The organism is Hymenobacter psoromatis (assembly GCF_020012125.1).
Taxonomy (GTDB): Bacteria; Bacteroidota; Bacteroidia; order Cytophagales; family Hymenobacteraceae; genus Hymenobacter; species Hymenobacter psoromatis.
This window is the reverse complement of record NZ_JAIFAG010000001.1, coordinates 3955537-4012720: the sequence shown is the minus strand read 5'-3', so window position 1 is coordinate 4012720 and position 57184 is coordinate 3955537. Positions and strand designations below refer to the sequence as shown.

Annotated in this window: 52 protein-coding genes, 2 tRNA genes and 1 riboswitch (1 of these 55 cut by a window edge); of the genes, 13 read left to right on the top strand and 41 right to left on the bottom strand. The window is 61.4% G+C overall.

The features are described from left to right. Positions 1-164: 164 nt before the first annotated feature. The 3 genes from LC531_RS17270 to LC531_RS17260 all read left to right on the top strand — a co-directional run bounded on the left by LC531_RS17270 (position 165) and on the right by LC531_RS17260 (position 2520). A complete protein-coding gene (locus tag LC531_RS17270; RefSeq protein WP_223652482.1) occupies positions 165-848 on the top strand; it encodes a hypothetical protein in 684 nt (227 codons plus the stop codon). A gap of 113 nt (positions 849-961) precedes the next feature. Continuing rightward, on the top strand, positions 962-1804 hold the full coding sequence (gene tcmP / locus LC531_RS17265; RefSeq protein ID WP_223652479.1) for a three-Cys-motif partner protein TcmP: 843 nt from the start codon (positions 962-964) through the stop codon (positions 1802-1804). 2 nt (positions 1805-1806) lie between these two features. After that, on the top strand, positions 1807-2520 hold the full coding sequence (locus tag LC531_RS17260; RefSeq protein ID WP_223652477.1) for a DUF5131 family protein: 714 nt from the start codon (positions 1807-1809) through the stop codon (positions 2518-2520). Between the two features lie 66 nt (positions 2521-2586). Here LC531_RS17260 and LC531_RS17255 read toward each other — a convergent pair whose 3' ends face one another. Continuing rightward, positions 2587-4188 carry a S53 family peptidase gene (locus LC531_RS17255; RefSeq protein WP_223652475.1) on the bottom strand — a complete coding sequence of 534 codons (1602 nt, stop codon included), beginning with the start codon at positions 4186-4188 and terminating at the stop codon, positions 2587-2589. Between the two features lie 195 nt (positions 4189-4383). On the opposite strand from LC531_RS17255, the gene LC531_RS17250 reads away from it, so the two are divergent. Together LC531_RS17250 and LC531_RS17245 are read left to right on the top strand one after the other, a co-directional pair. Then, complete coding sequence (locus LC531_RS17250) at positions 4384-4941, top strand: hypothetical protein (protein WP_223652474.1); 558 nt, start codon at positions 4384-4386, stop codon at positions 4939-4941. A 46-nt stretch (positions 4942-4987) separates the two neighbouring features. Further along, positions 4988-5929, top strand: a complete 942-nt coding sequence (locus tag LC531_RS17245; RefSeq protein ID WP_223652473.1) for a lipid A deacylase LpxR family protein — start codon at positions 4988-4990, stop codon at positions 5927-5929. 104 nt (positions 5930-6033) lie between these two features. On the opposite strand, the gene LC531_RS17240 is transcribed toward LC531_RS17245, so the two are convergent. Continuing rightward, a complete protein-coding gene (locus LC531_RS17240) occupies positions 6034-7023 on the bottom strand; it encodes a DMT family transporter (RefSeq protein ID WP_223652469.1) in 990 nt (329 codons plus the stop codon). Positions 7024-7108: 85 nt separating this feature from the next. Between LC531_RS17240 and rpiA the strand changes: the two genes are divergently transcribed. Beyond that, positions 7109-7867 carry a ribose-5-phosphate isomerase RpiA gene (gene rpiA / locus LC531_RS17235; RefSeq protein WP_223652467.1) on the top strand — a complete coding sequence of 253 codons (759 nt, stop codon included), beginning with the start codon at positions 7109-7111 and terminating at the stop codon, positions 7865-7867. An 80-nt stretch (positions 7868-7947) separates the two neighbouring features. Here the strand turns inward: rpiA and LC531_RS17230 are convergent, their stop codons facing one another. The 5 genes from LC531_RS17230 to LC531_RS17210 form a co-directional block, all read right to left on the bottom strand. Further along, on the bottom strand, positions 7948-10506 hold the full coding sequence (locus tag LC531_RS17230) for a DUF5686 and carboxypeptidase-like regulatory domain-containing protein (protein ID WP_223652465.1): 2559 nt from the start codon (positions 10504-10506) through the stop codon (positions 7948-7950). A 104-nt stretch (positions 10507-10610) separates the two neighbouring features. Further along, complete coding sequence (locus LC531_RS17225; protein ID WP_223652463.1) at positions 10611-11945, bottom strand: family 1 glycosylhydrolase; 1335 nt, start codon at positions 11943-11945, stop codon at positions 10611-10613. Between the two features lie 109 nt (positions 11946-12054). Beyond that, the gene (locus LC531_RS17220) at positions 12055-13731 is read right to left on the bottom strand and encodes a GMC family oxidoreductase (protein ID WP_223652462.1); all 1677 of its coding nucleotides are present in this window, start codon (positions 13729-13731) and stop codon (positions 12055-12057) included. 145 nt (positions 13732-13876) lie between these two features. Beyond that, positions 13877-14446, bottom strand: a complete 570-nt coding sequence (locus LC531_RS17215; protein WP_223652460.1) for a gluconate 2-dehydrogenase subunit 3 family protein — start codon at positions 14444-14446, stop codon at positions 13877-13879. 94 nt (positions 14447-14540) lie between these two features. Further along, positions 14541-15446 carry an SDR family oxidoreductase gene (locus LC531_RS17210; RefSeq protein ID WP_223652458.1) on the bottom strand — a complete coding sequence of 302 codons (906 nt, stop codon included), beginning with the start codon at positions 15444-15446 and terminating at the stop codon, positions 14541-14543. Between the two features lie 304 nt (positions 15447-15750). On the opposite strand from LC531_RS17210, the gene LC531_RS17205 reads away from it, so the two are divergent. Continuing rightward, the gene (locus LC531_RS17205; RefSeq protein WP_223652455.1) at positions 15751-17214 is read left to right on the top strand and encodes an alpha/beta hydrolase family protein; all 1464 of its coding nucleotides are present in this window, start codon (positions 15751-15753) and stop codon (positions 17212-17214) included. A gap of 14 nt (positions 17215-17228) precedes the next feature. On the opposite strand, the gene LC531_RS17200 is transcribed toward LC531_RS17205, so the two are convergent. The 5 genes from LC531_RS17200 to LC531_RS17180 form a co-directional block, all read right to left on the bottom strand. Further along, a complete protein-coding gene (locus LC531_RS17200; protein WP_223652453.1) occupies positions 17229-18401 on the bottom strand; it encodes a PA14 domain-containing protein in 1173 nt (390 codons plus the stop codon). An 87-nt stretch (positions 18402-18488) separates the two neighbouring features. Continuing rightward, on the bottom strand, positions 18489-18923 hold the full coding sequence (locus LC531_RS17195; RefSeq protein WP_223652450.1) for a putative signal transducing protein: 435 nt from the start codon (positions 18921-18923) through the stop codon (positions 18489-18491). Between the two features lie 150 nt (positions 18924-19073). After that, positions 19074-19598 (bottom strand): hypothetical protein, encoded by a 525-nt coding sequence (locus LC531_RS17190; protein WP_223652448.1) that lies wholly within the window; start codon positions 19596-19598, stop codon positions 19074-19076. Between the two features lie 27 nt (positions 19599-19625). Continuing rightward, positions 19626-20105, bottom strand: a complete 480-nt coding sequence (locus LC531_RS17185) for an energy transducer TonB (RefSeq protein ID WP_223652446.1) — start codon at positions 20103-20105, stop codon at positions 19626-19628. Between the two features lie 265 nt (positions 20106-20370). Beyond that, complete coding sequence (locus LC531_RS17180; RefSeq protein ID WP_223652444.1) at positions 20371-20931, bottom strand: fasciclin domain-containing protein; 561 nt, start codon at positions 20929-20931, stop codon at positions 20371-20373. Between the two features lie 361 nt (positions 20932-21292). Here LC531_RS17180 and LC531_RS17175 point away from each other — a divergent pair. From LC531_RS17175 to LC531_RS17165, 3 genes are all read left to right on the top strand, one after another. Next, positions 21293-21368: transfer RNA gene (locus tag LC531_RS17175), tRNA-Gly, on the top strand. A 69-nt stretch (positions 21369-21437) separates the two neighbouring features. Continuing rightward, positions 21438-21520 (top strand) — tRNA-Leu (locus LC531_RS17170). A gap of 231 nt (positions 21521-21751) precedes the next feature. Beyond that, positions 21752-21895 carry a hypothetical protein gene (locus LC531_RS17165; RefSeq protein ID WP_223652442.1) on the top strand — a complete coding sequence of 48 codons (144 nt, stop codon included), beginning with the start codon at positions 21752-21754 and terminating at the stop codon, positions 21893-21895. Between the two features lie 550 nt (positions 21896-22445). On the opposite strand, the gene LC531_RS17160 is transcribed toward LC531_RS17165, so the two are convergent. From LC531_RS17160 to LC531_RS23020, 10 genes are all read right to left on the bottom strand, one after another. After that, positions 22446-22877, bottom strand: a complete 432-nt coding sequence (locus tag LC531_RS17160) for a hypothetical protein (protein ID WP_223652440.1) — start codon at positions 22875-22877, stop codon at positions 22446-22448. A 164-nt stretch (positions 22878-23041) separates the two neighbouring features. After that, complete coding sequence (locus LC531_RS17155) at positions 23042-23368, bottom strand: hypothetical protein (protein ID WP_223652438.1); 327 nt, start codon at positions 23366-23368, stop codon at positions 23042-23044. 248 nt (positions 23369-23616) lie between these two features. Beyond that, positions 23617-24030, bottom strand: a complete 414-nt coding sequence (locus tag LC531_RS17150) for a response regulator (RefSeq protein WP_223652436.1) — start codon at positions 24028-24030, stop codon at positions 23617-23619. 15 nt (positions 24031-24045) lie between these two features. Beyond that, the gene (locus LC531_RS17145; protein WP_223652434.1) at positions 24046-26529 is read right to left on the bottom strand and encodes a PAS domain-containing sensor histidine kinase; all 2484 of its coding nucleotides are present in this window, start codon (positions 26527-26529) and stop codon (positions 24046-24048) included. Between the two features lie 425 nt (positions 26530-26954). Then, the gene (locus LC531_RS17140) at positions 26955-27428 is read right to left on the bottom strand and encodes an aspartyl protease family protein (protein WP_223652432.1); all 474 of its coding nucleotides are present in this window, start codon (positions 27426-27428) and stop codon (positions 26955-26957) included. A gap of 30 nt (positions 27429-27458) precedes the next feature. Beyond that, complete coding sequence (locus LC531_RS17135) at positions 27459-27809, bottom strand: hypothetical protein (RefSeq protein WP_223652430.1); 351 nt, start codon at positions 27807-27809, stop codon at positions 27459-27461. 665 nt (positions 27810-28474) lie between these two features. After that, positions 28475-29353, bottom strand: a complete 879-nt coding sequence (locus LC531_RS17130; protein ID WP_223652428.1) for a DUF3592 domain-containing protein — start codon at positions 29351-29353, stop codon at positions 28475-28477. A 361-nt stretch (positions 29354-29714) separates the two neighbouring features. Beyond that, entirely contained in the window at positions 29715-30020 is a 306-nt protein-coding gene (locus tag LC531_RS17125) for an integrase core domain-containing protein (protein WP_223652427.1), read from the bottom strand. Next, on the bottom strand, positions 30010-30582 hold the full coding sequence (locus LC531_RS17120) for a DDE-type integrase/transposase/recombinase (protein ID WP_223652425.1): 573 nt from the start codon (positions 30580-30582) through the stop codon (positions 30010-30012). The genes LC531_RS17125 and LC531_RS17120 overlap by 11 nt, the downstream gene beginning before the upstream one ends. Positions 30583-30651: 69 nt before the next feature. Next, on the bottom strand, positions 30652-30930 hold the full coding sequence (locus LC531_RS23020; protein WP_223653985.1) for a transposase: 279 nt from the start codon (positions 30928-30930) through the stop codon (positions 30652-30654). Here LC531_RS23020 and LC531_RS17110 point away from each other — a divergent pair. Further along, positions 30929-31162: a hypothetical protein gene (locus LC531_RS17110; protein ID WP_223652423.1), complete on the top strand. Its 234-nt coding sequence runs from the start codon at positions 30929-30931 to the stop codon at positions 31160-31162. The two genes, LC531_RS23020 and LC531_RS17110, sit on opposite strands and share 2 nt — an antisense overlap. A gap of 6 nt (positions 31163-31168) precedes the next feature. Here LC531_RS17110 and LC531_RS17105 read toward each other — a convergent pair whose 3' ends face one another. The 3 genes from LC531_RS17105 to crtD form a co-directional block, all read right to left on the bottom strand. After that, the gene (locus LC531_RS17105) at positions 31169-31753 is read right to left on the bottom strand and encodes an arylesterase (protein ID WP_223652422.1); all 585 of its coding nucleotides are present in this window, start codon (positions 31751-31753) and stop codon (positions 31169-31171) included. Between the two features lie 18 nt (positions 31754-31771). After that, positions 31772-32437, bottom strand: coding sequence for a carotenoid biosynthesis protein (locus LC531_RS17100; RefSeq protein WP_223652420.1), 666 nt, complete (start codon positions 32435-32437; stop codon positions 31772-31774). Positions 32438-32539: 102 nt separating this feature from the next. Continuing rightward, on the bottom strand, positions 32540-34054 hold the full coding sequence (crtD, locus tag LC531_RS17095) for a 1-hydroxycarotenoid 3,4-desaturase CrtD (RefSeq protein WP_223652419.1): 1515 nt from the start codon (positions 34052-34054) through the stop codon (positions 32540-32542). 82 nt (positions 34055-34136) lie between these two features. Continuing rightward, positions 34137-34347: riboswitch (cobalamin riboswitch) on the top strand. A gap of 173 nt (positions 34348-34520) precedes the next feature. Between crtD and LC531_RS17090 the strand changes: the two genes are divergently transcribed. Then, on the top strand, positions 34521-34913 hold the full coding sequence (locus LC531_RS17090; RefSeq protein ID WP_223652417.1) for an acyl-CoA thioesterase: 393 nt from the start codon (positions 34521-34523) through the stop codon (positions 34911-34913). 24 nt (positions 34914-34937) lie between these two features. On the opposite strand, the gene LC531_RS17085 is transcribed toward LC531_RS17090, so the two are convergent. The 15 genes from LC531_RS17085 to LC531_RS17015 form a co-directional block, all read right to left on the bottom strand. Beyond that, entirely contained in the window at positions 34938-36131 is a 1194-nt protein-coding gene (locus tag LC531_RS17085; RefSeq protein ID WP_223652415.1) for a class I SAM-dependent rRNA methyltransferase, read from the bottom strand. A gap of 133 nt (positions 36132-36264) precedes the next feature. Further along, the gene (locus LC531_RS17080) at positions 36265-36708 is read right to left on the bottom strand and encodes an SRPBCC family protein (RefSeq protein WP_223652413.1); all 444 of its coding nucleotides are present in this window, start codon (positions 36706-36708) and stop codon (positions 36265-36267) included. Positions 36709-36722: 14 nt separating this feature from the next. After that, the gene (locus LC531_RS17075) at positions 36723-37403 is read right to left on the bottom strand and encodes an OmpA family protein (RefSeq protein WP_223652411.1); all 681 of its coding nucleotides are present in this window, start codon (positions 37401-37403) and stop codon (positions 36723-36725) included. 98 nt (positions 37404-37501) lie between these two features. Beyond that, positions 37502-38995, bottom strand: a complete 1494-nt coding sequence (locus LC531_RS17070; RefSeq protein WP_223652409.1) for a hypothetical protein — start codon at positions 38993-38995, stop codon at positions 37502-37504. A 160-nt stretch (positions 38996-39155) separates the two neighbouring features. Continuing rightward, positions 39156-40442, bottom strand: a complete 1287-nt coding sequence (locus tag LC531_RS17065) for a hypothetical protein (protein ID WP_223652405.1) — start codon at positions 40440-40442, stop codon at positions 39156-39158. Positions 40443-40445: 3 nt separating this feature from the next. Beyond that, positions 40446-43907 (bottom strand): hypothetical protein, encoded by a 3462-nt coding sequence (locus LC531_RS17060; RefSeq protein ID WP_223652403.1) that lies wholly within the window; start codon positions 43905-43907, stop codon positions 40446-40448. Positions 43908-44118: 211 nt separating this feature from the next. Then, entirely contained in the window at positions 44119-45603 is a 1485-nt protein-coding gene (locus LC531_RS17055; protein ID WP_223652401.1) for a hypothetical protein, read from the bottom strand. Between the two features lie 101 nt (positions 45604-45704). Continuing rightward, the gene (locus LC531_RS17050; protein WP_223652399.1) at positions 45705-46115 is read right to left on the bottom strand and encodes a hypothetical protein; all 411 of its coding nucleotides are present in this window, start codon (positions 46113-46115) and stop codon (positions 45705-45707) included. Positions 46116-46124: 9 nt separating this feature from the next. Continuing rightward, entirely contained in the window at positions 46125-47438 is a 1314-nt protein-coding gene (locus LC531_RS17045) for a hypothetical protein (protein WP_223652398.1), read from the bottom strand. A gap of 85 nt (positions 47439-47523) precedes the next feature. Next, positions 47524-48114, bottom strand: a complete 591-nt coding sequence (locus LC531_RS17040) for a hypothetical protein (RefSeq protein WP_223652396.1) — start codon at positions 48112-48114, stop codon at positions 47524-47526. Between the two features lie 4 nt (positions 48115-48118). Beyond that, positions 48119-49216 (bottom strand): AAA family ATPase, encoded by a 1098-nt coding sequence (locus LC531_RS17035; protein WP_223652394.1) that lies wholly within the window; start codon positions 49214-49216, stop codon positions 48119-48121. Positions 49217-49359: 143 nt separating this feature from the next. Further along, positions 49360-52359, bottom strand: a complete 3000-nt coding sequence (locus LC531_RS17030) for a DEAD/DEAH box helicase (RefSeq protein ID WP_223652391.1) — start codon at positions 52357-52359, stop codon at positions 49360-49362. A gap of 162 nt (positions 52360-52521) precedes the next feature. Further along, positions 52522-53754, bottom strand: a complete 1233-nt coding sequence (locus LC531_RS17025; protein ID WP_223652389.1) for an ABC transporter permease — start codon at positions 53752-53754, stop codon at positions 52522-52524. A 54-nt stretch (positions 53755-53808) separates the two neighbouring features. Beyond that, complete coding sequence (locus LC531_RS17020) at positions 53809-54618, bottom strand: class I SAM-dependent methyltransferase (protein WP_223652387.1); 810 nt, start codon at positions 54616-54618, stop codon at positions 53809-53811. A gap of 50 nt (positions 54619-54668) precedes the next feature. After that, positions 54669-55103, bottom strand: coding sequence for a ribosome-binding factor A (locus tag LC531_RS17015; RefSeq protein ID WP_223652385.1), 435 nt, complete (start codon positions 55101-55103; stop codon positions 54669-54671). Positions 55104-55242: 139 nt separating this feature from the next. On the opposite strand from LC531_RS17015, the gene LC531_RS17010 reads away from it, so the two are divergent. Further along, entirely contained in the window at positions 55243-56673 is a 1431-nt protein-coding gene (locus tag LC531_RS17010; protein ID WP_223652383.1) for a hypothetical protein, read from the top strand. A gap of 97 nt (positions 56674-56770) precedes the next feature. On the opposite strand, the gene tatC is transcribed toward LC531_RS17010, so the two are convergent. After that, positions 56771-57184, bottom strand: partial view of a twin-arginine translocase subunit TatC gene (tatC, locus tag LC531_RS17005; protein WP_223652381.1) — the 3' end only. It continues 462 nt past the right edge of the window; the window shows 414 of its 876 coding nt (coding positions 463-876); its start codon lies beyond the right edge, outside the window; it ends in the stop codon at positions 56771-56773.

Genomic DNA, 57184 nt, shown 5'->3' with positions numbered 1-57184 from the left:
TCCCGCTCGGGTCGCCGCAAATCCTACTCGGCTCGGGTAAAATGCTATTCAACGACGCGCAAACGCTCGTCGGGTTGCCGCAAACGCCCGTCAGGTTACCGCACTAGCCCGGCCGGGCGTAGTTTTAGCCCGTCAACTTCATTTTTAACACATTATTCCAGGATATGACGGACGAAGAAATCAACTACCGCACGATGGCCCGCCAGGCCGAGCGTCACCTCAGCACCACCCGCCCCACCTGGGAAGCCGCCGCCCCGCGCCTGCTGCCCGCCTTCCAGCGCCTGACGGAGCTACTGGCCGACTTTGACGAAGTGGCCGCCCAGCGCGCCGGCCTCAGCAGCCAGGGCTACACCGATGCCAAGGACCAGGCCGAAGCTGCCGCCGTGGCCGCTGCCATGCGCGTGGTGAAGGGCCTGCGCGCCGTGCAGCTCGACGCCCCCAGCCCCGACCTGCTGCCCATCGCGGGCTTCTCCGAGTCGGGCCTCAAGCGCCTGCGCGACGAAGCCCTGGTGCAGGCCCTCGACGCCGTGCGCGCCGCCGCCCCGCCCCACGCCGCCGCCCTGGCCGAAGTGCGAGTCACGCCCGCCCACCTCGCCGCCCTCGATGCCGCCACCGCTGCCTACCGCACCCTGGTGGGCACCCCCCGCGGCCAGGTGCTGCAAGGCAGCGCCCTGCGCACCACCGGCAAAAAGCTGGTGTCCCAGCTGCGCGACACCCTCGACACCCGCCTCGACACCCTGGAAGACGACTACCCGGAGCTGGTAGCCGGCTACCGCCAGGCCCGCCGCCTGGTGCAGGCCGGCCACGGGCAGGCGGCCGTTGTGGCGGCCCCTATCCCCCAGGTGTAGGGGCAAGTAGCTGATACAAAATAAAGCTCCAGCCGAACCAGCGGCTGGAGCTTTATTTTGTAGTTAATAATAATTTCTACACTCTAATTGCTCCTCGAAGCACAAAATCAATTATGAACGGGTTCGGCGGAAAATGGACAGAAGAAAAAATAGAGGTATTCATAAAATACGCAAGAGCTTATTTGACTGTTATGAAAGACAGACCGTATTTTAAGCTACTCTATTTTGATGGATTTGCTGGGTCAGGGGTCATTGACCCCACGGACGATGGCGACCCCTATGAACTTATTGAGGGAGTGGCCAAACGAATATTAGACATCACAGAGCCCAGAGCGTTTGATACTTATTACTTCGTAGAAAAAAATAAAAACAACGCGGACAGGCTACGTGAGCTTATTAAAGTGAAGTACCCAAATAAGCCTCAGGCTGGAGTAGTGCATGGTGACTGCAACGTGAAGCTAATCGATTTAGCAGCTTACATGCGAAGGGATGAAAACAAAAAAGTCCGTTCGCTTGCGTTTTTAGACCCCTACGGGATGCAGCTAAGCTGGAATTCTTTGCTAAGTTTACGAGAACTTCCAGTTGATACATGGATTTTGGTTCCCACCGCAATAGGTGTGGGCAGGCTACTGCGAAGAGATGGAGTAATCGAGCCAGCTTTAATGGACAGGCTAAAGGATTTTCTCGGAATGGAAGAGGTAGAAATAATGAATCATTTCTACCAGCGAAAAACCACTCCCACCTTATTTGGTCCAGAGGAGACGGTAAATAAAATTCCTGACGTTACCGAACGAATAGCTGCCCTGTATACTGACCGGATACTACAAGCTGGAATTTTCAAATATGCTTCCAAACCCAGAATACTCAAAAATTCAATTGGGCTGCCGATGTATCACTTTGTTCTGTATACAAATAAAGAGTCGGGCTTAAGAATTGCGGACACAATTAAAACCTAATTATGGCACAGTCTAGCATCGAGTGGACCGAAATGACGTGGAACCCTACCACGGGGTGTGATAAGCTCTCAGCCGGTTGCAAATTCTGTTATGCCGAAGTCATGACTAAGCGGTTACAGGCGATGGGCGTAACCAAGTATGAGGAAGGCTTTAAAGTCATTCGGACTCATGAAGAAGAGTTGGCGCGACCTTTTAGTTGGCATAAACCTCGAACGGTATTTGTCAATTCCATGAGTGACCTCTTCCACGTCGATGTGCCGTTAGCTTTCATCCAACGAGTGTTTCACACGATGAATCAGTGCCCACAACATCAATTTCAAGTCCTCACGAAGCGCGCCGAACTACTAGCGCAATACTCACCTGAGTTAAATTGGACAGCTAATATCTGGATGGGTGTTTCGGTAGAAGATACGCGCGTTCAGCACCGCATCGATTATTTGCGCCGCAGTGGAGCCCAAATAAAATTTCTGTCATTAGAGCCGCTCCTTGGGCCATTGCCAGACCTCAACCTTGAAGGTATTCATTGGGTGATAGTGGGAGGAGAATCAGGTCGTAAGCCTCGGCCTATGATGGAAGAATGGGTAGAAGATATTCGTCAACAGTGCCAACGCGCAGGCGTTGCCTTTTTCTTTAAACAGTGGGGTGGACCAAATAAAAAGGCCGCCGGACGTTTACTCAATGGGGAAGTTTATAGCGAGATGCCCGCCTTAGTATGACAAAAATCAGCGATAGTGTAAAATAAATACCCCAGCGGTCCAAGCTGGGGTATTTATTTTATACAGTTACGCTACTGGTTTGCCCCCCAGCGCCGCCAGCAGCTTACTGCCCACCGGGCTACCCCACCCCGTGCAGGCATCCCAGCCCGGCCCGGCCGTGAAAGCCCCGTTGTTGCCGCTGGTGATGTCGCGCGTCGCGCCTTGGCCCGCCAGCGAGCCGTAGAGCAGCGGATTCAGGAAGCCCACCGGCTTTGGCAGCTTTTGGTTGAGCAGGGCCAGCAGGCCGGCCCAGAGCGGGGCCACGGCGCTGGTGCCGCCGATGACCAGGTTCTGGCCGTCCACGCGCACCTCGTAGCCGGTGGCGGGGTCGGCGTCGGCGGCCACGTCGGGCAGGCCGCGACCGGGCTTGGCGCCGGCCGGGGGGGTAGGGAAGTGGAGCTGCTGCTGGTAGGCGGGCACCGGGAAGTAGGCGCTGAAGCCGCCGCCGGTGGCGCTGTTGGGGCCTTCGTTCCAAACTATCTCGCTGGTGATGGCCGCGCCGGTGGCCGCCAGCTTGGTGCCGCCGCAGGCCAGGGCGTAGGGGCTGCTGGCCGGGAAGTCGGCGTGGGGCTGGCCATCGGTCACGCCATCGGCCGAGCCGTTGTCGCCGGCCGCCACGCACACCGTGATGCCCAGCAGCGCGGCGGCCTGAAACGCCTGGTCGAACTGGTCCAGCGCCTGGGTGGTCCAGGTAGATTCGGGGCCGCCCCAGCTGATGGAAAGAATGGTCGGCTTGTTAGTTTTGTCGTGAATGGCGGTCGTAATCGCATTCAGAAAGCCCTGCGAGGTATTAGGGGCGAAATACACCACAATGTGCGCCTTCGGGGCCACGGCGGCGGCTACCTCGATGTCGAGCAGCACCTCGCCGTCGGCGCTGTTGGCGTTGGTGGGCTGGTTGCGGCCGCCGTTCACGCTCACCACCCGCACGGCCGGCACGGGCAGCTTCAGGCCGGTAAAATACGCTTTCAAATCGGCGGGTTTGAAGCCGCCGCCCAGCTCAATAATCGCAATGGTCTGGCCCGTGCCATCGAGGCCGGCCGGAAAATTGTAGAGCTGCGCCAGTTGCGGCGGCGTAAACGCCTGGCTGGCCGCGCGCGCCACCAGTGCGCCCGGTCCCGGTCCGGGCCGCACCTGGAAGTGCGCCTCGGCCTGCGGCCGATTATCGAGCCCAAATACGCCCTGCACGATGTCGCCCAGCGCAGTGGGTACCGTCAGGGGCCCGGTGCGGCCCCGATAGGTGCCCTTTGGGTAGCTGTACTGGTGCAGTTCGGTACCAAACGCCTGGCTGAAGTGGGCGGCCGAGCCCGCCAGCAACATACTGCACCGGCCGGCATCGGCGTGCACCACGGCCAGGTGATGGGCCCGTGCGAAGTCCACTACCCGCTGCATGTCGGCCGGGTCGGTGCCCATTTGCGCTTCCAGCTCCTCGCGGGTCAGGTAGGTGCGCTGGGCGGGCGGCACATCGGCCAGGGCCGAGGGGTTGGGCGGCTCGGCCAATGGCGTTTTGGGCCGCAGGCGCAGCGTCACCTCCAGTTGCTCATCGGGGGGTAGGGCGTGCGCAATGTGAGCCTGGGGCAGGGCGGCGCGTTCGCTGCCTCGAACGATTATCCGGGGTTGGGTGGCGGGCATGGGGGTAGGAGCTAGTTGAGAGTTAAAAGTTAAGAGTTAAAAGTTAAAATAAGAACGGTCATGCTCATCTGGCGTCCGCTTGTCGAAGCATCTCTACCGCGCCGTTCAGGCGTCGCTCAGTAGAGATGCTTCGACAAGCGGACGCCAGATGAGCATGACCGTTCTTATTTTAACTTTTAATTCACTACCCCTCCCATGCTCCCTGGCGAAACTATTCTGCTCACCCTGCGCCTGCCCGGTACCCTACCCCCCGCCACGGCCCGCGCCCTGGCCGCCGAGCTGCGCCAGGCTCCGGCCGCCGGGGCCGACTACCGCCGCGCCCAAAAAGTCTTTTTTGCTAAATTCGATGCCGCCCTGGACCGGGCCGGCACCGGTGCGCGCCACTTCGAGGACGAGAAAATAGCCGCCGCGCTGGCTGGTGAGTTTATGCTGGTGGAAGAAACCGGCTTCGTGGTGCACGGCTTCGCTATTTTGCCCGGCCACGCGCACCTGGTGCTGCACCTACCCCCCGGCCGCGGCCTGGCCCTGGCCAAAGCCCTGGATTTGCTGCATGCCCGCAGCGCCGCCGCCTGCCGCCGCCTCGTGCGGCCCCGCCTGGCTCCCGACGCGCCGTTCTGGCAGGGCAGCTGGCACGACTACCCCGTGGCCGATGCCGCCGAGCTAACGCGGATTCTGGCTTACGTGGGCGGCCAGGCCCGGCAGGCCGGCCTGCCCCAGCGCTACCAGAAGTGGCCGTATGCCGCCAGCTATTAAGCCGGCGGGCTGTTCCGAAGCAGCTAAAAATCCGTAGGTTGCCCCGATGGCTCCGCTGCTGCTCCTGTTTGCTTGCCTGCCGCTGGCCCCGGCCGATAGCCTGCGCCCCACCAGCCCCGTGCGGCGCTTGACTTACACCTACGCCAACGATTTCTTCTTCGGCACCGATTACTATTTCACCCAGGGCATGACTTTCGACTGGGCGAGCCCGGCGCTGGCCCGCTCGCCGGCCAACCGCCTGCTGCCCCGCGGCCCCATCGGCGGCGTGCGCACTCACGGCATCCTGCTGCGCTACGATGGCTTCACGCCGCTCAGCATCACCGATGCGCAGATTCGGGTGGGCGACCGGCCCTACGCGGCGTATTTCTACGCTTCACTGTACCGCGTTAGCAACCAAGCGACTAAACGGCTGCGCCTGACTACGGCCGTCGAAATCGGCTACCTAGGGCCGGCGGCCGGCGGCAAGCTCATCCAGACCAAGCTGCACGAGCTGACCCACAACCCTACCCCCCACGGCTGGAATAACCAGATAAGTTCCGACGTCGTGCTGGGCTACCGCGCCAGCCTCGACAAGCGGCTGCTCGCCCTGGGCCGCGCCGCCGAGCTGATTGGCCGCGCCGAGGCTTCGCTGGGCACGCTCTACACTTACGCGGGGGTAGGCGGCCGGCTCCGGGTGGGAAATCTCACGCCCTTTTTTGCCAATGCGGATGCCGCCCGCCGGCCCCGCTGGCAATGCTATGCCGAGGCTACGCTCAGCGGCCGGCTGGTGGGCTACGATGCCACGCTGCAAGGCGGAGTGTTTAATCGTAATAGCCCGTATGTGCTGGCTTTCAGCGAGGTAAGCCACGCCGTGCTGCACAGCACCGGCGGCCTGGTACTGGCGCACGGCGGCCTCAGCTTCACGGCCACGGCCGTGTACGTGGGGCCGGAATTCGGGGGCGGCCGCCCGCACCGCTGGGGCGTGCTGGGGGTAGGGCGGGAGTTTTAATTCAGTTAACATTTATCAATTAGCATTTAACAGTCGTTCAATCAGCGCGTTTTGCGCAAACGGAACGACTGTTAAATGCTAATTGATAAATGTTAACTGAAAAGCTACCGCGCCCGGTGGATAGTGAATACCCCGGCCAGGATGATGGCCATGCCTGCCGCGTGCCACAGGTTAAAGGCTTCGCCATCGAGCGCGCCCCAGGCCAGCGCTACGATGGGAATGAGGTAGGTGCTCGACGAGGCAAAGAGCGTGGTGGAGCGCTGCAACAGCATATTAAACAGTAGCGTAGCCACCGCCGTGCTCATAGTGGCCAGCAGCGCGATGTAGCCAAAGGCCGCCCACGCACCCGGCACTGTCGCCAGCTTATGTGCGAAGCTAGTGCCCAGCAGCAGATACACCAGCGCCGGCCCGCCGATAATAAGTAGTAGCAGCGAGGTGACGGCCACCGGCGTGAGGCCGTGCAGGCGGTACTTTATCACGTTCACGCTCAGGCCGTAGCCGATGGTGGCCAGCACGATGTAGCCGCCGTACCAGGCGCTGCTTACACCGCCGGGGGTAGGGCCGGCGGCGGCGCTGCCGCCCAGCAGCATCAGCACTATCGTGCCCGCCAGGCCCAGCCCAATGCCCAGCACCCGTGGCCCCGTGAGGCGCTGCCCGAAGAAGAGCGCGCCCATCAGCAGCGCAAATACCGCCGTGAGGGCGTTGAGCACGCCCGCCAGCCCCGAGGCCAGCCGCGTTTCGGCGTAAGCAAACAGAAAAGCCGGAATGAGCGTGCCCACCGTGCCGCTGAGCGCCAGCCACTTGAGCCGGCTGCGGTCTACCCGCCCGATTTCGCGCACCGCAAAGGGCAGCAGCAGCAAGGCCGCCACGCTCACCCGCGTGGCGCCCAGCTCCAGCGCCGAAAACACCACCAAGCCCTTCTTCATCAAAATAAACGAGGTGCCCCAGATGAGCGAAAGCACTAGCAGCAGCCCCCACGCCGCCGCCGAGGGGGTAGCCCCCACCGCCGGCCCCACTTCGGGCGCGGCCGACGCGGCGGGCGGCACTGGCGCGGGGGCAACTAACGAGACAGGGGGTAGGGCAGGAGCGGGCATCGGGCAAAATTACGCCCGGCCCCCGCGCCCGGCCAGCGGCAGCCGCGCCGTAACATTGCCATAGTTTTCGCCAGCCCTACCCCCCATGACTTCGCCCAACGCCCCTACCCTCCCGCCCCAGCAGCAGGACCACGAAAAAGCCCAGGCCGCCGCCGCCGCCGTGCGCTGGGTGCGCGACGGCATGGTGCTGGGCCTGGGCACTGGTACCACGGCCGCCCACTTCATCCGGCAGTTGGGTGAGAAAGTACGGGCCGGCCTAAAGGTGCAGGGCTTGGCTACCTCGCTGGCTAGTGAGGCGCTGGCTAAGGAAGTCGGCATTCCGCTGCTGGAGCCGCGCCGGGGCCTCACCTTCGACCTGGCCATTGATGGGGCCGATGAGCTGGACCCGCAGCTGCGCCTCATCAAGGGCGGCGGCGGGGCGCTGCTGCGCGAAAAAACCCTGGAAACTGCCTCGCGCTACCTGCTCGTCATCGCCGATTCCAGCAAGCTGGTACCGCAGCTGGGCCGCTTTCCGCTGCCGCTGGAGGTGGTGCCCTTCAGCCTGCCCTGGGTGCTGGATGCGGTAGAAAAGCTCGGCGGCGCGCCCGTACCGCGGATGCGGAAGGACGACCCCACGGCGAGCTATTATTCTGACCAGAAAAACCTGCTGGTAGACTGTCACTTCCAAACCATCGCCGACCCCGAAGGCCTCGCCGTGCGCCTCAAAACCATTCCCGGTATTGTGGAGCACGGGCTGTTTCTGGGGCTGGCGCAGGCGGCCATTATTATTCAAGACGGCCAGGCGCAGGTGCTGCGGCCCGGCGAAGCCGCCCGGCCGGCCGCAGAATTCTCGGAGTTGCCGTAGGGCGCGGGGCTTGCCCCCGCCCGGCGTTGAACGAAATGCGCCCGAATTGTGCAACGCCGGGCGGGGGCAAGCCCCGCACCCTACAACCGAAACTGCGCGCCTACCTTGATGCCGAAGTTGCGCGGGTTGGGCTCGCCAGGGCGGGTGCTCATGGCGTCGCGGTAAGTGAGGCGGTGAATGAAGTCAACCCGGATAAATTTCAGGATATTCTCTAAGCCGTAGCCTACCTCCACGTAGGGCGTGCTACCGAGGGTGGGTAGGGGCCCGCGCGTGTCGGAAGGCAAACGCTGGTTGCGGCTGCTCAGGCCGCCGTAGAGGATGTTGGTGGTAGCCACCAGCCGCCAGTTCAGGGCCCGCACGCCCGGAATGGCGTTCAGGATGATGCCCTCAAAGTGATGGTCGAGCCGGAGCGACGCCGAGTGGTCGGTCACGAACTCGAAGTAATTCAGAATATTGAAGGAGTTGATATTATAGAAGGGCGTCTGGTTGCCCAGCGGAATCTTCAGGAACAGTGCCGGCAGCCGGCTCGCCGTGTAGCCGCCCTCCACGCGGTAGTTGAGGCGGCCCAGGTGGCCTAGCGACACGCTGTGGCTCACCAACATATTGAATTTCTGGTAGCTGCTGCGGCTGTTGGTGAAGAAGTCGCGCGCCCCCAGCGTGTAGCGAAACGTGAACACTGGCCACTTCTTGAGGCCGATGGCGCGGCGGCGATTTTCGGCCTGCACCTGGTTTTCGTCGGGCGCGTAGCGCGACTCAAACACGGCCTCGCTCAGCGTCAGGCTGCTCACTACCTCGTTGTCGCGCTTGATGGGGAAGTCATTACTCAAATACTTGATATTCTGCTCGCGCAGCAGCACGGTTTCGGTGAAGCCGTGAAACAAGTCGCGCTGCACCGAGAGCACGCTCAGGTTGCGCAAAATGGGCTGGCCCTCGCGGAAGCGCCCCCAGCGCGAGGCCGCAATAAAGAGGTTGTTGTCGCTGGGCAAGAAGTCGTTGTCCAGCAGCGCAGCCTGCTCCACATCGTGCTTAAACTCGCCGCTGAACACCGTCCAGTGCCGGCGCTCAGCAATGTAGCTGAGGCGCCCCCCGTACTTCATGCGGCCGTCGGCGGTACCATAAGCCAGGTAGCTTTGCAGCACCGCGTTGCGGCTCATGGCGGGGGTAGTGCGGAAGCCCAGCCGGAAGCGGTTGCCTTCGTAGTTGTTGTGGGCGTAGGTGTAGATGATGGGCCCCAGCTCCAGCGGCCCCGCGTGCTTGTAGCCATTCACAAACAAGTCAATCCAGTCCAAAGTACTGCGTACCGAGGGTAGCTCGGCGGCCGAGTCGAGCACGGCGAAGGTCTGGCGCTCGCTTAGGCTCAGCGTATCGGGCCGGTTTTTATCGAAGTAGCCCTCCGATGCGCCCTTCGGCAGTAGGCCGCTCAGCAGGCCGCTAGTTTCGGCGTCGGTGCCCGGCTCCATGATGGTGGAGACGATGGGCTGGTCATAGAAGCCGCCCTCGTGCTCGGGATTGCGCGCAAAATCGGAGTTGACTGTATGAAAGCGCACCCGCATGGCGGCCTGCTTGTCATAAGGCCGCACGCTGAGGGCCAGCCGGGTGCGCAGGGGTAGGCCCGGCCCGCTGCCCGGCGAAGTCAGGTCCTGGAAAATGCGCAGGTCGCTCACGAAGTTGATGTTGGCCTTGTCGCTGGCCACCAAGTCGAGGCGGCGCAGGGCGTAGCCCTGCTTCGTAATCCAGATGGTGCCCGTGAAGGCCAGGTCGTGGGCGCGGCGCGGCGTCACGCGCAGCTTATAGCACAGGTCCTGGCCCACCAGCAGCGAGTCTTGCAGCTCGTAGTCGTAGGTGAGCCGCCCGCCGGCCGAGATGGGCGAGATAAAGTCCTTCCCCAGGATACTTTGCCAGTTGGGGTAAAAGTCAAAATTCTGGAAATTCGAGCCCAGCATCTGGCTCAATACCGAGCCCTCGCGGGGGCCGGCCCCGCGCATCTGCTTGTGCTGAATGTCTTCGCGGCGGCGCAGGGGCGGGCCATACTTCACGTACACCCGCGAGCCCACCTCCGATACAAAGAGGGGTAGGGGAGCATCGGGGTCGGCGGCGGCGGCCGCACCCTGGCGCACGGCCAGCGCCCGAATGTCCCGCACCACCTTGCGGTTGGCCATCGCCTTGGGCAGCTCGGTCAAGCTCACCTCAATGCGGTTGTAAGAGTTAAAATCGGCCGAGTGGAGGGCGCTGCGCTCGTTTTCGGGCTTGTGCTTCTGCACCTCGCGCAAGATGCGAAACGCCGGGTTTTCGGGCTGCCGCGAGCTGATAACCACTTCGGCCAGGGCTACCCCTCCGCCTTTTTTGAGGCGAAACAGGATGGCCTGCTGGGGCGCGTCGGTCAGCTTTTTGCGCAGCGTAAGAAAGCCCAGCGCCGAAACGGCCAGCGAGTCGGGCGCGCCATCCACAGTCAGTTTAAATTTCCCGTCGAGGTCAGCCGTGACGCCCGTGCTGGTGTGCGGCACAAAGATGGAAGCAAACGGCACGGGCTCGCCCGAAGTAGCTTCTACTACCTGTCCGCTCAGCGTAATGCGTTGGGCTAGTGCCAGCCGGCCCGTCAGCAGCAGGCCCAGCAGCAGCAGCGAAACGATAACTCTCATAAAATGAAGGCGCGGGGCACGGAATGGGCAAGTACAAGGTTGCGTCCGCAATTTACACCAGCCGCCCCGGCTAGACAAGCGTTTTACCGCCGCCCCGCGCCGCCCTACACCTCTACTTTAAGGGTAGCTGGCCGGTCCGTCACTTCAAACAATTCGCCGTGGGGCACAATGGTAATCTGGCCGTATTCCTGCAATAGCATCTTATAGGCATCGGCCACGGGCCGGGGCTTGCGGTCGAGGTCGTAGAGACCGCAGGCGTTCAACGTGCCTTTCTGCTCGGCCAGGCCGGTTTCCCAGTCTACCTGGTCGATAAGCGAATACCACGTAAAGCCCAGCACCGGCACGCCTTCCTTGCGCATCCGCAGCACATTCACCCACTGCTTCCAGAGCCACATCGGGGCCAGGTCGGCCTCAAACACGTTGGTTTCGGTGTGCATCACCGGCTTTTTGTAGCGCTGGTAGTAGTCGTGGGTGATGTTGTACCAACCCAGCACGTCCATGCTGGTCTGGATGCTGCCGTTGGGCAGCATAATCTTCTCGTTGCGGCCGTAGTAGTCGTTGCCCATTATCTGGTAGCCGGGCGGCTCGCCGGCCATAAACCAGTCGTACTCGGCGCGGGTCAAGCCATTGTCATACAAGTAGTTCATCACTTCGCCGTCAGGGGCGTGGGCATACAGCAAATCCAGGGAGAGAAAGCGCTGCTTATTGGCCATTTGCACGGCGGGCGTGTGCTCGGCGTGCAGCTCGTGCATAAACTCCGCCGACTCGCTCTGCACGATAATGCAGTCGGGGCGGTGCTTCGCAATTTTTTGAGTACCCATGATGCTGGCCGCCACCGTGTGCTTGAGGGCCGTCACGAAGCCGCGGTCGGTTTTGAGCTGCTCGTTCCAAAGGCCATCCTTGGCGCTCGACTTGGCCGTGACGTAAATCTCGTTCACCGGCGTGTAGTAGCGCACCCAGGGGTAGCGCTTGGCCACTTCCTCGCAGTAGGCCGCAAAGTGCACCGGCAGCTCGGGGTTCTGGAAGTTGCCCACGAAGTCGGGCACCCCGAAGTGCATCAAATCCAGGATGGGTGTGATGCCCAGCCGCTGGATTTCGGCCATCGCCAGGTCTGCGAATTCCCAGTCGTACTTATCGGGGCTGAGCTGGATGTTATAGTACGGCAGACCGTAACGCAACACCTTCAGTCCCATCTCTTTCACCAAGCCCAAGTCCTCTTTATAGCGATTATAATGGTCGCACTCGCGTAGCAGGTCGCGCCGGGTCTGGCCGTGGTTGATGGTGGGGTAGGAGCACTCAATACCGGTGGCAAACATGAAGTTGTTGGGTAGCCCCGTGGGCAGCCCGTTGCCGTTGCTGCCACGCGCGCCCCCAAACTGGTCGCCCTCGTAGCTGCCGGTGCCAAAACGGTCTTTTATCTCGGTGAGAAAGGATTTCATGGAAAGTATGGTAAGCTCCAGCTTGCCGGGTAGAAGGATAGGGTAGGCGTTAGCCCGCCGCCAAAAGGATTATACGGAGCGTATTATTTAAATAATGGCAGGCTAACGCCTACCCGCCTACGCGCTGCTGCTCCAGAAACCTATCCGCGGTGCGTAGGCTCAAGGCCATAATCGTGAGGGCCGGGTTTACACTCAACGCGCTCGGGAACACCGAGTTGTCGCAGATGTACAAGTTAGGTACGTCGAAGGCGCGGCCGTTGCGGTCTACCACGGCATCGTCGCCGCTGAGGCCCATGCGGGCCGTGCCGATAATGTGCGCGTAGCGGTCAAACGACCAGATGTCGGTAGCCCCGGCGGCTTCCCAGATGGCGCGCATCGTCTTTTCGGCGTGGGCCGTCATGCGCACCTCGTTTTCCTGGGCTGTGAAGTGCAGGCGCGGCTTGGGCAGCTGCTTGGTGTCCAGCTCATCGCTCAGCTCTACGTGGTTATCGGCGTGGGGCAAGCAGTCGCCCAGGATGTTGATGCCCGCAATGTGGTTGAACTGCCGCATGTAGTCGCGCATGGCCTGGCCCCAGAGCTTGCGCCCCCGCGCCGCCTGGCTCGCAAACGTAACCGGCATCACGCCAATGCTTTGCAGCAGGTAGCCACCCACAAAATCGGCATCTTTCGGCCGGTGCGTATCCTGCGAGATGAGGCCGCCGGGAATACCCTTGTTGGGCCGCACCTCATCCGGGAAAGTGCCCCACACCTGAATGCCGGTGTGCGCCATCAGGTTGCGCCCCACTTGCCCGCTAGTTAAGGCCAACTCACTGAGCAGCAGCAAGCGCGGCGTCTCTACCGCGCCCCCACAAAGAAACAGATTCTTGCAGGCTAGCCGATGCTGCTCGCCATTTTGGGTATAAATAACCGCCGCTACGTGGCCGCGGGCATCGCGCTCAATCTCCGTCACGAAACTGTTGGGCCGAATATCCGCCCCGTACTTCACGGCCAGCGGAATGTAGGTGACATCCATGCTGGCTTTAGCCCCGTTGGAGCAGCCCGCCTGGCAGAAGCCGCGGTTGGTGCACGCCTCGCGCCAGCCCACGCCCTCCTGGTAGTAGCGCGCCGACAGCGCCGCGTTGGCGGCCGGCGCGGTCTTAATCCCGATTTTGTCGGCCCCACGCACCATCAGCTGGGCGGCGCTATTGAGCGGTAGGGGGGGTAGGGCGTAGCCCTTGGGCCGGGCCGGTCCCCAGGGGTAGGGCGTGGGTCCAGAGATGCCCAAAAACTGCTCTACTTCCTCGTAGTAAGGTGCCAGGTCGTCGTAAGTCAGCGGCCAGTCCTCGCCCACCCCAAAGTCGCGCTTGATGTGGAGGTCGTCGGGCAGCGGGCGGGGAGTGTAAGCAGTGTAGTGCAGCGTGGAGCCGCCCACGCCGGTGCCCGAGTTGTTGCGGCCCATTGCCAGCGGGTCGCCGCCGGCCGCCAGCCGCTCATCGTTCCAAAACAGAAAATCCTGGGCCCGCTCATCAGTAGCAAACTCCTTTTCGGGGTTGTGCCAGGGGCCGGCTTCCAGCGCCACCACCTTGAGGCCCGCTTGGGCCAGGCGGGCCAGCAGCGGCGCGCCGCCCGCACCCAGCCCAATCACGATGCAATCGACCGCCTCGGCGGCGGGGGGTAGGGGCTGCGGCTTTTCCTGGAGCGTGGGGGCCACGTCGTTGGCCGCCAGCAATTCGCGCAGCAGCGGGTCCTGAATGGCGGGCTTGGTCGGGGTCAGCAGACCTTCTTCGGCAATTTCTTCGTCAGGCATAAAATTGATGTGCTGATTTTTTGATGTGCTAATGTGCTTTTTTGATGTGCTGATTGGCTAGCATGTTAGGATTTCAATAATAAATATGTTCATGTAACCACCATATTACCCACTTAGTACATCAACACATTAAGAAATCAGCACATCAATTTTCACGCGGGTCTTTCTCGTTGAGACCGATTTTGGTCCAGGCAGGCAGGTCGGCGTAGCCGACGTAGTCGATTTCATCCTGCGCCCAGGGGTGAGCGTAGTAGATTTCGGTCAGTTCGGCCAGCATTTCCTCGAAAAAGCGGCCGGCGGGCAGCGTTTGCCAGGCCGCGCCGGGCGGGTTTTCACCAGCCAACGCCTTGACTACCTCGTCTTGCTTAGCGGGTTCAAGCTGCTCAAAATCAACCTGAAATAAGCTTTGCGCAATTTCCTGGATGCCGCCCAGGCCCAGGCGGTACGCCTCGCGGTCGGGGGGTAGGGCATCGTAGCGCCAGCCGTCGGACTTGCCCTCGGCCAAGCGCTGGTCCACGGACGGGGCTAAGGCGATGGGTACCGGCCGCTCAGGCTGCGGGAAGATGCGCGCCGCCACGGCTACCAGCAGTTGGAAGGTCTCGGGGGCCAAAAACCGCGGCTCGTAGGGGGCCACGTTGTCGGCCAGGCGCTGGGTGAGGGCGGCGCGGGTAGCGGCCGACACGTGCGCCGTGGGAAGGAGTTCCTGAAAAGTCATACCAAAAAACGGTTGGAAGCCCGCCCACTGCCGGCTAGCAGCGTGGGAGAGCCGAAAACTGAACGGCAAAACCGGCCAGATGTTTAGGGGAAACTTACTCGTCGCTGCTGAGCTTACCGCCCGTCACGTGCACCAGCGCGCCAGTCATAAACGAGCCGTCCTGCGAGGCTAGTAGCACGTAAGCCGGCGCTATTTCTTCGGGTTGGCCGGGGCGCTTCAGGGCCACCTCGTGGCCAAACTTCGCAATCTCCTCCCGCGGCATGGTACCGGGGATATTGGGCGTCCAGACCGGCCCCGGCACTACGCAGTTCACCCGAATATTGCGCTCGCCCAAGTACAGTGCCAGCGACTTGGTAAGGGCGTGAATACCAGCCTTCGTGCAGGCATAATCGACCAGTAACGGAATGCCCACGATGCCCACGATGCTGCCCGTATTGATAATGCAGTCGCCGCTCTTCAAATGCGGAATCACGGCCTGTGCCATCCACATGTAGCCCAGAATATTGGTATCGAAGGTGCGCCGAATCTGGGCCTCCGGGATGTCCTCAAATTTTTCCTGCGCCAACTGAAAAGCCGCGTTATTGACCAGGATATTGAGCCCGCCCAGCTCAGCCCGCACCAGCCGTACCGCCTGAAACGCCTGCTCACGGTCGCGTACGTCGAGCTGCAAGAGCTGGCACTTGCGCTTTTCCAGCGCTACTAAGCGCTGGGTTTCCTGCGCATCCTCCTGGTTTTCATTGAATAAGATGGCTACGTCGGCCCCTTCCTTGGCAAAGGCAATGGCCACTGCCCGCCCAATGCCCGAGTCGCCGCCCGTGATTAAGGCCACCTTGCCTACCAGCTTGCCGGCGGCCTGGTAGGCCGCCAGGCTGGTCTGGGGCTGAAGCTTCATATCGGCCTGTTTGGCGGGGTAAGGCAGCTTCTGGGCATGCTCCTTCATATCCTTAGCGGTGGGGCGCTTGGGGGGGGTAGGGGGCGCAGCGGGTTTGCGAGTAGCCATGTGGAGAAGGTTGGGAAGGGTCTGGGGCTTACGTAGAAACCGCCGGGCGCGGCTGGCGGACAAGCCGGAGCCCCGGTTTTACCCCAACCGTCATAGTGGGGTTTTTCTCAAAAATAAAATAGTATCCTAAGCAGTTGGTTCTTTGGACGTAATCAGCCAACGGTAGTGCTTGTACTGGTCGGAATGAGCAATCCGAACGTGCTAAAAGAGAGTATGGTTAGTAGTTTGTAAGCAACAATACGCTATTAATTTGACCGTCGTAAGATAATTAAATTTTATGAAGAAATTATTACTTTTCTTATACTTGCTAGCTACTGCCGGCCTCGGCTGCGCCGCTCCCGCCCCCGCGCCGCCGCGCCTGAGCGGCCAGTGGCAAGGGCCACTAAAAGTGCCCGGCGGTTCGCTCACGCTGCTCATTACCATTGTGCCCCTCAGCAACGGCACTTACTATGCGGCCCTCGACGTACCGCAGCAGCGCATCAGCCGGATGCCGGTCGAGGTTGAGTTGAAAGATGATAACCTGACGCTGCGCATGGAGCAGGCGGGCAGCCGTTTCGAGGGTAAGGTGCTGGCTGGAGGCAGCCAGCTCATTGGCACCTGGCAGCAACCGGGCCTCAAAACCGAGCTAACCCTGACCCGTGGCACCGCTCCCATTGCCGCCCAGGCCACCAAAAAGCTGCGCCTCACGCCGCCCTACCGCGAGCAGGACGTGACCTTCTATAACGCGGACGATAAAATCAAACTGCGCGGCACGCTTACTGTGCCCAACGGCGAAGGGCCTTTCGCGGCCGTAGCTCTGCTCTCTGATTCGGGTCCGCAAGACCGCGACTCGGACCTGCAAGGCTACCGCATGTTTGGCATTTTGGCCGATTTTCTGACCCGCCACGGCTTGGCCGTGCTGCGCTTCGACGACCGGGGGGTAGGCAAATCGGGCGGTGACTACACCCGCTCAACCACCGCCGACTTAGTGAGCGATGCGCAGGCGGCAATGGAGTTTTTGCGCAGCCGACCCTTCGTGGCTCCCGCGCAGGTGGGCCTGCTGGGCCACGGCGAAGGGGCCAACGTGGCGCTATTGGCCGCCGCTGCGCCCGTGCCCGAGGAGGCCCCGGCCTTCGTGGTGTCGCTGGCTGGCTACGGGCAGCCGGGGCGCGAGGTGCTGCGCCGCCAGCAGGGCGAGATTCTGCGCCTCATCGGGGCCGATGGCGGGCAGGTAAAAGCCGCTCAGGGCCTCTACGACCAGCTGGTAGAAGCTGTGCGCCAGACGCCTAGCCCGGCGGCGGCCCGCGCCAAGATTGTGGCCCTGCTGCGCGGCAGCAACACGGGGGTAGACGAGGCAATGGCCCGCGCCCGCGCCGTGCAGCTGACCTCGCCCTGGGCGCGGTTCTTCCTCGATTTTGACCCCGCCACCCGCCTACCCCTGGTACGCTGCCCGGTGCTGCTGCTCAATGGCAGTGCCGACTTGCAAGTTGCGGCCGGCCGCAACCTGGCGGCGCTTCAGCGGGGGCTGCGGCCGGCCCACCAGCCCGTGCAGGCTCACCGCCTGGCGGGCGTCAACCACGCCTTTCAACCCGACCGCATGCAGTGGCCCATCGTGGCTGGCGAGCAGCAGGCCGTCTTCGCCCCCGAAGGCTTTAATTACCTGCGCGACTGGCTCTTATCCTTCACAAACCAAGCTAAGGCTCCGGTACCCGTGACGGTACGCCGCCCCACACCACGCACCAAGGCCACCGCGCGCGGGGCGGGGCGACGCATAGCTGCTGCGCATTAGCCGCGGGCCCGTGGCTAGGGTAAGGGCCGCAGCACCACGCGGCGGTTGCGCGGGCGCTCGGCCGGCTGGCGGTTGTCGGCCACGGGGCGGGCCCCGCCGTAGCCCACGGGCCGCAGGCGCTCGGCCGCTACGCCGCGGGCGGCCAGGTAGCGGCACACGGCCTCGGCCCGCCGCCGCGAGAGCTGCTGGTTGATGAAGGGGTCACCCTGGTTGTCGGTATGGCCCTGCACTTCGAGCTGCAGGGTGGGGCGGTGGGCCAGCGCGGCCGCGAGTGTGTCGAGGCTGGCCTGCACGGCTGGCAGCAACTCAGCCTGGCCTTGCTCGAAGTAGAGTGCGGGCAGTGTTACGGCCTGCCCGGCAGCCAAGCGGGTAGCTACGGCCGCCGCCCGGCCCGAATCGCGGCGCGCGGCGGTGGGCAATACCGGCTTCGGCGCGGGCATCGGCGCGAGCCGTAAATAGCTGCGCGGCCGGGGCTTGCTGAGGGCCGCAGACTGGGGTAGCAGCGCGGCTTTAGAGGCGGCCACCAGCCGGGCCGGGGCCGGGGCTGGCGGCGCGGCAGGGCGGGCGGGCTCCGAGCTGGGCGCAACGGCGGCTGCGGGCGACGGGCTGGGCGGGGCCGCGGGGGTAGGGCGCTGGCTAAACAGGTAGCGCGCCGGAATTACGACGGGTCCCGGCTCGTTGGGCACCTTGCCCCACAGGTTGCGCCAGCTGCTTTCGGCTGAGGGGGTAGGGGGCGGGGCCCAGGCCAGCCGCGCCCGCGTCGAAAAGGAATATTGACAGTAGTCTATCCGCAGCGAATAAGGCTCCCCAGCTTGGAGGTCCACGGCCAGCTGGTAGTAGCTCAGCGACTGGCCCCGCCACTCATTCAGTAGCTCTTGGCCATTGAGCCACAGTCGGATACCATCATCCACGCTGATGTGCAGCACGTAGCGGCCCGTGGTGGGCGGCACCAGCCAGCCCGTCCAGCGCACTGAAAACTCTTCGGCCGCCAGGCCCGCCGCGGGGCTTTGCTGGTGCCAGTCGAAGTTGATGACCGGGTCGCGCCGGGTCAGCACCTGGCGCTCAAAATTGCGGCCATCGTAGTAGGTGCCCACTAGGCCATTCCCCACCTGGCGGGCCTGCGCCCCCGCGCCCAGGGGCATCGCGCCCAGCGCCCAGCAGTATATCAGCCCTCTGTGCCACACCATACCGCAAGGATACAGCTTCGACCCGATTAGTTGCCAGCGCCAGCCTTGGCCGATAGCTATCCCAAAAAGGGGGGTAGGGACTCGCCGCTAAAAATTCAGCCCGCAGTGAAAGCAGTGGTGCGCGCGCCCTTGCAGCGGGTAGCGCCGCAGCCTCGACAGTAGGGCTACGAACCAGTGCGCCGCGCCCGGCTCGGCGGCCGCGTCGAAGCTCACGTCCTGCGAGCCGCAGCGTGGGCAATGCTCGCCGCCCGGCGTTTCGGCTCCCGTTTCGGCCAGGCCGCCGCGGGTAGCCTGCATCACGGTGGGCTCGCGCAGGGCCTCCACGGCACGGGCCGCGTCGCGCTGATACACGTGCAGCCGCACGCCCCCCGCCACCGGGCTATACATGCGGTTGAGCGACACCAGGTTTTCGTTGGTCAGAAAGCACGGAATGCCCGCCGCCTCCAGCCGGGTGCGGGCCAGGTGCGCCGCCAGCGGCTCGTAGTACGACTCCAGCACGATAATATTTTCCGAAGCGGGCACGGGCTACTTATTGATTGTTAGTCTTTTATTATGGCGAGCTGCGCGAAGCAATCGCACCAGAAAAGGGTGGTGCGGGGGCGATTGCTTCGCTCGTAACAGTAGACGACTTTTGCGTAATTCCTAAAACGACCAACAATTATCCTTCAACAATCATTTTTTTGTCGCGGCTTGCAGGTCTTTGGCCGTGCGCTGGGCGCGTAAAGTCGTAAACTCGGCCTGCCAGGCCCGGATGCGCAGTTCGTCGCGGGCGGGCAGGTCGAGGCGCACGCGGGCCAGCTGGTCGTTGAGGCGGCGGTAAGTGGCCTGGGCATAGTCCCAGTCGCGGGCATCCCAGCCGGTGCGGCGCACGCGGGTGGCGCGCAGCAGCTCGCCGTAGGCCCCCGCAATAGTGGCCACCGTGAGGCCCGGCACTTGGTCGGCGTAGCCGCCCAGCAGCTGCTGGTCCATCACTCTTTGCTTTTTGGGGTCGAGCGGCACCGCCCGGCGGGCGTGATTAGCCGAATCGAAGCGAGCCGTTTGGCGGCCCAGGCGACGCAGGGTGTGGCCCGCGTGCTGGGCGGCCGTGTCGAGCTGGCGGGTTTCCTGGCGCACGATTTCTTGGCGCTCGCGCGGGGTCGAGTCGCAGCCAGCCAGTGCCAGCAGGCCAGCGGCCAATCCCCAATGGGCAGTTTTCATCCTGCCAAGCTACGGCCGGGGCCGCGCTCAGGGCTGCGCCAGCCGAAAATTCAGGGGTAGCTCGTACTCCACAGCCACGGCGCGGCTGCCCAGCCGGGCGGGCACCCACTGCGCGGGCAGGGTGCGCGCCACCCGCAGGGCCTCTTCGTCGCAGCCACCCCCGATGCGCTGTACCAAATGGTAATTACTGGTCTGCCCCAGCGTGTCAATCACGAAGGCCACCACTACTTTGCCCTGAATATTACGGCTCACTGCCTCTGCCGGGTACACCAGCCGGCGCGTGTACTCGGCCAGGGCTGCGTCGCTACCGATGAAAAGCGGCGGCTGGTCGGGACACACGTAGCTCCACTGGCCGGGGCTCAGCTCAGCGTGGCACGTCACGTCGGGCCCCGGTCGAAAGTACAGCAGCCTGCCCGCGTCGTAATCGTAGCGCTGCACTACCACCTTCTCGCCCGAAGGCGTGTAGCCGTAATATTCCCACACGCCGGTCTTATGGCCTTTATTCAAAAAACCCTTTTCAAATCTTGTCTCTCGCGTGCGCTGCGCCTGGGCAGGCTCACTATTTATTAGCCAGCTTATTAGGGCTAAAAATGCACCCAGATAATAACGAGTAGAAAGAAACATAGAGCGAGTGGGTATAGTTAAAAAAATACAAAATCCGTGCCTCTAATGTACCCCACTGCTGGGTACGAGTAAGGGGGTAGGGCCCAAAAAAAAGCACCGGCTGCCTCATGGGCAGCCGGTGCTTTTAGCTAGCTAGTTAAAGCCGTGATTAGGGCATCAGTACTTTGTTGATGACGTGAATTACGCCATTGCTCTGCATCACATCGGCAATGGTTACCGTGGCAATGCCGCCTTTCTCGTCCTTCAGCTCGATAGTCTTACCCTTCATCATGGCCGTCAGCGACTCGCCCTGCACGGTTTTTAGGGTAGCCTTGCCGCCCCCAGCCTTAATGGCCTTCATCAGGTCGGCGGCCGTCATGGTACCGGCTACCACGTGGTAAGTCAGGATTTTGGTGAGGGTTTCCTTGTTTTCGGGCTTCAACAGGGTGTCAACCGTGCCGGCGGGCAGGGCATTAAACGCCTCGTTGGTAGGCGCAAATACGGTGAAAGGACCGGGGCCCGACAACGTTTCAACAAGGCCGGCGGCCTTTACGGCAGCTACCAGCGTGGTGTGGTCCTTGGAGTTAACGGCGTTCTCGATGATATTTTTGGTGGGGTACATCGGGGCACCGCCTACCATCACCGTTTTAGCCTTCTGGGCCGAAGCCGTTTGAACGCCGGCCGTGCCGAGCAGGGCTACTACCGCGAGGGTTGCAAAAGAGAATTTCATGGGTAAAAAAAGGAGTAAAAGAAAAAACAGTTAAGGTTGCAATCTGCTCCACCTACGGCCCGGCGGTGATAAGTGGATGTTGGACGTGTCAAAAAATCTCTCTAGCAACTTTAGAAGCTATTCGAACGCTGCTATGCTTCGCAACTAAGGAGGGGGTAGGTCGGCGCATTCTCAAATACAGCCTATTACTCCAGCTTCTGAGAGTTATACAAACAGCTTTAGCTTGTTGTTTAGATTTTTTTTACTTGAAAATGAAGTTACAAGCTCTCGGATAGCAAAAAAATAGCGGCCTGCCCTTGCCTACCCCCACCTTTTGCCTACCTTTGCACCACCAACCGCCACCAAGGCGGATAAACCTCAAGCGAGAGTAGCTCAGTTGGTAGAGCGCGACCTTGCCAAGGTCGAGGTCGCGAGTTCGAACCTCGTCTCCCGCTCCAAAAAACGCCGCCCTCGGGTGGCGTTTTTGTTTTGCCCTATAGTTGGGTTTCTGCGTACCTTTGGGTATTGCCGGAGTGGTGGAATGGTATACACGAGTGACTTAAACTCACTTGCCTTCAGTGGCTTACGGGTTCGAGTCCCGTCTCTGGTACGAAAAACCCCGTTTGCAGGCTGCAAACGGGGTTTTATTTGTTTGGGGTACAGTACCGGGTACAATGGACTTTGGCTAAGCCCTAGGCTTCCCTGAAAATGGCTGCTTTTTAAGCAGTCTTCCTTATTCTTAAATACGCCTGAGTTTTAGTTGCCAGCTTACCCCGGTAAATGGGCCGGCCTGCTCACGGGTGCGCTAGCCCGTCTTTTTGCTGGCCTCACTTTTTTATTTATGGCCTTGCTTACCTTGGCCCAACTGGGCTTACCCGCTGCCTACAAAGGTATTCAGGGTAATGAGGCCAGCAACTTGAAGCTGGGTGATAATATGCTGTCCGCCTTTCGGGAGGAGTTGGACTTGGCCAGCAGAGCACGCTGAATGCCACCACCCCCGCGCAGGCATCAGCAGCAGCTCCATCCTGGGCCTGCTCAGTAACAGCAACTAGAATCGCACGCGGTCCCAGGCCGACTTGGGCATTCGCCAGGATGCCTTTCACCAGTAGCAGAGCCAGCACTTGAGCAGCTTGCTCGATAAGCAAGCGCAATATCAGCGGGCCGACCAGCAGACGCTCGACACAAACCGAGCCGCGCTCAACTAGGCCAGCAAGACCAATAGCTTCGGCGCGCTCAACGCGGGTAGCCAGATTGTCGGCTACGCCCTGACGAAGTCAAAGATGGACAGCAACGAGCAAGGCAGCCTGAACTACCCTTTAATTCGAGGTATTGGCAAGAAGGTAGCGCTAGCGGCGGCGAAAGTCCCGAGTGTGAGTGAGCCCGGCCTTCTCCATAGCACAGCTCCCGGTGGGGCTTCTTCAGCTTTACTGCCGAACCGCTTGCTACTGCTCCTTTACCGACGAAGCAACGGCAGCCGCCTACCTGTGGCAATTGGGCTAGCTGCCCTACTGCGGCGCATCCATGCGATTACTAGCCTACCCCATCTTCTCCGCCGCTACTACTTGCCAGCAGCGCCGTAGCCAGTGCTGGGCGTCGTCCAGATTCTGAAAAATCTGCAACTCAAACGGCAGCGCGGTAGTGAGCCGAGGGGGAATAATATCCGAGTGCCGGTCGGACTGGACCACATGGGCGACGTAACGCAAGCCTAGCCGGGCGGCTTCCGGCATCCACACCTCCGCCAGCCAGTCGAGGCTGTCAAACCAGGGCCCGCGCAAGCGGCTATTGTCGTTCAGCAGCAGGGGGCTGGGGGTGTGCGCAGCGTGCCGTAAATAAGCTTCGGCCCCCTGCATTGCCTCCATCGGGTCCACATAGCCGCGCCAGGTGGCGCGCAGCCAGTGGTTGACTTCCTCGTACGTAAGCACGCAGGAGCTTTGGTCACGGGGGTCAATAGTGCTGGTTAAAAGCATCTGGAGGAGGAAGGAAAAGAGACCGCAGCAGGGCAATGGGCGAAAGTACAGGTCTTAGGCTAATTACAAAGCGTTTCATTACTCGTTTCGCGGTCGCACAGCTCGGGCGAACCGCGCCCTGAAGGAGGGTAGCCACCGGACCCGGCCCGAGGGCCTGCCGCTCGTCAGGCGCGGCAACTGGCGCGAAACAGCTGGGCGTCCGCGCGTTGGAAGTGGGCTAGTACATGCGCTGCTTCCTCGGCACTCTGCACGGGCTGCTCCAGGAAATCAAGACCAAAGTCATGCCGGCCACCCTGCTGGAAGGATGGGGCGAAGGTAGCCACATACAAGATTACTGGGCAGGCGTTACCGGAGGCCCGGTTCTGTCCCATCGTATATAAGGCGCCCACTTCGCCGTCCGCAAACAGAAAGCGTTTGGCGATTTCACCGGGAAAGCAGGAGGTGAGTACCTGGTCGATAAAATCGGCACGGGTAGCACTGAATTGGTGCATCGGGGGAGGGGCAACGCCACGTACGCGACGGCAGCTTCCACAAAGTTACTTACGGCCGCTGCACTCGGAAGCAGGTAAGGGAAATTGGTAATTGTCAGTGCGGGAGCTTCAGCCACACCGTCTAGGCTTTTTCCTAAAGTCAGTCGCCAGCTGAATCCCACACTACACTTATTACCTCATCCAAAACAGCTAATAGCAGCTCTAGAATGGCCCGCTCCAAGGCCGAGGCGACCCACGCTACGGCGAACCTAGCTCGCCGGTAGGCGCCGCTGAAAGTGCAGCTGCAAAATCTGGTCGATTTTCTCCTTCGTTAGGGGCTTGCTCACCAAGCCGGCAATACTTAACTCCTCCAGGCGGTCTAGGTCGCGGGCGTCCATAGTGGTAGTGAGCATGATGATGACCGTAGCCCCGCGCTGGGTGGCGGGCAGCTGACGGTAGGCTTCGAGGAAGGCGATGCCGCCCATGCCGGGCATCTTCACGTCTAGCAAGATAAGGGCAGGCTCACCGGGCTCGTCGGTGTGGGCGATGAGTTCCAGGGCCTTGGCCCCGTCCTCGGCCGTGAGCAGGTGGTCGGTCACGTTAAGCTGCTTGAACAGCAGCTCGTTTAAGAAGTTATTGGTCGAATCGTCGTCGACGAGTAGTACGCTGGAAAGCTTTTCCATAAGATAAAGACCGGCCTAAGCGGGCAGTGAAACGGTGAACGTGGAGCCCACGCCGGGCTGGCTTTCGACGGTGATGGTACCGCCGGCGTTTTCCACCAGGCGCTTGACCATGAACAACCCCACGCCCGAGCCCTCGACGTGAGTATGCAAGCGGCGGAACATGCCGAACAGCTCGCCCTGCTGGGCATTGCTGAGGCCCAGGCCGTTGTCCTGCACGGCGAGCACCAGACGGCCAGGGGTGCAGTGGGCGCGCAGTTGCACTTGGGCTAGCCGGTCGGGGGCGCGGTACTTCACGGCATTGCTGAGCAGGTTGTAGACTACCGAGCGCAGCGTTTTGGGGGCCACGCGCACGGCCTGGCAGCCGTCCATGACCACGGTCAGCGTGACGGGGGTAGTTTCCAGGAGCGGGGCTAGGTCGAGGCGCACGGCGTCGATGAGGGCGGGTAGGTCGGTCGTCTCGGGGGCATCGGCCCGTTGTAGCTGGGAGATGTCGGTGAGGTAGCCGATGGTCTGCTGGAAGCGGGCTACCGAGCCTTCCATCAGTTCGAAAAGGCGTGGCACTAGGTCGGCTTGCAGGGCCTCGGGGGGGAGCTGCTGGCGCAGGGCCAGTAACAGGCCCTCGATATTAGCAATCGGGGCCTTGAGGTCGTGCGAGGCCGTGTAGACGAACGTATCGAGGTCGGTGTTGGTGCGCGTGAGGCGAGCGTTGGTGTCATAAAGCTCCTCGTTGATGGCCGCCAAGTTTCCGTTGAGCGCCTGCACTTGCTGGCGGACCAGCACCTGCTCGGTCACGTCGTACACGAAGGCAGCGACGCCCACGATGCGGCCTTCTTCGCGGTAAGCCTGGTAGGCGAAAGTAACGTACCGCGGACTGCCGGGCTGAAGCTCCGCCAGTGCCATGTCGATAACTACTTGCGGCTCGCCCGTTTCAAATACCCGGTCGAGCAGGCGCACCAGCCCGGCCAGTTTAAGGCGCGGGTACACTTCGCCCAGGCTGTGGCCGTTCAGCGGGCCGGTCCATTCCTCGGGCGGAAACAGCGCTTCAAAGGCGGGGTTATAGTAGTCAATGCGGTGGTCGGGCTCGCGTAGCAGCACAATGGCAGCCGGCGTCTGCGCAAATATCTGGTAGATATCCTGCCGCTGCTGCGCCTGGCGCTGTACGACGGCCAGCATGGCGGCTTGCAGGGTCTCGGCCTGCTTGCGGGCCCGCACCCGGTCCGTCACGTCCAGCACGAAGGCCAGCACCCCCTGCGTTCGCTGCTGGCCGTCTTGCAACGGCTGATAAATGAAATCCACATAGCGCGGCTCAGCCTTTCCAGTTGCTTGGTCGTGGAGCATAATCAGGATTTCGGTGCCGATGAAGGGCTGACCTGTGGCGTATACCTGATTCAGTAGGTCGATGAAGCCCTGCTCCGCTACTTCGGGCAGTACCTCGTTGGCCGGGTGGCCCAGGATAGCCCGGTCAGCCACCATATTCTGATAGAGCTCATTGAAGAAAGTGAATCGATGCTCAGGGCCGGCGAGGGTAGCGATGGCGGCCGGCACCTGCGCCAGAATCTGACTGAGCAAATGCTGCTGCGCGGTAAGCTGGCTTGTGCGCTCCGCCACGCGGACTTCCAATTCTTGGTTGAGCTGTTCGACTTGCTGGCGGGCCAGCACCTGCGCGGTCACTTCGGTAGCCACCACCATAGCCCCGTCGATTAGCCCCGCGTTGTTGTACATGGGCACGTACACGAAATCCCAGTACACGGTGTCGCGCCGGCCCTCGCGCTCGTGTACCGCCTCCATCCCCCGCGATACGTGCGGCTCGCCAGTGGCCATCACGCCATCGAGCAACTGCTCGTAGCCCATGCCGGCTACTTCGGGCAACGCCTCAAATAGGCCTTTGCCAAGGAGCTGCTCCGGCGTGCGGCCCCAGAGCCGGCACACGGTAGGGTTAGCTAGTTCAATAACGTAGTTCGGGCCCCGGTACACGGCAATGGCCACCGGTGCCTGCTCAAACAAGCGCTCCAGTTCGCCACGCTGGCGCTCTGCCTCCGTCCGGGCAGCCTGCTCGCGGGCCTGGCTGAGGCGCAGGGCCTGTTCAACGGCCGTGCGCGACTGGTCGTTGCCATCTGTGAAACTTACTACCAACCGGGGGCCCTGGCGCTGGGCCACCAACTGAAAATAGCCATCCAACCCGTCGTATTGATAATTAAATTGGTGCCGCCCGATTTGTCCCGCTAAGAAAGTGTCCCGGTAAAAGGCGAACACGCCTTCTTGTTGCGCCGCCATCGGAAACAGAGTCAAGAAGGTTTCAGACGGGCATTCTGGTAACCGCAGCATGTGCTGAGCGGTGGGATTGAGGCGCTCGTAGGCCAAATCAACGATGGTCGCGCCCCCAGTCTCGTAGACCGGGCGAAAGAGAATCACGCCGGTTAGCGAAATGGTGAGTAACACCTCCACCAAGTCAGCTGGGTTAGTATCGTTGGGCGGCGCTAGCACAGAAGAATCGGGCATGAGGAAGGGCGAAGGGAACTTAAGTATGGGTGAAGGTACTGCTAAGATTTTCCCTTGCCTTTCTGACAGCGCAAGCAGTAAGAAACCGCTACTGTGAGGCCTTGAGTAAGATTTATTGGCTAACACAGTCATCTTTACCAGGTCTACTGCGACAGCGTATCAGTAAGCTAAGCACCTACGTGTTTGGCTCACCGGCACCTGCACCTGCACGAAGTGGAACTAACTGTCCCCGTGGGTGAGGGGCTGTTGCAGTATGTACCGTTGCGGCAAGTACTGCAGCCGCCGACTATCGGCCCGACGTGACCAGCTTTGAGCAGCAGTTGCAGCGGGCGCTGCCGAACCTGTAAGCAGCTCAGCACTAGCGCGGACCGGGGCACTAGGGAGTAGCGTTGCTGGCGGCCGAAATGAAAGCTAACTAGTTGGTCTTACCTAAAGAATAGATTACCTAGCACGCCTTGGTAGAGTAGCGCCTGCTCACTCTGGTAGTGTACAGGCGGCGCTAACACCACCGGTATGTTTTGCCACAGCGTAGTCCCCACCTGTAATAGGGGCAGCGTGGCGCGTTGGGCCGCCACTCGGCCGCCAGGGGTGATGATGGTTTCGCGTTGCGCCTTCGTCGGGCGGGTACCGGCCGTCAGAGCTTGCGCGAAGTCGGTATCGAAATGGCTATCGCGGGTGCCCGTATCGAGGAGTAATTGCACCGGCACGGAATCGATAAAGTCCACGGCGACGAGCCACCCCTTTTGGAGCGTGAAGGCTACCGAGTCGCGCCGGATGAAGGGCCGAGCCGCCGGCGCGTCCAGCGGGTAGCAGCTTAGCCGGTAGTGGCCATAGGCAAGCACTACTTCATAGTGTCGCAGTAGGCCCGTGTCGATGAGTCCGAGCAGCCGCGGCCCCATGACGGCCCGAATGGCCGCGAGCTAAAGGCCCTATGCTGTTTGCGGTGGGCGAGCCGGGTCAAAGCCAAACTGCGTGATGGTCAGCTCGTGGAGGGACACCGAACCGGCGGTACTGAGGCCTTGGGTGGCGCTGGGGTGCATCTGGCGCGCAAAAGCGGCCTGCTCGACCACTAAACCATACGTGCACCCCGTGTCGAGCACGAAGTCGCCGCGCTGGTCATTGCAGCGCAGGTTGCGCAGGACGATAACGCCTCCTACCAACTCGAAGGGCAGCGTGAACGCAGGCGTGGCATCCAGGCGGTAGAGCACGGGAGCAGGGGCAGAACGGGGTGCCGAGCTATTCAGGGGGCCGAGTAGAGCCAGGAGCAGGTAGAAACGCATGGGGGCGAGGTGGAGAACAAGAGCCTGCTAGCAAAGAGCCGCGGTAAAATTACGCCCCCCGGCGTCACCTTTGCGCGAATAAACTACCCGTTTGCCCGTGCTGGAGTCTTGGCCCTGCTGGCCATTTCCTGCGCTAAAACCGACAATGTTACCCCCGCCGGCCGCGACGATGACCTGACCCTGGATAGCCAACTGCCACCCCACCTACTCCCTAGAATACCCCTCCACGTTCTTGATGAAGCGCGCCGTTTAGGCATCGTGAAGTAGCTAAAATAGCTTTTATGCAGAATGAACAACAGCCCAGTTCGCACGAAAACCGTATTGTGCTTGCCGTAACTACCGCTGTAGCTGTGCTGCTAGCCTTAGCCTTCTTACTAAGCTTCGCGGCTTCAGTAGGCAATAACTAATGCCCTTGCACCCCCATGATTTAATCTGCGCCCGTCAGCGCCGCCGCTGGGCCCTATACCTAGCCTCGGCCCTACTAATCATCGCTGCAAATCGGTGCGCCGTGGGCTACTGAAAGCCCGCTGCTCGGTTTGTTACACCCGGCCGCGTGGCAGGCACTCACTTCCTGAAATTCTCTTGCGTTTGCGCTCGCGTCAGGATTCGCGCTTAGTGAGTAACTACTGACCTCTTTGGCTCGGGCAGTAGCGGCTACCGGGCGGCTAGCGCAGTTGCTGATAGCTGGCCTGCACGCGTTTCATGTCGCTGTAGTACTTGCGTAGGTCGGCACTATCAGTGTAGCAAGGGGGGCGGGCCACCACGCGGCGGATGAGAGCCAGGTACACCCGCTTGTTGGTTTCGTCGGCCACGTCGGCGTTGTAGCGGGTACGAACGATATCTAACGAATCGAGTAGCGCCTGGCAAGGCTCGAGCTGCACCTTAGCTAGGTCGCCGTCATACTCCCGCAGGTCGGTGCTGTCGGTGTAGCAGCCTCGGGCGATGACGCGGTGAATAAGGGCGCGGTAAGCCTGCTTACTGGCCGCAATGGTCAGGTCGAACTCGTGGGTGCGGCGAGCCTCTTGTAGCGAATCCAGCAGGGCCGCGCACTGCTTTCCGTGCGCATAGGGGCTATTATCGTTAGTGATAATGACAAAGTCCTGAGGGTAGGCTGGTAGGTAGCGGGCCGTGAACTTCTCCCCCACGTCGGGATAATTAACGGAATTGGCGGGTGGATACACGTTGAAATTATCGTCTTCGAAGGAAGTGGCAACTGTTTGTCCCGTCTGCGTGCGGAGCAGCACATGGTGGCCGCGCACGTCGTGGTTGTTGTACTGCACACTGGTCGCGTAGGTGCTTACTACTTCACCTTGCCCCGTCTCCCCCACCCGGTACACCAGCCACCCGGCCAGCCAGGAGCCGGCGAAGATGGTGAAGAAGGTGAGCACGGCCAGGCCAATAACCATCCCTGTCAGCGCCTGCTGCACGCCCGCCGGTAGCGACCGGGTGCCCAGCAAAACGGCCGGGATGAGCACCGCGGCCACCGGCATACAGTACAGGGCATGTGTGCTATACCAGTAAACGAGGTGTGCGACGAGCTGCATAGGTAGTGGGGCTGTGCCGCGTGATGTACGGGCTGCTACAGCGCAGGTTAGGAGCGACAGGGAACTTCGGGTAGAATGAGGGAGGACTAGGGGATAGTAGCAAAACTATATTCGCGGCCATGAAAAACCTAGTATTCTTGGGGACGTGTTTGCTGGCCTTGGCTTCTTCTCCGGTGATGGCCCAGATAGCTGGGTTAGAGACAGCGGTGGTGACTGTCGAGAATAGTCTCGGTCTTCATATTGTCATAAGTCGTAGGCCGGGTAAGTCGGAAGTCGTCGAGGTATCTTACAAGGCAATCAATAAAAATCCTGCCGCTGGTGAGGAAGCGCTTGAGGTAGTCGGATGCAAACGGACACCGAGCTAAGGTAGCTTGAAGAGGTAGTGCAATTCTATTTCGAGGGGGGTGCAGTAGCCCAGGGCGGAGTGTAGCCGCTGGGTGTTGTAGTAGTGGTCGAGGTACTCGGCCAGTTCGAAGCGAGCTTCTTCTAAGTCAGTGAAGCAGGCTCCGGGGGGCAGCAATTCCGTTTTGAGCGTACTCCAGCCACTCTCAGCCAGGGCATTGTCATACGGGCTGCCTGGCTGGTTCAGACTGGCAATGGCCTGGGTGCGGTCCAGGAGCTGGGTAAACGCTTCGCTGGTGTACTGGCTGCCGTGGTCAGCGTGCACGAGCAGACCGGGCGGGGGGCTGGCAAACGGCCACGGCCCGCTTAAAAGCGGTCAGAATCAAGTTCGTATGCAGCGACGCGCTCACGTGCCAGCCCACCACGCGCCGGGAGCAGGCATCGCTCCAGCACACCAGATACGCCCACTGCCCCGTGACTAGAGCCAGATAGGTGATGTCGCCGACCCAAACCTGGTTGGGGGCCGTAGCCGCGGGCCAAGTGGCGAGCTTGTTAGCAGCGGCCACGGCCTGTGGGTCGGCCTGCGTGGTGCGCGGGGGGCGAGAACTGGCGCGGGTACAGAGCGCCCGTAAGCCGCTGGCGCTGAGCCAGCCGCGCAGCCGATGCCGGCCCACCGCGTGGCCTTCGCGCCGTAACTGGGCGCGTAGCCGGCGTTGCCCATAGCAGCCGGCATGAGTAGAAAAGACGCGCTGGGCCGCCACTTGCCAGGCGACAAGCGCTAGTTCGGCGGCCGCAACGGGGACGCGCTTCTGCCACGCGTAGTAGCCGCTGGGGCTGACGCCTAGCAGCCGGCACTGCTGCCGCACGGGCCAACTGGGAGCATGCAAGGCACTGAAAGCGAAGCGTTTCATCGGTCCGTCTTTTGTGAAAATGCGCGTCAAGCATTTGGGAGATGGTCAGCACTTTTTTAAAATATCGCGCTCCATCTCCGCCCGCGCCAGCTGGGCCCGTAACTGCTTGTTTCCCTGTTCTAGGGCTTCGCTGCCTGCTGGACGAGCCGCTTGGGTGCGGGCTGCCCGCACCCACTTGCCCAACACGGCCTCGCTCATGCCCAACGCCTGTGCTACCCGCGTGGCCATCTGCCCGTCTTGGTTTACGCGGCGGACCGTCTCGGTCCGAAAGGCTGCATCGTACTTGGTTCGCTGCCGTTTACTGGCTGGTTTTTCTGCTTCTATGACAAGGGAAAGTTACTTTTCCCGTGTCCACTTTTACCCGACCACCTCAGTGCGGGCCAAGGCCACCGGCATAACCTCCCTCTCCAACCAAGCCAATATTGATGCCCGTGCCACTGAAAAGCTCAAGCGCGAAGTCGCAAAGCTTGGGGCGCACATCGTGCTGTTGCAGGCCCAGAATACCCAGCGGGGCATTTATGGCATCACCAACCCCGATAGCCAGGGCTACTGGTAGCCCTGGCTACCCTGCGGGTCGCAGCAGGGGCTCCAGCACGGCCCACACGTTGGTGGCCAGCACCTGCTGGCCGGCGGCGTTGGGGTGCACGCGGTCGGGGAGGTTGAGGGCAGGGCGGCCCAGCACGCCCGCCAGCAAGGACGGAATAAACCCTACCCCCTCGCTGTGGGCCAGCTCCGCAAACAGCGCCCCGAATTCCTGGGCGTAGCGGCCCAGGCCGGGCAGGCCCAGCGGCCCCAGGTCGAAGGGCACCTGCAAGCCAGCCAGTACCCGCGGCGCGGCCGGGAACTGCCGCTTTACCTCTTGCAGCATAAAGCGCAGGTTGGCCGTGGTTTCGCGCACCGCAATGCCGCGCAGGCCGTCATTCGCGCCCAGTGCCAGCACGAAGGCCGCCACGGGCTGCCGGGCCAGCACCGCCGCCAGCCGCTGCCGCCCCCCGGCCGAGGTATCGCCACTCACGCCGTAGTTCAGGGCCCGGTAGGGTAGGCCAGCGGCGTCGAGCCGGGCCTGAAGGAGCGCCGGAAAGCTGGCCGCCGCCGGCAGGCCGTAGCCGGCCGTGAGGCTGTCACCGAAAAAAATCAGGTTACTCATCGCTAAAAACCGCTCGCCCTACCCGTTGAGCAAGGTCAGGCCGAAGAAAAAGAGCAGCTGCACCAAGTACACCAGCGGCACCAGCGGGTTGCGTTTAAGGAAGGGCGTGCGCACGAACAGCAGCTGCATGACCAGCGCCAGCAGCGCCCAGTCGCGGAAATTGCGCAGCGGGATAATATGGCCCGTCCAGTGCCAAAAATCGTAGCGGCCCGCCACCGGCTCCACGCACAGGTCGAAGCCCACCATCAGGGCCGCGCCCACCAGTACCCGCCCCCACCAGGGCAGTGGCAGGTAGGCCGCCAGTATGCCCGCCAGGTAGGTGGTAATCACCCAGTTGAGCCCGATAAGCCAGGGTGCGCCCATATACTGCGGCCCCAGCGTGGCCCCGTAGGTATAGTGTCCAAACAGCAAGCCCGTGTTGGTTCCCACCACCTCGGCCACCATGCCCAGCAAGAATGCCTGCATTACAAATAGCCAAAATAACAGGCCGCGCTCCAGCTGAAACGCCGCCAGCAGCCCCGCTGATAATAGCAGCGTGAGGGGCGTATATTTCAAATAAAAGGCCTTGTCCTGGCTGAACGCCAGCCCCAGAAAGCCCGTGATATGAAACAGCACTATCAAGCCTTGCGCTAGGCGCAGCCGGGTAGAGGAAGCCGCCGGCGCGGATACGTTCGATAACTCCATTTTGAGGAGTTAAAAGGTAAAGGTTAAGAGTTAAGGGTTGAAGATGGTTGCTTCGGCTAGCCACTTTTTTCAACTCCTAACTCTTAACTCTTAACTCTTAACTTATTTAGTAATTAGCTCGGCGACAATTTTGGCCGAAAGTAAACACAGCGGAATGCCGCCGCCCGGATGCACCGAGCCGCCGCAAAAGTACAGCCCCGCCAGCCGGCCCGAAAAATTAGGATGCCGCAAAAAAGCCGCCAGCGCGTTGTTGCTGGAGCTGCCATACAAAGCACCTCCAAACGACGACGTATCGGCTGCGATGCCGGGCGGCGTCCACACTTTTTCGGCTTGAATAAGCGGCTCTAAATCAATATTCAATGCCCGATTGAGCTTGGCCAGCACCACGCGGCGCGTGTGGGCCGTGAGGGCGGCCCAGTCCTGGCCCTCGTCGTGGGGCACGTTCACCATCACAAACCAGTTTTCGTGGCCGGGCGGCGCGTCGGTGGGCGTTTTCTTGCTCGTGATGTTGACGTACACCGTTACGTCGTCGGCCACGGTTTTCTCCTGGAAAATCGCGTCGAACTCCGCCTTGTAATCAGCCGAGAAAAAGATGTTGTGCAAATCCAGCTCGGAAAATTCGCGCCCTACCCCCCAATAAAAAATCAGTGCCGACGACGAGCGCGGCTGGCCCAGGGTGCGCTCCGGCGCAGGCTGGTGGGGTAGGAGGCGGCGATACGTCGGCACTACGTCCATGTTACTGACCACCAAGCCGAAGTCATATACATCTTGGTCGGTGCGCACGCCGGTAATAAGGTCGCCGGCCGTCAAAATCTCTCGCACCGGCTCATTAAATCTAAATTTCACCCCAAACTCCGCGCCCAGCCGGTGCAGGCTGCTGGCAATGGCGTAGATGCCGCCCTCGGGGTAAAACGCGCCGATGCCGTGCTCTAGGTGCGGAATGAGCGAGAGCGTGGCCGGTGCCTGGTACGGGTCGGATCCGTTGTAAGTAGCGTACCGGTCAAAGAGTTGCACCAGGCGCGCATCCTGGCCAAAGGCTGTTGAGTGGCGCGCGTGCATGGTGCCCGTGAGGCCGAGGGAGGGTAGGGCGGCCACCGCTTTTAGCGTTTCGGCGCTGAAATAGGTACTGGCTTTGTGCAGTGACTTATGCAAAAAAGTGCCCGCTGTGGCGTCGTAGGCCCGGCCGCTGCGCATCAGAAACTGCGCCACGGCCGCCGCCGGCACGCCTAGCTTCTGCTCCACTTCGGCCGCGAATTTGGGCGCGTCGGCCCAGGCGGTGAGGCGCGTGCCATCGGCAAAAAAGTAGTTGGTGATGGGGTCGAGGCGCTCGTAGCGGAAGTAGTCGGCCGGGTCGCGGTGGGCCAGCCGAAACACGTCGTCCACCAGCTGTGGCAGCGTGAACAGCGACGGCCCAGCATCAAAGCGGTAGCCGCCGGGCAGGCTGAACTGGTGCATTTTGCCCCCAAACGAGCCGCTGGCCTCAAATACCGTGACCGGGTGCCCGGCCACCGCCAGCCGCGCCGCGGCGGCCAGCCCGGCCACGCCCGCCCCGATAATGGCCACGGGCTGGCGCGGGGAGAAAGTTTTCTTTTTCGTAAACACTAAGTCTTTAACCACCACGGCCGGGGGATAAGTTTGGCCCGGCCCGCCGAAAATACGCGCTACCTTCGCGGCGGTTTACTGCTGCTACGATTTTTCAAGAAATCAACCAGCGGCCGGTTTTCGGTTTTTCCTCGTGAGGAGCCGGAATGAAAAGGGAAGCGGGTGCAACTCCCGCACAGACGCGCTACTGTAAGTGCCTTCGTGGCCGCAGCTCCTCGTGTTCCATTGGCGGGCCCCCGGGCCGGCTGAGAAGGACGGGCTGCCGGCCGGCACAGAGTCAGGAGACCTGCCGGCCGCCATTTGATGCCACCTCCGCGCTTTGGGGTTCCGCATCAGGTTTGGCACGCCGGCGGCCGGCTGTTGCGCGTGCGCGGCCGCCGGGGCGGGCGTAGCTAGGTCTGAATGAGGGCTTTAAAAGGAAAAGAGGGGGTAGGGAAACGTAGCGCGGCGCGCCGTGACTTTCCCTTTATCCCTACCCCCCATGCCAGCCCTCGCCGACCAGATTGCCCGCGCCGAAACGCGCATCTTCAAAGCCGTTTTCCCGAATACTGTCAACCATTACGACACGCTGTTCGGCGGCGCCACCCTGCACCTGATGGACGAGGTGGCCTTCATCACGGCCACCCGCTTCTCGCGCCTCAAAATGGTAACGGTATCCTCTGATAAAGTGGATTTTACGCATCCTATTCCAGGCGGCACGCTGGTCGAGCTCATCGGCAACGTGGTGCGCGTGGGCACCACCAGCCTGCAAGTGCGGGTCGAATTATTTGTGGAGCAGATGTACTCCGAGGACCGTCTGCTGGCCGTGACCGGCTCCTTCACTTTCGTGGCCGTGGACGAGAACCGGCGACCTACCCCCATCCGGCCAGTGTAGCGCGGACTCGCAGAGTCCGCGCTACTACTCTACCGCCAGCACGAGGCCCTTCAAGTACGCACCTTCGGGGTGAAAGAGGCTCACCGGGTGGTCGGCGGGCTGCGTGAGGCGGTGCAGGATGCGCGCCGGCCGCCCGGCTTCGATGGCGGCGGCCAGCACCGCGCCCTCAAACAACTCGGGACTAACGACTTGCGAGCACGAGAACGTGAAGAGCAACCCGCCCGGCGCGAGGTGCGCAATGCCGGCCGCATTCAGGCGCTTGTATCCCATGAGGGCGGCGTGGCGGGCGCTCTGGTGCTTGGCAAAAGCGGGCGGGTCGAGCACCAGCAGGTCGTACTCGGCCGAGTGGCTTTTGAGGAACGTGAGCACGTCGTCGGGGTAGGCGGCGTGGCGGTCGGCGTGGTGCGAAAGCTCGGCATTGCGCTCGGTTAAGGCAATGGCCTTCTTACTGCTATCGACGGAATGCACCAGCTCGGCACCGGCCTCCAGGGCATACACCGAGAAGCCGCCGGTGTAGCAAAACGTGTTGAGCACGCGGCGGCCGGCCGAGTAGCGGGCCAGCAGGGCGCGGTTGTCGCGCTGGTCGATGAAGAAGCCGGTTTTCTGGCCCGTCTCCCAGTCCACGGCAAACTGGTGGCCGTTTTCGTGCACCAGGTGCTCCGCGCCGGTGCTCGCGCCGAAGAGGTAGCCGTTCTTGTTGTCGCCCACGGCGTGGCCGGGCGTGGTTTCGGCGCTCTTGTCGTAGATGGCGCGCAGCTTATCACCAAACACAACTTTCAGGGCGTCAGCTATTTCGGGGCGGGCGCGGTACATGCCCACGCTGTGCGCCTGCACCACGGCCACATCGCCATACACGTCGATGATGAGGCCCGGCAGGCCGTCGCCCTCGGCGTGCACGAGGCGAAAAACGTTGGTATCGGCCGTGCCCGTGAGGCCCAGGCGCTGGCGCAGCGCGTAGGCGTTGGTCAGGCGCTTCACCCAAAAATCAGGTGTAGGGAGTTCGGCTTCCGGCCCAAAATCCAGCATCCGCACCGCGATGGAGCCGCTGCCCGAGTAGTGCCCTACCCCCAGCACTTCGCCCGATTGGGTTTCGACGCGCACCGCCTCGCCTTCCTGCGGCTCGCCCACCGCGCGGGTAATGGCCCCCGAAAAAACCCAGGGATGGCGGCGGCGCAGGGAGTGGTCTTTTCCGTTTTTGAGGACGACGGTGGTAGGCATGGCTACTAATTATGAATTGCGGGGCACAAAGGTCGTCATGCAGACCGCAGGGTCGCCTCTCGCCCGCTTCATTCAACGAGGCGAGCGAGAGGCGACCCTGCGGTCTGCATGATGACCTTTTTTACAGTATGCATTACCTAAACCAACGCCGGTACACCGGCCCGCGCAGCTTGAACTGCGCCCACAGGGCTGGCCGAATCAGCCAGTCGAGCCAGCGGCGGCCGGTGCTGAAATGAATATCCTCCACAATGACGCTGCCCCTACCCCCCGGCGCGGGCTCGATGAGGTGGCGGTGCCGCCACTGCCGCAGCGGCGCGGGCAAGATTTTGCCCTCATCCACGAAGTAGTGGGTGCCATCGGGCAGCGCGCCATTATCCGTGATGAGCGAAGTCCAGCGCCAGCGCTTGGGGCCCACTTGCAGCTCGATAATAACCGTATCGCCGGTGTTATTGCCGTCGTAGCGGATGAGGTGAAACTTCGGAAACGGCGGGGCCAAGGCCACGAATAGCTCGCGGGTGAAGCCGGCCAGGACCGCGGCGGGCGGCTGGGCCACCGGAAAGCGCAGGAGGAGGTGCATAGCCGGCTATACGGCTAGCGCGGGGGTAGGGGCTGGGCATCGAGCGAGCCGATTTTGGGCTGAATCTGGATGATGAAGCGCTTGTTGAGTTGCTCCTTGGCGTAGCCGCTGTAGCGCCCCGCGCCCCGGTAGCCGCTGCCCGCCGGAATTACCTCAATATTCTTCGGAAACTGAATGCCAGCCTGTTGCCACAAATACACCACGGCCAGCGCCCGGTTGTAGCTCAGCTCGCGCGCGGCCTGCTGGTCGGCGTTTTGCGGGGCATCGAGCGGAAAGTTGGGGTTCATCGCCGCCCTACCCTCGATGATGACGAGGTACTGAATGCCGTCGTTGCGCAAGCTCTGCACTTGGCGCAGCAGGAACTGCCCGGCCTCGATGAGCGGCTGCCGCGCCGCCGCCGGCAAGTCGTAGCGGCCGGGCTGAAACAGCACGTCGAAGTTCAACTCATAGCGCTTATAGCCCTTGTTATAAGTGAAATAGCGCGAGTTGTCGAGCCGTTTGAGCGCTTCCTTTATCTCGTCTAGTTTTTTCTTTTCCTTGAGCTGCACTTCCAGCTTGGCATTGGCCGCGATGAGGCCCTGCTGCTTGTCGTTGAAAAGCTTGTAGCTCAGCACGAACAGCACCAGCATAGTCAGGAACAGCGCCGTCATCAAATCGACGTAGCTGGGCCAGAAAAAGTCTTTGCTTTGCTTCATAGCGGAAGGAATGTAGAGACGCGACCCTTCGCGTCTCTTTTCAGCGCACAATCGTTCACGCGCCCAGAGACGCGAAGGGTCGCGTCTCTACACGCTTGCTACCCCACCATGCGCTGGAGCCAGTTGCGGCTGGTAAGCTTTTCGAGCACCGCGTTGGTGCGCTCGGTCTGGCGTAGCAGCTCCTCCTGGATGCGGCGGTTTTGCTCCAGCGGCTGTTGCAAGGCTTGCAGGGCCTGGGCGCTGCGCAGCGCCTGCACCTCCTGCAGCTGGTTGAGCCGCTGCTGCTGCTCGGGCAGCTGCTGGAAGGGTGAGAGGTACTCCACTATTTTTTGGTACACATTGTCCTGGTTGAGCTGCCGGAAGTGGGCACTCCACTGCGCGTGGGCGGACTGGGCTTCGGCCTCAAACTCGTCGCGGCGGCGGGCCAGCACGCGGTTCATCTGGGCGGCGTCTTCACTCAACGCCTGGCCTACGCCCTGGCTAATTTTGGCCAAAATGGCCTGGTGCTCGCCAAAAAACTGCGCCTGCTCCCGAATGCGGGCGTCGTGCTGGGCTAGGTAGCCGGGCACCTGGTCGAGGGCTTTTTCGAGGCTGCCGAGGCGGTCGAGTAGCGCCGTAATGGTGCGCGCCGTGCTGGCACCCTCGCTCACGGCCACGTTCAGGGCCTGCTGGTAGCCCAGAAATTTCTCGAAGGAAGCCGCGCTCTCATCTACCCTATCAAAAACCTTGATGGTGGCATTCGCCAGCTCGGTGTAGCCAATCTGCTGCAGCTTTTCGAGGAAGTTTTTCTGCACGCTGACATTCTCCGTGATGCTGCTGATGAGCGGCGTAAACTCCGCGATTTTCGAGAAAAAGTCAGCCTGAATCTTCGAGAAGAAGTCATTATTAAAGGTGTCCAGCACGGACTTTAAATTGCTCATGCTGGCCTGCATGTCCGAGTTGAGGCGGGGTAGGAGCGCCTTTTGCAGGAAATTGTAATAGCCGTTTTTGAGGCGGTCGCGAGTGGCGCGGGCCGATTTCAGCAGCTGGTTGCTGGCCAGCGTGAGCAGCAGGCCGGTAAAGCTGCCGCTCATCGCGATGAGAATGCCGCCCAGAAAGTGCGTCACGTCGGCGTTGTTGAACGACGCGCCGCCCGCCGCCGTGGGCGCGTCGCCAAACGGATTGACCAAGGCAATCAATCCCAAAATGGCGCCCAGAAAAGTGCCCAGCAGGCCCAGGTACAGCGGGGTCGAAATCTGCGCGTCAATCTCCTGGTCGAGCAGGTCGGCCTCGCGCTCCGAGATGTCGCGCAGGGTGTTGAAATCGGCCGCTGCACCCTTGTTGGCCCACAAATAATCGTTGGTGTCCTTGATGAGGCCGCTGAATTCGGGGCTGGCGCGGCCCACCGTCAGGGCGTCGTAGGTGTGGGTGCCCGCGCCGTTGGCAGCCGGCCGGCCGGTCGCGGCGTCCACAGCCTGCACGCCCAGCTGGCCTCCTTCGGGGTACATGAACTGCACCCGCTGAATGAGCCGCCGATTGAGGATGAAAACAGAAATCTGCCAGAAAATCAGCCCCAGAATGAGGATAATTTCAACGACTTGAATAGCGGCCATAGCGCGCAAGCTAGAGTAAAATCCTTGGAAGTGGCCCCGCCCGTCATTGCGAGCGTAGCGCGGCAATCGCTCCAGAACGAAATCGTTCGGGTGTCGTCCTAGGGCGATTGCCGCGCTACGTTCGCAATGACGGGCGGAACAGGTGGGTTTGCAATTCTCCTTAGCTAATACTCAGCCGCGCCCGCTCCACCACTTGCCAGCCGGAGTCTTGACGTTGTAGCCGGCCCGGCCGCACGGCCGCTACCGCCGTGATGCGGCCGCCCAGCGGCGGGTCGTAGTCGAAGAATTTTTGTAGCCGCGTGAGGCCGTCGCCGATGAGGCGGACCTGGTCCACCTGCGGGTTGAGGGTGAAGGTGGCCTGGTCGGGCTGGCGCGGGTTCACGGTCAGCATCAGCGCGAGCTGGGGCAGGGGCGCGTTCACGAGCTTGCGCTCTTCCACGAAGGGCGTTTCCTGCACCGGGCCGTAGCGCGTGGCCGAAGGGGGGGTAGGAGCCGACGCGCCCACCAACTCCTCCACTGTCAGCTCGGCGGCTGGCGCGGCTTCGACGGCGGGCGGGGGGGTAGGCGGCGCGCCCGGCAGGCGTACTTGTAAATCGGCTAGTTGTTTTTTTAGCTGGCGCAAATCAGCTTTCAAATTCAGGTTCTGCTGGTGCAGCTTGCGATATTCCGGGGAGTTCATGGCGGGTGAGGTAGCGGGTTCGGCAGGGGGGGTAGGGCCGGCGTATGAGCGCCGCCGCCCGCGGCCAGGGCGGCGCATATTCTGGCCGAATGCCAGGCCGGCCAGCCCGCCTAGTATCAGCAGTACAATAGCGGCCTGCAAAGGCGTCAGCCCGAAATAAGTTGGCGTGACCGGCGTAGAAATGAAAGTAGAAGCCGGGTCAGGGGTCCTAATCGGCTGGTTGGTAATGGAGTCAGGATTAGCGGGCAAGACCGTTATACCCCCGGCCCCCGGCACCGCCGTAACGGTAGTCGTGCCAGTGGTGGGCCTGGGCGCGGCGGGCGCGGGCGCGGCCCCACCACTGGCCTGCGTCAGCGGCGCAAGGTCCGCGCCCAATAGCGATGCCTTCACGCGGGCCAGGCGGCCCTGCCCGCTCTGCTGGCGCTGCGTAAGCTGGCTTATAATAGCTCGGGCAACCTCGACGGGGGTAGCCCTGGTGCCCGCGCCGAAGCTATTGACCACATCGGCGCGCAGCAGTCCCAGCTCCGACTTGTCAGCCGGATTGGCGGCCAGCCATTTCTTAAACGCCTGCACCGTGGGCCAGGGCGCGGGCTGCTTTTGCTTCGGTTTGGCATCGGCCCAGATGCGCTCGGCCGTGGCCGTCCACAGCCGGCCCTTAATGCTGTCGTCGGGGGTAGGCGCGGTTTGCGCCGCGCCGAGGTGGCTCAGGCCCAATAACCCCACGCCTAATATCCAACGTGTTGTCCGATAGCTGATTCGCTTCATCATGGGTTAAGTAGCCGACCCGTGCAGCACCTGCGAGAGCACATACAGCGCGTGCTTGAGGGGTAGGAAAAACAGCGTTTCGGGAATTGGCTCGCCGGCCGGCAGCGTGTTGGCGTAGCGCTGCCGGCCCAGGTTGAACGAGTCGGCCAGGGCGGCGGTCAGCTCGCGCAGCACCAGGCCGGGCGGGTTTTTGATGCCCAGGTTGAGCATGGCGGCCGTGAGGTCGGGGTCGGTGAGCAAGAGTTTCAGGCACTGCTCTACGTTGGCGATAACGGCGTTTTTGACGTCCTCCGTAATATCGGCGGGGTAGAGCGGGCGGTTCTCGGCCGCATCAGTCGCGCCCGTGCCGATGGGCTGCACAATGGGCGGCACCTCGGCGGTGCTTTCGGCGTCGAGGCCGGTGGCCAGCACGCCGCCGTTGGCGGTAGTTTGCTTGGGGTCGTCGGCCAGCACGATTTTGAAATTGGCCGGCGCGGGCGTGCCCATCACCTTGCTCAGGATGAGGCTGGCCACCTGCTCCAGCGGCCGTAAGTTGCTGGGGCATAGCAGGCGCAGATACAAGCTGCCGCGCCCCGTGAAGCACAGGTAGCGCGGCGCGGCCAGCCCGCGCGCGGCCGTCACCTGCCCCAAATGGTACACGATGGCCCCAAAATGCAGGTAAAACAGCACCCGCAGATGCTGCGCCAGCAGCAGCCGCTCGCCAAACTGGAACTCGCGCTCGTAATTAAAGAGTAGACTGGCAACTTCTTCCGAGCCGAAAGTGGGATTAGCTTCCACCACGGCCAGGCACTTCACGGCCAGCTCGGCGGCCTTGGTGTGGGGTAGGGGATGCGCCCGAATGCTGTCGAGACCGAAGCGCACCAGCCCGTTGTCCTTGGTGCCGCGCACGTCGGCCGCGCCGTCGCCCCACAGCTCATTGCCCGCAAAGCGAAACGAGGTGCTGAACGCCGGATGGTGCCGCCGCGCCCCACCGGGATTATCAGTTTGGTCCGAATAAAACAGTACATCAGAGGTGCCGCCACCAATATCAATAAAGGCCGCGTTCTCGCCGGGGCCGGGCGTCACGAGGCCGCGCCTGGTCAGGAAAAAGTACGGGGCCGACGATTCCGGCAGGTAAGTCGTGCCGCGCTGCGTGTGGAAAATCTCCTTAAACAGCGTGTCCCACTCGCGCTGGTATAAGTCGCGGCTGAACGCCGAGAAGCTGAGCGGCGCGAACCACACCACCTGCGTCGCGCCCACGTTGCCGCCGTGCAGCGCCGCTTTATACTTGAACAACAGCAACATCTCGCGGAAAAATACCCGCACCCGGTGGCGGGCCGCCTCGTTGTTTTCGCCCCATTTCAGGTTGGTGTGGTACGAGTCGTTGGTTTCCTCTTCTGTATTAATGCCGAAGCCCACGTTCACATTGGCCAGCAACCGCGGCGGTTCAATGGAAAAGGTTGCCGCCTCGCTGGTCGCCGTGCGAATGGGAAACTGGTAGGGCGAGCCGCCCGCGCCCACGAAGGCCGGCACGAACTCGCGCTGCTGGTAGCGCTGCCAGCGCCGCAGCTGGATGCCGTGCGCCGGGTCTTCCTCCACGCCACGATACAACTGCTCGTAAGCCTGATAATCAGTTTCTTCCGACGATTTCTTGAGAAGCGCTACCGCCGAATCATCCGGCCCGAAGCTGAACGGCTGCGGTGGCTGGCTCGGCCCATCGTGGTAGGCCACGTGGGTGTTCGTGGTGCCAAAGTCGATGGCGAAGCGAAATTCCTTGGTGCCCTGGCGCACCTCGCGCCACCTGGGTACCACCAGCGCCTGCCCGGCGGCCGGCGCGGGGCTCGTCACCAGCGCGTAATCGAAGGGCGTGCCCTTGATTTCGTAGTAGGTGCTGCCCTCGTCGGTGCTGGTTTTGGCCGTACGGCGGTAGGCGGTGGCGCTCTGCTCGGTGCCGGTGGCCGACAGCAGCCGCCCCTGCACTCCAAATTGCAGCTCCACCGGCTTGTTCACCAGGCTGGGGTCAATGTTGTTGGCATCCACCAGCATGACTTTGTAGAAGTCATTGAGCGTCGGCGCATCCGTGATTTTGACGAAGGGAAATACCGCTAACCCGACGTTGGTCACCAGCAGCCGGCCCAGGCCCTCGGTGCGCGGGTTGGGGTAGTAAGCGCGCTCATAATCAACGGTGAAGCCGCCCGCTACCGGCACGCGCAGGCGCACCCGCACGCAGGCCGGGTCCAGCTCCAGCGTGAGCTGCGTAGCCAATTCCTCCGCCGTAAAATAATCAAAATACAAGGGCTTCACCGGCAGTAGCGGCCAGCAGGTGGGCCGGTAGCCGGGCGCTATTTTGAGCTGCCCGGTCACGAAGCGGCTGCCGTCTACCTCGTAGGGCACGGTGAGCAGCGTTTCTTCCAATAAGTCGTTGAGGGTGAGGTAGGGATACGCCAGCTCAGGGCCCGGCAGCGTGCGGTCGGGCAGGGCGCGGGCATCGGCGGCCGGCACCTTGCCGCCGCTCTCGCCGAGCAGCGAATTATTATAATAAAACTTGCCCGGCGCTTGCAGGCCGGGGCGTAGCACCAGCGGCAGGGGGGTAGGGAGCGGCCAGCCGGGACCCGGCACGCGGTCGGGCCGAATGGTAAAATCGGAGCTGCGCACCACGCCCTCATCGGGCCGCACGCGCACGGCCACGCCGGCCACCGCTACCGGGTTGCCGGCCTGGTCAGTGAGGTAGGGGTAGTCGGCCAGCCGGGCATTGCCATCCAAGCCCCACTTGGTCAAGATATTAGGGTCCAGCGCATCGCGCACGGCCGGGGCCAGCCGCGCCAGCGCCGCATCGGCCACAAACTGCTGATAGATAAAATCCTGAAACGCCTGCTCACGCTGGCTCAACGCCACGTAGCGCCCGTCGAAATAGTGGCCGCCGCCCTCGGGCCGCTGCACCGGCAGCGCCCGCACCGCCGGCGCCGAAAAAAACACCGTGAGCGGCGAAGTGCCGCCCAGCAGCTGCGGCGCATCCTGCGCGGTAGCCCCCGGAAAATACAGCAGGTTGAGGTCGGTAATAGCGGCGAAACGCTTGTCGTTCAGGTATAAGGCCAGCGCTTGGGCCAGCGGCTTAGTGGCTGGATTAGCCTCCAGCCGCGCCAGCTCGTTGATTTTATTCCAGGTGCGCACGCTCAGCCGCTGCCCCGGCTGCCGCCGCTGGAAGTAGTTGAACACCAGCTCCCACAAGTCCCAAAACTGCCCCACCAGCCGGTGATGTACCGAATCAGCCTGGCCGGGGTGGCTGCCCACGTAAGCCAGCGCTGTTTCCACCAGATGCAGGCGGGCGAAGGGCGACGGAATCGCCACGGCCACGCGCTCGGCCCTACCCCCCTCGGGGTCCTGGATGCCGCTGGGGCCGTCAATTTCATTTTTGCCGATTTTGCCGGTGCGACCCCAACCCTCGTGGGTGCTGGAGCCGGTTCGGTGCAGGCGCAGGATTTTAGCCATGTTGGTTTTGTTAGCTTTTGGCTGGTAGCGGAGGGCTTTGAGCGGCCCTTAGCTGATAGCTTTTTGCGAGTTGGGTTTCGGCCCGACCGGCTTACCTCACCCCCCGGCCCCCTCTCCTGCGGAGAGGGGGAGCCACGGCGGCGCAAACGTAAATAATCGTCAGGCTCGCCCTCTCCACGGGAGAGGGGGCCGGGGGGTGAGGTGAACGGGGCTACGAGTATTGCAGCTTGTTTTCCACTACCTTCTCGGTAGCCGTATTAAACGCCTCGACCAGCCAGCGCAGCGCCCGCGCTGCATCGGGGTTGTCCAGATTCGTCTTGCCCACCGCGTTGTTCAACTCGGCGCGCAGCACGTCGTCATTCAGTCCTTTATTGAAGAAGCTGGTGCTTATCGGCTTATCCGCCACCATTTTATTGAAGTCGGTTTCGTCGGGGTGCAGGGCGTCGAAGCGGCGCTCGTTCACGCCCAGCTCGCGCAGCCAGCTTTCGTATTCGGTGAAGAAATCAGTGAGGTCGGCCAGTGGGCCGGTGCTGGCGGGCAGGTGCTGGCCCAGCTTGCCACCCTTGTAGAGCGGGGCGCTTTTTTCTTCCAGCAAATGCTGTTTAAAATACCGGGCGAAGTAGTGAAACTGAATCATCGGCCGGGCCACCTCGCGGCGCAGAGCCGGCGAGAACTGCCCAAAGTCCACCGTCGGCGCGTCGCTTTTCAGGCCAAACTCGTGGTAGGCTGGGCTGCCGCGGTCGAGCTGGCTGGTCGGCTGGCCCAGGAAATGCTGGATGGCCAGCGCGCCCAGCACCTCCACCAAATGTGCCTGGTTGCGCTGCTCGGCGCGGCCGGGATGGTTGGGTAGCGGCTGGCCCGCCTGGTCGCCAAGGTAGTAAAGCGCCTCCAGCCCATCGAGGTGCTCGGCGTAGTAGCTGAGCGCCGTTTTCGTCTTGGTAATGAAGGTATTGGAGTCAATAAAATCCTGCCCGTTTTGCTTTTCTTCAGCCGAAGGCTGCTGCAATTTGAAGTAGGGTAGTAGCACCAGCGCGCCGGCCGGCACGGCAGCCCGCACCGAGGGTTGCGGCAAATCCACGCCGGGGTCACGCAGGTTCTTGACCAGCAGCGGGAAGCCCGCCGCGCCCGTACCCCCAAAAATGCTGCTGATGAAAAATACCCGGTCGTCGGGGTTCAGGCTCTGGGCCAGGTAACGCATTTCCTTGGCCTGCACCAACGAGTTGAGCACCACGCTGCCCACGTTGGGCGAGCCCCGAAAACCCAGGTCGAGGCTGGCGTTGAGGCTGTCGGGCGTGAACAGCAAATCGAGCAGCCCCCGCGTCTCCACGCTGGCCTCGTTGTAGTGCATGAAGTCCTTGAACGACTGATTAATGCCGCCAAAATCGTACACGAACGAGTCGCGTAATCCCTCTACCCCCGAGGTATTGAGCTGCGCCAAGGTAGTCAAATCCTGCCCAAAAAAGCCCTCATTCTTAGCGAGTTGGCCATCCTGATGCAGCGCGTCGTGGATGCGTTTGTAGCGCTTGAGCAGGTCCACGGTGCGGGTCACGTCGCCGTTCTGGGTGTCGGGGTCCACCAGCACGGGGATAACCTGGTCGCAGTCGGGCAGGCGCATCCCGGCGGCCAGCAGCATAGTGAGCGAGCGCAGCACTCGCGCCCCGGTGCCGCCCACGGCAAATATGAAAAGTCGAGCCAAAACGGGTTTAGTATAAAGGATGAGGGAGATATAATTTGTGTAAATCGTCTGTCATTGCGAGCCTGCGAAGCAATGACAGACGGCCTCTGCGTAATTTCAGTCTAAAACGGCGTGCGCCGGGCATGATTAGAGCCCCATTTCAGAATCACTGAAAATAAAATATACCACAGTGGTGCTACCAACGTGTTGGTAATGATGAAGTAACGCATGTACGGGTCGCGCACCGCGCCCTGGCCCATGCTCACGCGGTAAGCCAGCAACGCCCCCAGGCCGGCCACCAATAGCAGCGTCAGCAGCCAGTGCGTGGGCTTGTACAAACCTTGATGCGTGAGGGCCGGCACCGCGTGGTTGAACACGTAGTAAAACACTACCACCAGCGCCAGCGCCGTGAGCAGCGTGTAGAAGCCGGCGGTGTTGAAAATCTCGGCCTTATAAAGCCCGTACATCGGCGATTTCCGGTCGTAAAACAGGCTAGTACCAATGGTGTAGAGGCTGTTAAAGAATTGCTGCATAAGGAAAGGCTAGTCTTGGGCGAGGGTGAAGGTGGCGATGAAAACGGGGGGTAGGGCCGCCGGGAAGGCTTCGCGCACGCCGCTCATAATCTCGCTGAGGCGGTAGGTGTGCGGCACTGGGCCGGGCTGGTTGTCGTTCTGGGTGCTGCGCTGGGCCACCCAGGCCGGCACGCCCGGCGCGGGCAGGCTCAGCCGCAGTTGGCCGCCGCCCTTGGGGAAGTCGCTGAGGTGCAGGCGCAAGGTGTGGGTATAAGCAGCTAATTGCGGCACGCCGACAGTCGTTTTAACGGAATTCGGCAGCAGCTTCACACTGCCGCCCGGTACCTGCGCCTGCAAGCTGCTCGCCAAAAAGGCGGGCTCGCGCCAGGCGGCGGGCAATTGGCGCAGGTCGAGAGCTACGGTAAAGTCCACGCCGTCTTTAACGCCGTCAACGTCCAGATTCGTACTTACGCCCTTGCCATCATATGAAATGGACCCATTGCCGCCCGGCGCGAGCGGGCTGCCCGCCGGCACCTGCGTGAGCACCGCCGCGTAGGGCACGTGCGGGAAACTCAGCCCGAAATACGCCTGCTGCGTGGTGGCTGGGGTAGGCGGCAGCACCTCGTTGAGGTAGCGCCCCACGGCCGCCGCCGGCCCGATAACCCAGATATAGTAGGGTAGGGTTTCGCCCTTCATCGCCACCTGCTTATGCGGCGTTTTCACGGCCGGAAAGAAGTTGCCGTAGAAGCGCGAAGTCTCGCCCAGCACGGCCACGGCCAGCCCTTTCTTGGTGACGGGTGCCAGCGCATCAGTAATGCTGACGTTCATCAAAGCGCTGGTCGCCTGGTTTTTAGGGCCAAATATGAAGTCCGAGACAATCACGTTCACCTGGTCGGCCGCGCCGGGTAGGGCCAGGATATTTTCGAGCATGGCGGGCAGCTCGGTGCCCAGCGCCGCCTCGTGCGTATCGCCCTGCACAATCTCGCGGAAGTGCGCGTAGGTGGTTTTCTGCGGCGCTTTATTTAGTGACAGCCAGAACTGCGCCTCGCCCACTGCCGGGCTGCTGTTGGTGCGCGACGCCAGTTGCCCCACGCGCTGCTGAAATGCCGTGGGCTCAGTGGCCGTGGTATTCTGCGGCATAAAGCCCCGCATTCCGCCCGATAATTCCAGAAAAACCCTGGCCGGCAGCGGCGCCGACGCATCAGGCGCGGCCGGCGCGGGCTTTGCCGCAGTGGCCGGGGGGGTAGAAGTTCCTGTAGTGTCATCCACTTCGCCGCAGCTGCTGAGCAATGCGCCGCCGATGGTAGTAAAAGCCAGAAAAGCCGCCGTGAGGTGGGTGCGCATACGCCAGTAGGTTGAGCCGGCCACGAGTGTGGCACTTCAAAGCGCAAGTAACGGCTTTTGGCGGGAAGGGGATATGCGCGGGAATCTATTCTACTGGCAGTCTAGTCAGAAATTGCTGTACCTGCTCATGAAAGGCCCGGAAACTAACCGATACTTCAGCCATCCAATTAACGCGCGCTACAGTAAGCGTCGCGAGAAGCTCTTTTCTGATAGTCTCCTTCGTCTTAGCTGCGTCGGCATACACCGCATCTTTTGCCTGGCTATTCGGCTTACGCTCAAGAGGTTCATTACTAGGATACTGAGCTAGGTATAAAAGCCAATGCTCAGCGCACTGCATCGGTAACATAAGCACCGTGCGGTTATGCCATTGGACCGGAATTTTAGCTCTGAGTTCCGCTGCTCGTTTTTCGTGATAAGCGAACTCAAAGGAATCAACGTCGCGCCCGATGAATAACCAATCTACTATTGGGTAGCCAAGTACAAATGCCTCGCGGCAAGCATCAGCGCAACGACGGTCCACTACCTTATTATTCATCGGACCAAATTGCTTGCCGAAGTAAGCTACCGAATCAAATAAAGTACTGCCATCAGGTGTTTCATAGCATTGCAGATAAGCTGCCAGAAATTCCCGTTGGGCAATGTCTTCCCCGAAAAAACCGTACTGAAGTACTCGCATTACCTTACGCACCAAGTACTTCAGGCACACCACCCAGAAAACCAGATACCCAGTATTCTCCTAACGCATCAGTATAATGAATTGCCTCTTGTCCAGCAGCTTCCAACTTAGCATTGGTTTCGGCAATAATGTCAGCCGCATTGTGAATTACCGTCTCACCATTCTCCCGGTCAAATACTGAAATGCACTCGGGAATATCGGCGAAATGGTCTACTACGTAGGGACTGTGTGAGGTAAGAATAATTTGAATGTCGCGTAACCGAGCCAATTCAAAAATGAAATCCATTACCTCCTTAATGCGGCGCGGGTGAATTCCTTTTTCGGGTTCTTCCAGTAGCAACAGCTTCGGCGGGTCCGGTTGGTGGACGATGCAAAGAAGAGCTAGGAAGTAAAGAACGCCTTCTGAGACTTCCTCGGCCCAGTAAGCAGTGCCTTTTTGGTCGAAAAATTTGAGCTTTAATTTGCCAGGTTCATCTGGGTCAGCAGGAGTAGTTATAGCAACTATATCTTGCACGCAATTCTTTAAGTCATCTACAAGGCGATTAAAATGCGGCTTATGATTTTGGTCCAGGTGGAATAAGAATAAAACTAAGTCAGCGCCATCTGGGGATAAGATACTAATGCTACGAAGATTACTACTGGTTTTTAGTCGTTCAGGGTTAGTATTGTAAATTAAAGTATTCTTGGTCATGGAATATAGTTCGCGGGGAGTAGACTGAAACTCTCCATTAATAATTCCTAGATTAGAATCAAGTGGAATTTTGATGGAATTTTTTTGAATTAAAATTCTCTGTTGTATAACATCATCAGTTAACCATGTTAGTACAGCAGTATGCTTGCCATCTGTTAAGTCCGCAACTGTAGTAAAAGCCATTGTCGCAGGGGAATCGTAGGGTCTATGCTGCAATTCCTTAGGTAGGTTATCTCGCCCCGCGTGAGGGGCCTTATTACTGTTCGATAATAATCCTGCTATTAATTCAACCCCCTTCAGATAATTCGACTTCCCCGAATTATTCGGCCCGATAAACAGATTTACCTGCCCCAGCTTCACCGAGGCGTCGCGGATGCTGCGGAAGTTCTGGATGCGAAGGGAGGTGAGCATGGGAGGGGGGGGGTAGGGCGCACGAAGGTAGAATGCCAAAGCCGGGCGGATGTTGGCAAAGTGATTTACGGAAAAACAGAAAACGTATTCTCCGCAAGAGTTGCGGAGAATACGTGGCTTAATCTCCGCACGCGCCCTGCGCCCTACCCCAGCAATTCCTCAATATCGGCCCGCGTCAGCGACTTTATCACGGCCTCGTCATTGGTTATCAAGTCGCTTACCAGCTGTAGCTTACGCTTTTGCAAGGCCAGAATTTTCTCCTCTACCGTGCCCTGGCTGATGAACTTGTACACGAACACCGGGCGCTGCTGGCCGATGCGGTGGGCACGGTCGATAGCCTGGGCCTCCACGGCCGGGTTCCACCAGGGGTCCAGGATGAACACGTAGTCGGCGGCCGTGAGGTTGAGTCCTACCCCCCCGGCTTTGAGGCTAATGAGGAAAATCTGCAAATCGGGGTCCTGCTGGAAGCGGTCTACCTCGGCCTGGCGGTCGCGGGTGTGGCCGTCGAGGTAGGCGTAGGCGAGCTGGCGCTCATCGAGGCCGGCGCGCACCAGGCTCAGGTGCTGCACGAATTGGCTGAAAACAAGGACCTTGTGGCCTTCGGCCACCACGCTGCGCAGCATCCGCAGCACCTCGCGCAGCTTGCCCGATTCGCCGGTGTAGGCGGCATCGGCCAGGCGCGGGTGGTTGGCAATCTGGCGCAGGCGCGTGAGGCCCTGCAATAGCATCAGCTGCGTGCCGCCGGCGGGGGTAGGGGCGTGCCCGTCCAGCGTTTCCATTATTTTATTGCGGTAGAAACTCTTGGTTTCCTCGTAAAACTGCTGCTGCTCGTCGGTGAGCGGGCAGTAGCTGAGGTGAATCGTTTTCTCGGGTAGTTCGCTGGCTACCTGCGCTTTGTGACGACGCAATACGAAGGGCTTGATGAGCGCGTGCAGCTTGCGGGTGCGGCTCTCGTCCTGGTTTTTCTCGATGGGCTTCACGAATTCCTTCCGAAAAAACGCCTGCGTGCCCAGCAAGCCGGGATTGATGAACGACATCTGCGACCACAAGTCCATCGTGGAGTTCTCGACCGGCGTGCCGGTTAGGATGAGCCGGTGCCGCGCCCGCAGCTGCCGCACCGCCTGCGCGGTGGTCGAGCTGGGGTTTTTGATGGCCTGCGACTCGTCAAGTATGACGTAATCAAACTGATAGCTGGCCAGTAATTCGGTATCCAACCGCACGATGCCGTAGCTGGTCAGCACGATGTCGTAGTCGGCAAACTGCGCCACGCTCTTGTCGCGGTAGGTGCCAGTATAAGTCAGCAGCCGCAGGCCGGGCGTAAACTTACGTGCTTCGTTTATCCAGTTGTGAACCAGCGAAGTAGGTAATACTAAGAGCGAGGCCGCGCCCTTTGCCGCGCCGCTTTCCTGGCGCTCCAGCAGCATAACCAGCGTTTGGACGCTTTTGCCCAAACCCATATCGTCGGCCAGGCAGCCGCCGAGGTGATAGTCCTGCACGAAACGCAGCCAGTTGTAGCCCGCGTGCTGGTAGGGCCGCAGCGTACCCCGAAAGCCGACGGGTAGGGGCCGCTCCTCCACGGTGGCAAAGTCGCGCAGCTTTTCGAGGCGGCGCGTGAGGGTCACGGTTGCTAGGTTATCGGCCTCTAAATCAGTGACCAGCGATAAGTGGTGGCGGCGCAGCGATAGCGGCTGGTCCTCGGTTTCTTCGGCAAATGCGAACAGCTCGAGGTAGTCCGTAAACCACTCATCGGGGATGAAGGCGACCTGGCCGTTGGGCAGGCGATACTCGCGGCGGCGCTGCAAGATGTAGGGTCGCAGCCGGATAAACGGCACCGCATACTCGCCAAACCAGACCGTGCCGCGCACGTCGAACCAGTCGCCACGCTCCTCAATGCCCACGTCCACCCGCACCGGCCCAATGAAGTAATCCTGGCTGGCCGAGGCCGCGCCCTGCACCTGAAAGCCGTGGGCGGCCAGGGCCGGCGCATGGTCGTGCAGCCAGCGAAACGCCTCCGCTTTGGGCAAGGTGGCGTGGCCGTCGGCATCGAGGGATAGGCCATGCTCGCGCAGCTCATCGGCGCGCTCGTTTTCTTCCTTGGCTGAGCGCAGCAGGCGGCGAAAGATGTAGGAGTCAGCGTCTTCCTCCAGCTGTACGCTCATGGGGCGCGGGGGGGTAAGGGGTAGGTCGTAGGCCCCATAGCGGAAGGTGAGCGAGAAAAATAACGGTGCTTCGTCGGTACCCGCGCCCGGAATTACGACCGGCTTGGGCAGCGGCACGCGGCCGCGCCGGGGCGGGCCGGGCGGGCGCACGGGTACCACCGGCGCGCCTGCCGCCAGGCCGGGCGGCATGTCCGAAAACGTGAGCTGCGGCCGGGCCAGGTAGCGCTCAGTGCGAATATCGAAGCCACGGGCGTGCACGTCGAACGACTCCATGAGCGGGGCCACGAACTTCTGAAAATAGCTCTTCTCCACGGCCCGCGGCACCACGATAAACTTCTTATTCAGAAAGGGTTGCAGCTTGCGGCCGTCCACGTCGTGGCGGAAGCAGTAGAGCACGTCGTCCACCAGCAGCCAGGCCGGCTGCTGGCACACCAGTACGGCATTCTTAAATTGAAAATCAAGCTTCTGAGTCTGGTACTGAATAGTTGGGAAATAGTGCGTGCCCTCGTCGTTGCGCCGGAAGTGAAACAGCACTGAGGCGGGGGTAGGGGCCAGCTTCAACTCGCGCCAGGTGGGCTCCCCATCGCGCCCCATAATGAAAACGTGCTTGCCTTGCAGGCCCGCCAGTAGCCGGCCCAGGCGCTGCTGCACGTAGCGCCCTACGGCCTCCTGCATGGGCTTATCGCCCTTGTCAGGATTATAGATTTTTAGGAAAAACTCGGCCGGTGTGATTTTACGGGGCCAGAATTCCTTAATAACTGCGTCTTGCTGCAGTTCGTCGCAAAGCTTGATTAGCTCGTAGTCGTCACGCTCCAGCCCGTCGGCAAATTCCGGCGCGTTTTTGGCCGAAACCGTTTGGTGCTGCAAGGTGAGCTGCCCGCGCGGGCCCAGCTGCACCACGTGTGCCGTAAAGAGGTGGCCCAGGTACTCGTGCGCGAACAACGAGTAGACAAGCTGGAAAGGTAGCGTAGTAGAAACATTCATAGCTGAGCACGAGAGCGCGCAAGTTAGCTACGAATTTCGGGTAAGAAGGTAAAGAAAATTTATGATTGAGCAATTAAGTGATTGAGTGACTGAGTAGGAATTGCAGTTACTTCGCTTGCACTGACAATTGCCTCATATTCACTCAGTCACTCAATCACCAACTTACAAATTTTCGCGAATCTGCATCCGGCCTGCGTTCAGCGCCGGGCGAATGGATACGGCCAGCGTTATCGAAATAATGGCCAGCGAAATAAAGAAAATGTCGCTGGCTTGCATCTTCACCGGGTACGAGTCCACGACACTCGTGGCCATGCCCATGCTCACGACGTGAAATGTTTGCTGCGCCCAGCAAATGCCTACCCCCAGCACCAGCCCCACCACGGCACCCACCAGCGCCACAATGGCCCCCACCAGTAGAAACGACTGTCTCACGGTCTGCTCAGTGGCCCCCATCGCCTGTAGCACGGCGATATCCTTGCGCTTGTCAATAACCAGCATCGAAAGCGAAAAAAAGATGTTGAGCGAGGCGATAAGTAGAATGAAAGCAAAGGTGATGAATACGAACAGCTTCTCAATCTTGATGGCTTTGAGTAGGCTCACGTGCTGCTCGTCGGAGTCGAGCACCGTGAACCGCTGGCCCAGACGCTCACGCAGGGCATCGCGGACGCTGGCCAGCCGGAAGCTGTCGCCAACGCGCACGTAGAGCGCCGTGCGCCGGTGGCCGTAGCCCAGCAGCCGTTGCGCAAAGCTCAGGGGCACAAATAGGTAGCTGTCGTCGAGGTGCTGCTCAATCTGGAAGACGCCGCCGGCCAGGATGGTCTCTTCGTTGAAGGCTTTATCGGGGTTGATGCTGAGCGTTTTTCGGCCTGGCTCCTGACGGGGGTAGAGCAAGCGCAGGGGCGAGAGGCGGTTGTCGAGGGTAATACCCAGTTCGACCTGCACGCCCTCGCCGATAAGGGCATATTCGCGCTCGCCGCGGCGCAGGCGGTGGTCGCCGGCCACCAGGTTCGAGTCAATCGGAATCTGCCCGAAATAATTTTCCGACAGCCCGCGCATCTTCACCACCATCTGGCGGTCGTGGTATTGCAGCAGGGCGTTGTCTTCGATTACTTCCGTCACGAGGGCTACCCCCGGCGTGTTCTGCACCTTAGTAAGCAGCAGGGTATCAACGGGAAATGACTTGCCCTCGCGGGCCGCGATGACCAAGCTCGGGTCCGATTTGCCGTAGAGCGAGCGCACCAAGTCTTCCAGCCCGTTGAATACCGAGAGCACGATGATGAGCGCCGCCGTGCCCACCGCCACGCCCACCATCGAGATGTTAGAGATGATGGTAATGATGTTGCGCTTTTTCTTGGAAAGGAAATAGCGCCGGGCAATGAGAAAGGGTACATTCACCGCAGATTCAAACTGATTTAACGGATTTCGCAGATACGCCGCTGACGCGGCTGGCTACTTCCAGGCTTTGACAATCAGCCCCGTCCCCGAATCGTGGGTCGTGCGCACGTCCAGCCAATTCAGCAGCAAGCAGAAAGGGAATACTACCGCATAGTAAAAGGGCAGTAGCACGAAAAACCAGCGTGACTTGCCCAACAGCAAAATTGGATATTTCATGCTGAGCCGCCACGAAATCTGGCCCGGCTCGCCGTAACTATAACGGGCCTCAATGCGCTCGAAGCCCGCGGTGCGCAGCTTCTGTTGCATCTCGTGTATGTTATAGCCATCGCGCACATGCTCCTCAATGAAGCTCGATTCGGAGTCGTCGTGCACATCGGAGCCGCCCTGGTCGCTGGGGGTCGAGATGAGCAGCATCCCGCCATCCCGGAGCGAGGCGTGGATATTGCGAAACACCTCCACGTCTTCCAGAATGTGCTCCATTACATCCACGGCCAGGGCCAGGTCGAAAGAATTGGGCTCCTGATACAGCACCAGGTCCTGCACTGCGAACTGCACCTGCGGCCGGCCGATGGCCTGGAAAAACCGGTTGGAATCGGCCACCTGCTCCTCCTTCACGTCCACGGCCAGAATGCGCCAGAGCTTACTCAGGCCGCTGAGCCAATAGCTGTATTGGCCGTAGCCTGCGCCGGCATCCAGAATGTCGAGGGGCTGGCGGGTATGGGTGCGGGCCCATTGGCGCAGTTCGCGGTGCACGTGCCAGGTGCGCAGCAGCAGCAAATCGAGCAGGTGATAAAACAAGCGCCGCAGCCACGGCGAGCGATTAAAAACATTGCCCAGGCTGCGCTTAATAGGGTCGTAATGCAAAGGAAATCAACAAGGAACAGTGAGTAATTGAGCAGGTCGCCAGCCCCGTGCTATTCGTCGGCTGAGGGGTTGAAGAGCCGGGGGCGGGGTAGGGCCGCGTCGTCGTCGTCGCCGTCCGGCTCGGGCGCAGCCGCCGGAATATCGAGCTTGCTGAGCACCTGGTCCATGTGGGCGGCGTAGGCGGCGCTGTCGTCGTGGTAAAACGTCAGCTCCGGCACCACCCGCGCCTGCTTGCCAATGCGCTTGCCTAGGGCGTAGCGGATTTCCTTGGTGTGCTCCTCAATGGCGTCGAGGCGCGCGGGCGCGTCGTTGCCGATGAGCAGGCTCAGGTACACGCGCGCCACGGCCAGGTCAGGCGTCACCTTCACGGTGCTGATGCTCGGCACCAGCCCACCGCCAAACAGGTGCGGCAGGTCGCGCTGCAGCACCTGGGCCAGCTCCTGCTGAAGCAGGCTGGCCATTTTTTGTTGTCGTTTGCTTTCCATAGTAAATAGCAAAGGTAGGGTTCTGGTGCTTGGTGCCTGAATTAGGTAGCTATTTATCCTTGTCCAACGACCTTTGCCCTGGCAAGGTCACGAGCAAATTAGCCCAAGCACCAAGCACTAAGTACCAAGCACCAAAAATTTGCTGCGTTTTTTCAAAAGCTCCCTACCCGCCCAGGTCCTACTGCTGCTGGGACTGGTGCTGGCTCTGCGGCTGCCGCTGCTGTGGCTGGGCCTGCCCGTGTCGGCTGCCGAGCTGCGCCTGCTACTGCTGGGCGAGGGGGTAGGGGCGGGGGCCTGGCCCTACCGCGACCTCTACGACGGCACCGGGCCGCTGGCCGCCGCCGCCGCCGGCCTGCTCCAGCTGGCCTGGGGCCGCCCGGTGCTGCTGTACCGGGTGGCGGCGCTGGCCCTGCTGCTGGTGCAGGCACTGCGCTTCAACCAAGTGCTCAACCGTGCCGGCGTGCACCCCGAGCGCGGCTACCTGGCGGCCCTCACCTACCTGGTGGTGGGCAGCGTGAGTGCCGACCTCGATGGGCTGTCGCCGCTGCTCATGGGCCACACCTTTATTGTGTTCTCCATCAGCACGTTGCTGCCCACCTCGCGGGAGGGCTACGACAACCGCCGGCTGTTTCGGGCCGGATTCGTGATTGGGCTGGCGGCGCTCTGCTACCTGCCGCTGGGCCTATTCGTGGGGGTAGGGCTGTTCGCGGTGCTCGTGTTCGCGGCCAATGCGTTTCGTAGCTCCTTGCTGCTGGTGTGCGGGTTTTTGTCGCCCTACGCGCTGATAGCCACGGTATTCTTGTACGTCGGAGCCCTGGATAACTTTGCCTGGATGAACCTGGCGCGGGGCCTGCGCCCGGCCGTGGCCGCCACCGACGGCCTGCCGCCCACCGTGGCCTGGCCCCTGCTGGCGGGGGTAGGGGTCCTGTTGGCGCTAGCGCTGGCGCGGGCGGCCAGTACGGCACTGGGCTTGGTTTTTCAAGTAAATTTCCGGCAATTGATGCTGGTGTGGCTGGTAGTAGCGGCGGCGGTGCTGGTAGTAGGGCGGGGGCTGGCTCCTGGTTCGCTGGTGCTGGTGCTGCCGCCGCTGGCGTATTTCAGCTTGTTTTTGTGGCAGCGGCTGCCAGGCCGGGCCGGCTGGGTGCCTGAGTTATTATTCTTGGTCGTGCTGGGCCTGGTAGTAGGGCTGCGCTACCGGGTGCTGGTGCCGGGCCTACCAGGCTTACTGCGCCTACCCCCCGAAAGCGCCTTTGCCCCGCAGCCTAACACCACTTACCACCGCCTCACGGCCGGCCGGTCGGTACTGGTGCTGGGCCCCGACCGCCGCATCTACCTCGACCACCCCGCCGCCCGGCCCTACCTCGACTGGCCCCTGGCCCAAGCCGATTTCGGCCACCTCACCGAATACGCGGCCGTGGTGCGGGTAGCGCGCAGCCTGGGCCCGCGCCCGCCCGCCTATATCCTGGACCAAAGAGGGCTGCTGCCCCGCCTGCGCTACCTATTACCCGGCGTGTTTGGCCGCTATGAGCCAGTGCCCGGCGTGCCGGGAGTATACCAAGCGGTGAAATAAAAACAGCCTCTTAGTACGAGCGAAGCGCGGCAAGCGCGCCCGAACGAGTCATTCGGGTGCGCTTGCCGCGCTTCGCTCGTACTAACGAATACAAGGACTACTCCGCGCCCGGTATCAGCAGCTCGGCATTGAGCTTGGCGGCGCTGTTGCGGCGCACCACGCGGGCAATGTGGATACTCAGTTCGTAGAGCAGCAGAATAGGGATAGTAACGATAATCTGGGCCGAAATATCGGGCGGGGTGATGATGGCCGCGATAATGAGGATGACTACGATGGCGTGTTTGCGGTACACCGTCATCAGCTCGGGCGTGACGAGGCCGGCTTTCGCCAGGAAAAATACTATCATGGGCAGCTCAAACACGAAGGCGCACGAGAGCGTCATGGTTGTGAGCGTGCTCAGGTAGCTCTGCAAGTCAATCTGGTTCTGGATGGTAGGGTCTACCGTGTACGAGGCCAGGAAGTTGATACTCATCGGCGCGGCGATGTAATAGCCAAACAGCAAGCCCAGAAT

Coding starts and splice junctions, on each gene's coding strand:
- LC531_RS17040 (WP_223652396.1), bottom strand. CDS start 48,114: ATGCGAGTACTTCAGTACGGTTTTTTCGGGGAAGACATTGCCCAACGG.
- LC531_RS17100 (WP_223652420.1), bottom strand. CDS start 32,437: ATGGAGTTATCGAACGTATCCGCGCCGGCGGCTTCCTCTACCCGGCTG.
- LC531_RS17160 (WP_223652440.1), bottom strand. CDS start 22,877: ATGCTTTTAACCAGCACTATTGACCCCCGTGACCAAAGCTCCTGCGTG.
- LC531_RS17250 (WP_223652474.1), top strand. CDS start 4,384: ATGCTCCCTGGCGAAACTATTCTGCTCACCCTGCGCCTGCCCGGTACC.
- LC531_RS17210 (WP_223652458.1), bottom strand. CDS start 15,446: ATGGCTACTCGCAAACCCGCTGCGCCCCCTACCCCCCCCAAGCGCCCC.
- LC531_RS17130 (WP_223652428.1), bottom strand. CDS start 29,353: ATGCAGCTCGTCGCACACCTCGTTTACTGGTATAGCACACATGCCCTG.
- LC531_RS17220 (WP_223652462.1), bottom strand. CDS start 13,731: ATGCCTGACGAAGAAATTGCCGAAGAAGGTCTGCTGACCCCGACCAAG.
- LC531_RS17165 (WP_223652442.1), top strand. CDS start 21,752: ATGGCCTTGCTTACCTTGGCCCAACTGGGCTTACCCGCTGCCTACAAA.
- LC531_RS17135 (WP_223652430.1), bottom strand. CDS start 27,809: ATGCGTTTCTACCTGCTCCTGGCTCTACTCGGCCCCCTGAATAGCTCG.
- LC531_RS17065 (WP_223652405.1), bottom strand. CDS start 40,442: ATGATGAAGCGAATCAGCTATCGGACAACACGTTGGATATTAGGCGTG.
- LC531_RS17255 (WP_223652475.1), bottom strand. CDS start 4,188: ATGCCCGCCACCCAACCCCGGATAATCGTTCGAGGCAGCGAACGCGCC.
- LC531_RS17035 (WP_223652394.1), bottom strand. CDS start 49,216: ATGCTCACCTCCCTTCGCATCCAGAACTTCCGCAGCATCCGCGACGCC.
- LC531_RS17075 (WP_223652411.1), bottom strand. CDS start 37,403: ATGAAGCAAAGCAAAGACTTTTTCTGGCCCAGCTACGTCGATTTGATG.
- LC531_RS17070 (WP_223652409.1), bottom strand. CDS start 38,995: ATGGCCGCTATTCAAGTCGTTGAAATTATCCTCATTCTGGGGCTGATT.
- LC531_RS17080 (WP_223652413.1), bottom strand. CDS start 36,708: ATGCACCTCCTCCTGCGCTTTCCGGTGGCCCAGCCGCCCGCCGCGGTC.
- LC531_RS17230 (WP_223652465.1), bottom strand. CDS start 10,506: ATGAGAGTTATCGTTTCGCTGCTGCTGCTGGGCCTGCTGCTGACGGGC.
- LC531_RS17270 (WP_223652482.1), top strand. CDS start 165: ATGACGGACGAAGAAATCAACTACCGCACGATGGCCCGCCAGGCCGAG.
- LC531_RS17200 (WP_223652453.1), bottom strand. CDS start 18,401: ATGGTGTGGCACAGAGGGCTGATATACTGCTGGGCGCTGGGCGCGATG.
- tcmP (WP_223652479.1), top strand. CDS start 962: ATGAACGGGTTCGGCGGAAAATGGACAGAAGAAAAAATAGAGGTATTC.
- LC531_RS17030 (WP_223652391.1), bottom strand. CDS start 52,359: ATGAATGTTTCTACTACGCTACCTTTCCAGCTTGTCTACTCGTTGTTC.
- LC531_RS17155 (WP_223652438.1), bottom strand. CDS start 23,368: ATGCACCAATTCAGTGCTACCCGTGCCGATTTTATCGACCAGGTACTC.
- LC531_RS17085 (WP_223652415.1), bottom strand. CDS start 36,131: ATGCCTACCACCGTCGTCCTCAAAAACGGAAAAGACCACTCCCTGCGC.
- rpiA (WP_223652467.1), top strand. CDS start 7,109: ATGACTTCGCCCAACGCCCCTACCCTCCCGCCCCAGCAGCAGGACCAC.
- LC531_RS17190 (WP_223652448.1), bottom strand. CDS start 19,598: ATGAAAACTGCCCATTGGGGATTGGCCGCTGGCCTGCTGGCACTGGCT.
- LC531_RS17015 (WP_223652385.1), bottom strand. CDS start 55,103: ATGGAAAGCAAACGACAACAAAAAATGGCCAGCCTGCTTCAGCAGGAG.
- LC531_RS17145 (WP_223652434.1), bottom strand. CDS start 26,529: ATGCCCGATTCTTCTGTGCTAGCGCCGCCCAACGATACTAACCCAGCT.
- LC531_RS17105 (WP_223652422.1), bottom strand. CDS start 31,753: ATGAGTAACCTGATTTTTTTCGGTGACAGCCTCACGGCCGGCTACGGC.
- LC531_RS17215 (WP_223652460.1), bottom strand. CDS start 14,446: ATGACTTTTCAGGAACTCCTTCCCACGGCGCACGTGTCGGCCGCTACC.
- LC531_RS17245 (WP_223652473.1), top strand. CDS start 4,988: ATGGCTCCGCTGCTGCTCCTGTTTGCTTGCCTGCCGCTGGCCCCGGCC.
- LC531_RS17150 (WP_223652436.1), bottom strand. CDS start 24,030: ATGGAAAAGCTTTCCAGCGTACTACTCGTCGACGACGATTCGACCAAT.
- LC531_RS17180 (WP_223652444.1), bottom strand. CDS start 20,931: ATGAAATTCTCTTTTGCAACCCTCGCGGTAGTAGCCCTGCTCGGCACG.
- LC531_RS17260 (WP_223652477.1), top strand. CDS start 1,807: ATGGCACAGTCTAGCATCGAGTGGACCGAAATGACGTGGAACCCTACC.
- LC531_RS17050 (WP_223652399.1), bottom strand. CDS start 46,115: ATGCAGCAATTCTTTAACAGCCTCTACACCATTGGTACTAGCCTGTTT.
- LC531_RS17060 (WP_223652403.1), bottom strand. CDS start 43,907: ATGGCTAAAATCCTGCGCCTGCACCGAACCGGCTCCAGCACCCACGAG.
- LC531_RS17240 (WP_223652469.1), bottom strand. CDS start 7,023: ATGCCCGCTCCTGCCCTACCCCCTGTCTCGTTAGTTGCCCCCGCGCCA.
- LC531_RS17090 (WP_223652417.1), top strand. CDS start 34,521: ATGCCAGCCCTCGCCGACCAGATTGCCCGCGCCGAAACGCGCATCTTC.
- LC531_RS17110 (WP_223652423.1), top strand. CDS start 30,929: ATGACAAGGGAAAGTTACTTTTCCCGTGTCCACTTTTACCCGACCACC.
- LC531_RS17140 (WP_223652432.1), bottom strand. CDS start 27,428: ATGGGGCCGCGGCTGCTCGGACTCATCGACACGGGCCTACTGCGACAC.
- LC531_RS17045 (WP_223652398.1), bottom strand. CDS start 47,438: ATGCGCACCCACCTCACGGCGGCTTTTCTGGCTTTTACTACCATCGGC.
- LC531_RS17225 (WP_223652463.1), bottom strand. CDS start 11,945: ATGAAATCCTTTCTCACCGAGATAAAAGACCGTTTTGGCACCGGCAGC.